Here is a 57,019-nt window from a genome sequence, read left to right as displayed (position 1 = left end):
GCGCGGGAGCGCGCCGGCCGCCGTCAGCGGAGCCCATGCGGACCTGGTCTCCGCGCTGCTCAACCTCGGCTACAAGCAGCCCCAGGCGGAGAAGGCCGCGGACCTGGCCAGCGAACGGCTGGGGGCGGAGGCCACCTTCCAGGCGCTGTTCCGCGAGGCCCTCAAGGCGCTCCGCTCCGGCGGCTGATCGCTACGACACATCGGGTGTGACGGCGCTGTGACGGCAAAATCCGGGAGAACGGCTGGGCCGTACCGTCCTCTCTCCCCTTGAGAGCTTGAAAGACGCTGGGGCCAGAAGGCCCCAGTGTTGCCCTGTCTTCAAAAGTCGTCATGCGTCGCGTGATGACGGACAGCAGACGCGATTTCCTACCCGAGTCCGAGTAGGAGCATCCGGCATGGGTGACACTTTCCAGCTCCAGCGGCGAGGGCCGGCACGGCGCCGAGGATGAGGGTTGCATACATGACGTCATGGCGTGCCATTCCTGTGGGGCTGTTGCTGCTTTGCGGGGGAACTGCAGGGTGTGGGCCGCTGGTGGAAGGTGATGCGGGGGAGGAATGGGCGCGGGCCGTTCCCGGGTCGCAGGCATCTGTCGACGTGTCGACGGAGTCGTGGAGGCGCGAGGCGCCCGTCCTGTTTCCGCAGCCTTGGGCGGTGTGCAGCGACACGGCCCAGCGGCTGCGTGACATCCGACCGGGGCTGACGGGTTCGCAGCCGCAGGAGCTGGCGCGGGCGGGCGAGGTGCTCGTCTTCAGCGCGGATGACGGCGTGAGTGGCCGCGAGCTGTGGGCCAGCATCGATGGGGCGCGGCAGACGCTCCGGCTGAGGGACCTGCGGCCGGGCCCGGCGGGTTCGCAGCCTCGGAACCTGACGCGGGTGGGGCCCTGGGTCTACTTCGTCGCGGACGACGGCGTGCATGGCGCGGAGCTGTGGCGCACGGACGGCACGGCGGGCGGTACGGTGCTGGTGCGGGACGTGCGGCGTGGGACGGTGGGCGCAGCGCCTGAGTTCCTCACCGAGGTGGACGGCGCCCTCTACTTCACGGCGAATGACGGAGTGTCCGGCCGCGAGCTGTGGCGCACCGACGGCACGGAGAAGGGCACGGAGCGGGTGCACGATTTCCTGCCCGGCGCAGGGTCGCTCGCTCTGAGCCAGTTGACGGCGTGGGGCAAGGGCCTGGCGCTGGTGTCCGCCAACGCCGCGGAGACGGTGCTCTGGTGGGTGGACCGCCAGGGGCGGCCGGCGCGGCTGTTCTCCCAGCACGGCGCCGGGGTGATTTTCGGGCTGACGCCGGCGGGCCGGCACCTGTTCTTCCTGTTGGACCCGGGCACGGAGCAGGGCGAGCTGTGGGTGGCGCGCACGGCGCCGCCGTCCGCCGAGCGGGTGCGGACCTTTCCAGGTGACTACCCGGCGTACCTCGCCGCGCTGGATGAAACGCTGTACTTCCTGGCGGGGGCCAGCGACTGGTACGGCAACCCAGGCGACGCGGTGCACGGCGGCGAACTGTGGCGAAGTGATGGCTCGGCGGAGGGCACGGGGCTCGTCGGGGACCTCTGGCCAGGCCCCCACGGTTCAATGCCCAAGGAACTGGTCGCGCTGGGCGGCGAGCTGTACTTCACCGCGGACGATGGCGTGCATGGCCGCGAGCTGTGGCGGACCGACGGCACGGTGCAGGGCACGATGATGGTGCGCGACATCGCGCCGGGGCGGATGGGCAGCGTGCCCACGGGGCTCAAGGCCGAGTCCGGCTGGTTGTTCTTCTCGGCGGAGACGGCGGGGAACGGGCGCGAGGTCTGGTACAGCGCCGGCCACCCCTGGGTGACGAGTCGGCTGCTGGACATCGCGCCGGAGGCCGCGTCGTCGAATCCGTTCAACTTCGTGCGCGCCGGCTTCAACATCTTCTTCGCCGCGTCGGACGGAGACAGCGACCAGGAGCTGTACGCGGTACCCTTCCGCCCCTGGTGGCTCTGCTTCAGCCAGGACTGCTGAGCGCTAGGCGGCCCGCCGTGACGCGGGGGTGGGCCGCACGTCGCCGAAGTTGGGCGCGGGCAGGACGATGGTGGGCGACAGCCCGGGCGCCATGACGTGCGCGGTGAGCTGCGAGGACGGGTGGAAGTTGATGAACGCGCCCTCCACTGAGGACGTGCCCGCGAACAGCTTCTCCACCACCATGGAGGAGTACTGGTCCAGGGAGTCCTCGCGCGTGTTGCCGTTGAGGACGACCTCCCAGCCCATGTGCTCGGCGAAGCGGCGCACGCCGGGGATGGCGGACTGGAGCGGCGTGTAGCTCTCCGTGGCCACGCCATTCTCGCTGGTGACGAACACCTCGCGCGAGGTGGCCACCGCCAACGACATGTTGCCGCGCGTGTGGCCCGGGGTGCTCAGCAGCGCCGCGCCCTGGCCCAGCCACACGTCACCGTCCAGCAGCACCACGCGCTCGCGGGGGATGTCGGCGCCGCCCGGGACGAGCCACACCGCCTGCATGGGGTGCGGCTCCAGGGCCACTTCCCATTCGGCGCGCTGCACCAGCAGCCGGGCCCGGGGGAAGTACGCGGGCATGCCGTCACCGCCCAGCCAGCCGCGGAGGTCCTGGATGTGGAGGTGGTCGAAGGCCAGGTAGTCCACATCCGCCGGGATGAGGCCCAGCGCGGCCAGGTGGCTCTGCACCGAGCCGTGCCGCGTGGACATCACCTTGTCTGAGACGAAGGCGCCGTAGCGCTCGCGCAGCGCGCGGTAGAAAGGGGCGGAGACGCCGCGCTCGTGGTCGGAGGGGTTGAACAGCAGCGTGCGCCGCGCGCCCTCCCGGTCCACGAACTGCACCACCTGCATCCGGTTCGTCAGCATGACGTAGGGCGCCGGAGACGACGCCGCGCCGCTGAAGGCGAACTGGGCGGGGTAGGGGAAGGTGACGAGGTCGCAGGTGGCCACCGCGGCCACCGGGCCTTCCCTCACAAAGGCCTCCCTCGCATCCAACGCGGCCCGGCGGAGCTTCTGGAGCCGGAGCCCGGGCACGGGTTCGGCGCGCGCGCCGGCCAGGGAGGGGAGGGGACGAAACGCAGGGCTCGTGTTCATGCGGTCTCCAGGCTCGACTCTCGCACACGGCAGGCGCACTTCAATCGCCTCGGAGTATCGGCGGGGGGCTGTGCCTGGAACGCTGGGAGAGGGCCCCACCTTCCCCTGCCCGCGCCCGCCTGGCTGGCGGGTCCGGCGGCCGTCGGGATGTATCGCCGCCAGATGTGCGGCGACACGCGCGGCCTTCCTGTATAGGGTCCGGATGGTCATGGCGAGGAAGTCCGACACACTCTCGGAAGACGTCCTGCCCGAGGACGTCCGGCTCGAGGCTTCCCTGCGTCCGCGCTCGTTCGACGAGTACGTGGGCCAGGGGCCCGTCGTCGAAAAGCTCAAGGTCTACGTGCAGGCCGCGCGCAGCCGGGGCGAAGCCCTGGACCACTGCCTGTTCTCCGGCCCGCCGGGCCTGGGCAAGACGTCGCTGGCACACATCATCGCGAACGAGCTGGGCGTGGGAATCCACGTCACGAGCGGCCCCGCCCTGGAGCGAAAGGGGGACCTCGCGGGCCTGCTCACCAACCTCGACGCGCGCGACGTGCTCTTCATCGATGAAATCCACCGCCTCAACGCCGCCGTGGAGGAATACCTCTACCCGGCCATGGAGGACTTCCGGCTGGACATCACCATCGACACCGGCCCCGCCGCCCGGGCGATGAAGATTGATTTGCCGCCCTTCACGTTGATTGGCGCCACCACGCGCACCGGCCTGCTCACCTCGCCGCTGCGCGACCGCTTCCAGATTCAGGAGCGGCTGGAGTACTACGACGCCAAGGCGCTGGAGAGCATCCTCCACCGCTCCGCGCGCATCCTGGGCATTCCCCTGGACAAGGACGCCGCGCGCGAGGTGGCCAGCCGCTCTCGGGGCACGCCCCGCATCACCAACCGACTGCTGCGCCGGCTGCGTGATTTCGCGGAGGTGGAAGGCAATGGCAGAATCACCCTGGAGCTGGCGCAGAAGTCGCTGGACAGGCTCGGGGTGGACGCCAGCGGCCTGGACTCCATGGACCGCAAGATTCTGCTGACCATCCTCGACAAGTTCGGCGGCGGCCCGGTGGGCGTGGAGACCATCGCCGCCAGCGTGGGCGAGCAGCGCGATACCATCGAGGACGTGTACGAGCCCTTCCTGATGCAGGAAGGCTTCCTCCAGCGCACGCCGCGGGGCCGGATGGCCACGCACCGCACGTACCAGTATTTCAAGAAGCAACCACCGCCCACGACGCCCCAGGGCAGCCTCTTCTGAGATGCCATGAGCCAGGACACGCCTTCCTCACCGCCCCGCGTCCCCCGCGACTTCTACGCCGACCTGATGCGCGCTTCCCAGACGTCGCGCGCCGGCTTCCTCGCCGAACGCGAGCGCTGGCTGCGCGGCGTGCCCGTAGAGGGGCGGGAGGAGCTGCTGTTCGAGTTCGAGATGCTGCTGCGCGCGGTGGAGCGCTACCTCAACCTCAACACGGTGGTGGACGCGCGCGACAGGCCGCTCGTCACGCGTGACTTCCGTGAGGAACTGGCGGACGTGCGCGACGCCATGGACCGCGCCATCCGCGTCGCGCGCCACCTGCAGGACCCGGACAGCGACCAGAAGATGGTCTTCCGCAAGTACGTGGAGACCCAGCTCGCGGACGACCGCGTCCGGCGCGCGCTCATCGAAGAGCAGCTGGACCAGGAGACGCCGCCCGAAAGCCTCTTCGTGCTGCGCGAGGCCTTCGACGCGCTGAAGAACCTGCTGGACCACCTGCTCAAGCTACCGGCGGCGAACCTCGGCCTGTTCCAGGACGTGGGCAAGCTGTCCCTGCGGGAAATCGTCCTCAACCGCTACTTCCGTCCCTTCCGCCCTTTGGAGTTCCGCGTCGAATACGACCGGCTCCGGTCGGTGCGGCTGCTGGACACGCTGGTCACCCTCCAGGAGGAGCAGCGCACCGCCTTCACCACCGCCTTCCTGGGCCTCTTCCGGCTGCTGCACTACCTGGCCTACGTGGACGCGGAGGAGCAGCCGCCCTTCTCCCGCCGTGTGCGCGTGCTGCTGGCGCTGGTGCGCAGCGAGGCCACCGCGCTGGCGTCGTGGATGCACTCGGAGCTGTCTCCGAAGGCCGGCTCCAAGTCCCTGCAGGCCGCCACGCTGCGCGCCGCGCGCGACATCGCCCGGGAGACGGAGCGCGTGGCCCGCGAGGTGCTGGTCAACCTGGACCGCGACGCGGAAGCCCCCCTGCGCGCCGCGTCCGCCTTCACGGCGGTGCTGCGCACGCAGGTGGTGTCGCTGGTGGAGGCGCTGGCGCCCAACGGGGGGCTGGCCGACGGCGTCTTCGACGAACTGATGAGCCCGCAGGAGGCGGCGCTGCGCCTGCGCAAGGACCTGTGGGTCTACGCCCAGCTGTGCCGCGCCGCGGAGTCCCACTTGCGCGCCGAGGACGTCCCCGCAGCCGAGCGCGTGCTGGACGCCCTCAAGGGCTTCCTGGGCTACTTCCACGACGGCAGCTACCAACTGCTGCGCTACGGCGACTACGACGCCTTCGACCGCTTCACCTCGCTGTTGGTGGAGCTGCCCTGGCCTCCAGAAGGGCCTGGCATCCGCGCCCGGCTCGGCGAGGACCTGCGGCGCTTCATCCAGACGCTGGAGTCCACCTTCCACTCCGTCAGCCGCCGCACGCACCTCCAGGGCCGAGGCTTTGATCGCCAGGACGCAGAAGCCCTGAGGGACAGGTTCCTCACCACCCCCGCACGCTGATACAGGCCCGTCGTGGCGCTACTGGTCACCCCGCATGGCAGCCCCTGCGTGGGAGGTGTTGTCACGGCGGGTGTTTGCGTCGTTGAGTTCCTTGCGCTATGGACGCGCCCGTGTTGCATGGAAGACACGGGTTGGTGAGGAGGGGAAGGGCGCGGGGATGCCAAGGGCGGGGATGACAAATCCCCGACATCGGTGTCGCGGTTCAGGAGGGAATCAGCAATCCGCCACGGGGGGAGGGGCGCCAGGCCGGAACCGGTGCCCCTGAAGACGCACGAAAAAGCCGAGCAACTCCAAGGGGTTGGAGCTGATTTTCAAGCCCTCGGCGCTGCCGGGCATGTCACACGGACGTGGCATGCTGCTTGCTGGATTCGCGCGTCACATCAGACCACTGATGAACGTTTCCAGCCCTCCGGCGGGCCTGGAGCGGAAGCTCCGCAGCACCGAGAAGCCACGAGGCGACACCCACAATGCGACCGTCCTCCTACAACCAGCGCACTCTCTCGAAGATCGCCTCCCTGCAGGGCGTGGGACTCCACTCGGGTGCCCGGGTGACGCTCACCCTGCGCCCGGCGCCCCCGGGGCATGGCATCGTCTTCGTGCGCACGGACCTCGCCCGCCCGGTGAGCATCCCCGCGCTGGCGGAGTACGTGGTGGACACGTCGCTGGCCACGACGCTGGGCCGTGAGGGTGTCCGCGTGGGCACGGTGGAGCACCTGATGGCGGCGCTGGCCGGCATGGGCATCGACAACCTCCGGGTGGAGCTGGACGGTCCGGAAGTCCCCATCATGGACGGCAGCGCGGCGCCCTTCGCGGCGCTCATCCAGAGCGCGGGCGTGCGGGAGCAGGAGGCGCCCAAGGAGCTGCTGGTCATCCGCAAGGCCGTGTCGGTGGTGGACGGCGACAAGCAGGCCTCGCTCACGCCGGCCCGGCACTTCCGCATCAGCTGCACCATCGACTTCGAGCACCCCGTCATCCAGGGCCAGTCCTTCGACCTGGACTTCGGTGACCGGGACTTCGCGCGTGAGATTTCCCGCGCGCGCACCTTCGGCTTCCTGCGCGACGTGGAGAAGCTGAAGCAGATGGGCCTGGCCCGGGGCGGCTCGCTGGAGAACGCCATCGTCGTGGACGAGGTCTCCATCCTCAACCCGGACGGGCTGCGCTTCCCGGACGAGTTCGTTCGCCACAAGATCCTGGACGCCATCGGCGACGTGTCCCTGTTCGGCCGGCCCGTCGTCGGCCACATGACGGCGTACAAGACGGGCCACGCGCTCAATCACAAGCTGGTGCGCAAGGTGATGTCCGACCCGAGCTGCTACGAAATCGTTCCCGCCCGCCGCCGCGAGCTGGAGGGCATGGGATTGGGCTTCTCTGGACTGGCCGGCGCGCTGGACTTCGAGCCGCTTGTCGCCTGACGTCATTAACTTGCAGGTCCGGTAAGGCTCGGCTAAGTGGGCGGGATATGCTCAACCGTCCCACCCGCGTCATCCTCGCCGCGCTCCTGGCGGCCACCTTCACCGCCGGCTGCAACAAGGAGAAGGCGCCGGCCACCGCTCCCGCGGCGCAGCAGGCCGCGGGTGAGCCCGCGCCCGACACTGTCGTCGCGACGTTCGGCGACGGGCAGAAGATCACCTACAAGGAGCTCAACGAGCGCCTCCAGGAGCCGCTGGCCAACCTGGAGAAGCAGAAGTCGCAGCTCCTGAAGCGTGGCCTGGACGGCATGGTGACGGAGAAGCTCGTGGATGCGGAGGCCAAGAAGCGCGGCCTCTCCCAAGAGGCGTACCTGAAGGCGGAGATCGACGACAAGGTCCCCGCGCCCACCGAGGAGCGCATCAAGGAAGTCTACGACGGCGCCGCTGGCCAGCTGCCCGAGGGTTCCACCTACGAGCAGATGAAGCCGCAGATCGTGGAGTTCCTGACGCAGCAGCCGAAGCAGGAGCGCGCGCAGGCCCTCTTCGAGGAGCTGCGCAAGTCCGCCAATGTCAAGCTGACGCTGCCGGAGCCGCCGCGTCCCCCGGTTGTCCGCAAGCAGGTGGCCGCCACGGGCGCCGCCAAGGGCGGTCCTGAGGGCGCGCCCGTCACCATCGTCGAGTTCAGCGACTTCCAGTGCCCGTTCTGCAGCCGCGCCAACCCGGCGCTGGCGCAGGTGCAGCAGGAGTACGGCGACAAGGTCCGCATCGTGTTCCGCCACTTCCCGCTCGACTTCCACAAGGAGGCGCCGAAGGCCTCCGAGGCCTCGCTGTGCGCGGGCGACCAGGGCAAGTTCTGGGAGATGCACGACCTGCTCTTCGCCAACCAGCAGGCGCTGGGCGTGGACTCCCTGAAGAAGTACGCCGCCGACCTGAAGCTGGACACGGCGAAGTTCAACGCCTGCCTGGACTCGGGTGAGAAGGGCGCCATCGTTCAGAAGGACCTGGCCGAGGGCAAGCAGGCGGGCGTGTCTGGCACCCCGGCCTTCTTCATCAACGGCATCCTGCTGTCCGGCGCGCAGCCCTTCGAAGAGTTCAAGAGCATCATCGACGCGGAGCTGAACGCGCCGAAGAAGTAGTTCCCGGCAGTCGGAGAGGTGGGCAGTGGCGACACGACCCAAAGCCACGCCCCGCCTCACGGGTGATGCGGCATCGCTCGACCTGGAGCGGCCGCTCGCCCAGGGGTTGTCCCCCTCCCGTCCCCTCCAGGCCTGGTTCCACGGGCCGGAGGGGATGGTCCTCCTCCAGGAGCCGCCCGGCTTCGCTGGCTTCCTCGCCGGCAGCCTGCGCACCCTGTCGGTGGAGGAGGTCTTCGCCCACGTCCTGTCCGGCATCCGCAGCGGCCTGCTGGCGGTGCAGCACGCCACGGGGCGCCGCACGGTGTCCTTCCGCGACGGACAGGTGGTGTTCGCCACCTCCACGGAGCGCTGGGAGCGGCTGGGCGCTGCGCTGCTCCGCCTGGGCTTGTTGACACAGGCGCAGCTGACGCAGGCCCTGTCGCGCGTGACGCCGTCGCGCCGCATCGGCCAGGTGCTGACGTCGGAAGGGCTCGTCTCCGAGGCCAACCTGTACAGCGCCATGACGTACGTGGTGCGTGAGGTGGTGCTCAGCCTCTTCGAACTGGAGGACGGCAGCTTCGTCTTCGTCGAAGGCCCCGCGCCGATGGCGGACGTGGTGAAGCTGCCTGAGCGCACGCGGGACCTGGTCCTCACCGGCATCAAACGGGCGGAGCTGGTGTCGCGCCTGCGCCGGCGCTTTCCGGACGACACGCGCGTCACGCTGGGGCCCGAAGGACCGCTGCCGGGTGAGTCGCGGTTGTTCGCCAGGCTGGCGGACGGGCTGCCGCTGGCCAGCCTGCGCGCGTCCTATGAAGGTGGCCCGCACGCCTTCTACACGTGGCTCGAGGAAGCGGTGCGCGGCGGCAACGTGGCCGTCCATCCCGCGGCGCCGCCTCCAGTCCAGGCCCCCGCCGTGGAGGGCATGGCCTGGGAGCTGCTGTCCGCGGAGGAGCGCTACAACCTGCTGTTGTCCCTGGTGCACCGGGCCCTGCGCGAGGCCGGAAGGGACACGGACCTGCTGCGCGGCTTCCTGGACGCGCCGCCGCAGGGCCTGGAGGATGCCTACGCCGGGGTGACGCTGGCGGCGGACGGGCGCGTGGACGTGGCGCGGCTGAGGGCCAACCTCTCCACGGGCGGCGAGGCGGTGGGCCGGGCCCTCACGTTGGAGGCCCTGGACGCCTTCGTGTCCTATGCGTTGTTTTCAGCGCGAAACGTCCTGCCCGCGGACGTGGCGGAGCGGCTGTCCAACACCTACCGCACCCTCCAAGGAGGACTGGTCTAGGGGTTCGCCCGTGCCCACGTTCGCCGTCACGGCGTTCGGGGCGGGGAGCGGGCATGGTCGCGATGCGGAAGTGGGTGTGGGGACTCCTGGCGCTGACGACGGCCTGCGGTGGCGCTCGCCAGGCGATGAAGCAAGGGGGGACCGGCGGCTCCGGGCCCGCCCCATCCGCGGAGGCCGCGAGCGAGGACAGCCGCTCGACGACGCGCCGCTACGTGGACGAGGACCTGGGCTTCGAAATCATCCGGCCCACGGCGGACTGGCAGTTGGACGAGACGAATGAGCGCACGCCGGAGGGGCTCGCCATTCCCGTCATCCTCCGCCACAACGTCTCCGGAGCGCAGGTGGTGTTGCAGGTGGCGCCCGCGGTGGCCTCTCCCACGCAGTTCGCGGAGCGGCTCACCGAAGGGCTCCGCCAGCACCCGGGCTTCACCACCACGGACCCGGCGCCCATTCCGCTGTCGGACACCGCGGTGGGCTTCGACTTCCAGGTGGGGGATGGCGTGCACGGCAAGGTGGCCGTGCGTGAAGGCATCCCCGGACGCGTGTTGATGATGCTGGCCACCTGGCCGGCGCAGGCCGCGGCGGACGTGCCCCAGAGCGTGGACGCGCTCATCCAGGGCGTCCGCCCGCTCGCGGGGCCGGCGACGGCGTGGAAGGTTCCCCAGCGCTGAGGGCGCCCCTTCATCCGGGACGCCCTCTGTCTGGACGGCCGCGCTACTTCGCGCGCTTCCGGGCCGGCCTGGCCTTGCCGGCCTTGGGCGCGGGCGCCGCTTCGACGGGCGCGGTGTCCTGCGTCTGCGCGCGCAGGCGGACGTACTCCACCAGGGTGCGCACGCCCACGCCGGTGCCGCCCTTGCTCAGGTAGCCACGCTCCTTGGGGCTGCTCGCCGGACCCGCGATGTCCAGGTGCACCCACGGCGTCTCGCCCACGAACTCGCGGAGGAAGATGGCGGCGTTGATGGAGCCACCCCAGCGCTCGCCGGAGTTCTTCATGTCGGCGACGTCGGAGCGCAGGGCGTCCTTCTGCATGTCGCTGATGGGCATGCGCCACATCTCCTCGCCCGCGGTGCGCGCGGCCTGGAGCACCTGCGTCACCGTCTCCTCGTGGTCGCCGAAGGCGCCGACGATGTAGTTGCCCAGCGCGACGATGCAGGCGCCCGTGAGCGTGGCCAGGTCGATGATGGCGGCCGGCTTGTGCTCGGTGGCCCACGTCAGGATGTCGCCCAGCACCAGGCGGCCTTCCGCGTCCGTGTTGGTGATCTCCACCGTCTTGCCCAGGCGCGAGGTGAGGATGTCACCCGGCTTGTAGGCGTTGCCGGCCGGCATGTTCTCGCACGCTCCGATGAAGGCGTGCACGGGGAAGGGCGGCTTGAGCGCGGCGATGACCTTCATGGCGCCCAGCACCGCGGCCGAGCCCGCCATGTCCGTCTTCATGTCCACCATGCCGTCCGTCGGCTTGAGCGACAGGCCGCCCGAGTCGAAGGTGACGGCCTTGCCCACCAGCGCCAGCGGCGGCCGCTTGGCGTCGCGCGCGTTCTTGGGCGTGTACGTCAGGTGGATGAGGCGAGGCTCCTCGGTGCTCCCCGCGGTGACGCCGAGGAACATGCCCATGTCGAGCTTCTCGATGTCGCGACGGCCGCCGATGGTGGCCTTCAGCCCGCCTTCCTTCGCGGCCTGACGCGCGGCCTCGGCCAGCACCGTGGGCGTCACCGCGTTGGGCGGCTCGTTGACGAGGTCACGGGCCCAGTTGGTCGCCTCCGCGACGCGCTGCGCCAGCGTCAGCGCGTCATCCAGCTCGCGCGAGCGCTCCGTGCCCTGGGGGAGCACCAGGGACACCTTGCCCAGCTTCGCGGCGCCCTTCTTCTCCTCGCGCGCGGAGGACTTGTACTTGTCGAAGCGGTAGACGCCCAGCGCCACGCCTTCCACCACGGCGCGCACCGCGTCCTGCGCGGACTCGGTGGCCGGCAGGGCGAACGCCACCGAGGCGACCTTGAGCCGCTGCGCCGTCTTCGCGGCGCGGCCGGCGGCCAGCCGCAGCACTTCCGGGTGGAAGCGGGCGCGGTCTCCCAGGCCCAGCAGCAGCACGCGCTCGGGCGACGTGCGCCCCAGGGTGTGCATCACCAGGCTCTGGTCCGCGCGCCCCTTGAATCCCTCCTGGGTGGCGGCGCCGCGCAGGCGCCCTTCCAGGGCGTCATCCGCCGAGGAGAGGGAGGACGGAGCGCTGTCTCCCAGCTCGCCCTCGAAGAGGGGAATGACGAGCAGGTCGCCGCTCGTCCGTGTGGCATCGCCGGAGACGAAGCTGAAGTTCATGGGCCGTGGAACTCCTGAACGGTGAAAAGGCTTGGGCGGGTGGAAAGGGCGCGGACTGTAACGCCCGCCCTGTTACACGCAAAGCGTTGGATTTCATTCGAGCATTGCATTGCTTCGTTGCACTGGGTAGCAGTGTGGGGAATGCCCACGCTGCTGATGCATCTGACCGCCATTGAACGGATGGCCGCCAACCCGGGCGAGCTGCCGGCGGATTGGGTGCGTGCGCTGTCGGAGGACCTGCCGTACGCGCGCTTCGGCGCGGCGCTGCCAGACCTCCCGTTGTGCGAAGGCATCCGGGGCGGGCTCGCCGCCTTCCTGCCCGAACGGGAGCTGCCGCACTTCGCGCGGCTGTACCATGAGCGCGCCCCGGTGGGCTTCGGGCTGAAGATGGCGGAGCTGGTGGCCTCCGGCGCGCTGGTGGGCACCGAGCCTGGCCTCGCGGTGCTCGCGGGCTACTTCACGCACCTGTGCCTGGACCGCCGTCTGTATCCGGTGGTGGACAGGCTGGTGGTGCGACACCGCCGCCGCGGTGAGCGTGCCCTGGAGGCGCACCGCGACATCGAATGGGCGCAGACGCTCTTCTATCTGCGCGAGCTGCACGGCATGGAGCTGCTCGGCACGCCGCGGGTGCGGGAGAAGTGTCAGGTGGTGAAGAGCCTGGGCTTCCCCTGGCGGGGCATTGGCGGCGGCCTCTACGAGCTGGTCCGTTTGTCCTCACAGGAGCGTGTGGGCCAGGCGCCCAGCAAGTCGGAGGTCGATGGCTGGGTTCGCGGCCTGTACGTCTCCGGCCTCTTCCTTTCAAGTCCCATGGGCCGGGCGCGTGCGTTGCCGGCCTATGCGCGGCTGTCATTCCAGGAGCTGTACCGCAACGACACGTTCGACTTCGCCGCGGAGGTGGAAGGCACGCTGGAGACGGCGCGTGGCGTCCTGCGTCGGTTGCACGGCTACATGGCGAGGGGCACCTTCACGCCCCGTACGCGCGCCCGCTTCCTGGAGGCCTTCCCCGAAGGGACGCTGGGCGCACGGGCGGCGTGACACCCGCAGAGCAGGCGTCCTGGCGAGCCCGGTTTCCCTCGGGGAATGGCGCTGTCCGAAGCGCGAGGCCGCTCCTATCCTCGAAGAGGAATGACGGTCCTACTCCTCATCGCGGTGGGCGCACTCGCGGGTACCTTGGGGGCGTTGCTCGGCATCGGAGGCGGAATCGTCCTGGTGCCCGCGCTGGTGCTGGGGTTCGACATTCCCGTGGAGCAAGCCATCCCCGCGAGCCTCATGTGCGTGGTGGCCAGCTCGTGCTCCGCCGCCGCGGGCTATGTGCACAAACACCTGAGTGACATCCGCCTGGGGCTGTCGCTGGAGCTGGCGACGGTGATGGGCGCCATCGCTGGCGGCATGGTGGCGGCCATGGTGGCGCCGGCGATGGTGGCGGTGGTGTTCGGGCTCTTCACGCTCTACGTGGCGCTGCAGATGTTGCTGCTGCGTTCGCCGCGCCAGGAGCCCGCCGCGATGGACGACTACGTGCCCGCCAACTACCCGCTGGGCATCTCCGGCTCCTTCGTGGCCGGTGGCCTGTCCTCGCTTTTGGGGGTGGGCGGGGGACCGCTCAAGGTGCCGCTGATGGCGTACGGCATGCACGTGCCGTTCAAGGTGGCCAGCGCGACGAGCAACCTGATGATTGGCGTCACGGGCGCCGCGAGCGTTGCCGCGTACGCGTTGAGGGGCCATCTGAAACTGGCGCTGGTGTCACCGTTGGTGGTGGGTGTCCTGGGAGGCGCATATGTGGGCAGTCGGCTGATGCCGAGGGTGCCCACGGCGGTGCTCAAGCGTTTGTTCGCGGTGGTGTTGCTGGTGGTCGCGGGACAGATGCTGTGGAAGGGAGGGGAGGGATTGTGGCCGAGCATCCTGAAGTGAGTGAACCCGAGGAAGCACGCGCGGCATGTGCTTCCGTGTCGGTGGTGACAGCGGAGCATCCCGCCGTCGCGCGCAACGTGGCAGTCACGGGAGGCGCCGCGTCGCTGACGCCCCCCATGGACGGGGCGCCCATGGGGCAACCGGGCGCGGGGGCGGCGGCGCAGGTGCGGCATCACCACCGTGAGCGCGCGGTGGTGGGCGACCGGTGGATCGCACGGGTGCTGCGCGTCGGCGCGGTGGTCAGCGGCGGAATGTTCGTCCTGTCGCTGGGGCTGGAGGCCATGCCCCAATCCGAGCGCGTGCACGTCGCCATCGACTTATTGCGAAAGGGCGCCGCGTCACTGCTGTTGGTGACGCCCGTGGCGCGGCTCGCGGTGGCGGGCACGCTGCTGGGCCTGCGGGGGGAGTGGCGCTACATGGCGATGGCTGCGGGCGTGCTGGGGCTGCTCGCCATCGCGGTGGGCACCGGCATCCAAGCCTAGGGAGAGCGCGGGTGACGGCGCTCTCCCCGGTGTCAGGGCGGAGCGCTCACACGCCGCGCGCGGTGAAGTGGGCCAGGATGTTCTGGACCTTGGCCACTTCGCCCGTCTGACCCAGATCCCCGTAGAGGGGAATCAGCGTCTCGAACTGCTTGCGGGCCGCCGCGAAGTCCTGCTGGTAGTAGCAGGACAGGCCCAGGTCCCAGCGGGCGCGGGCCTCATATGCGTGGTCATGCACCTCCTGGTACAGCTCCACCGCGCGGAGCAGGTGCGGGCGCGCACCTTCGTGGTTGCCGAGGAGCCCCTCGGACTCGCCCAGCAGCAGGTGGCCCAGCGCGAGCGCCTCCGGGTCATCACCCTGCTCCAGCAGGGGCACGGCCTCCAGGAAGCGCTTGCGCGCGGGCTCGTAGTCGCCCTTCTCCATGCGGATGTCGCCGATGTCGATGAGCAGCCGCGCCACCCGCTCCGTGTTTCGCGTCTGGCGCAGGAGGATGAGCGCCTCCTGGTATTTCTCCTCGGCGGCCTCCGGCTGGCCCAGCGAGCGCAGGGACTCGCCGATGCAGGCGCGGGCCAGGGCCTCGCCCTCACGGTCCTTGGACTCGTTGAAGAGCATGGCGGCGCGGGCAATCTGCTCGATGGCGCCGCGGTGATCCTCGAAGTTCGCCTTCACCACGCCCAGCCCCATCAGGGCCTGCGCCTGGCCGGGCTTGTACTTGGCCTCTTGGAACTTCTCGAGCGCCTCTTCGTAGAATTGCCGGCTGGCGGCGTGGTCCTCCAGCAGACCGTGCAGCTCGGCCAGGTTCACCAGACCCTGTCCCACCTCGGTGGGCGAGCCGGTGATGCGCAGCGGCGCCAGCGCGTTCTTCTGCTTCTGGATGGCGTCGAGGATGTGGGTGCGTTGGGTGTCTTCGGGCGGGTGGTGCATGGGGGCCTCAGGCGTCGCCACCCTTGCGGCGGCGGGAGGTCTTGTCCAACGAATCGTCCTTCTCGCTCCCGTCAGTCCCGTTGGCGGCCATGGCCAAGGAATGGGCGCCCGAGTGACGGTCCTTCTCCATCTTGTCGGCCTTTTCGTGGACGAGGATGGGGGAGAAGAAGCAGTCCTTCTTCGTGTACTCGTCGAAGGCGAAGGCGAAGCGGTAGCTGGCCGCCGCGCGCTGGTTGCAGTCGGTGCGCTCGCAGAAGCGGCAGGAGATGCCGGACGGGATGGCGTCCTTGCGCAGGTCCGTCGTGGGCAGGCCGTAGGCCAGGTACTTGGCGTTCTCCGCGTGGGTGCCCAGGCCGATGGAGTACGCGGTGCCCTTGACGATGGAGCCCTCAATCGGCTGGAGCTGCACCTTGGCGAAGCAGAAATAGGCGGTGCCGTCCGGCATGATGGAGTACTGCCGCGTCAGCTGGGACGGGTTGAGGAAGGCCAGGTGCACTGCCCACTTGGCGCAGCTGCCGCCGCCAGAGGCGAAGCGGATGCCGGTGCCGCTGTAGCGCTTGGAGATGTTGCCGGCGATGTCCGCGCGCAGGAAGTGGAACGGGAGCCCGGGGCGCTTCGGGTCCGACAGGTTGCACAGGCGGTGGGCCACCGTCTCGTAGGTGGAGCCGAAGATGCTCGACAGCAGCTCCACGTCGTAGCGCGTGCGCTGGACCTCCTTGAAGAAGTCCCCGTAGGGCAGCATCAGCGCGCCGGCGAAGTAGTTGGCCAGGTTCACCTTGATGAGCCGCTGCGTCTCGCCGTGGCGCATGCGGCCCGCGTCCAGCACGCGCTCCAGCAGCTTCTCGCGGTCCATCACCAGCAGGCCAATGGACGCGGCAATCTGGAACTTCAGCGGCTGTTCGGTGAGGAAGGGAGACAGCGTCAGCGTCCGCTCCTCCGGGTCCAACCGCCGCACCACGGACGAGCCGGAGGGAGACGGGTCGTCGAAGAGGACGCGGTAGCCGAAGCGCTCCTCCAGGAGCCGGATGAGCTGACCGCTGGTGATCTGCCGCTCCAGCCGCACGTCGCGGCGCAGCGCGTCCGCCTGCTCTTCCAACTCCGGGAAGTAGTTGCGGTGCTTCTCCAGGAAGTCGCTGACCTCGTCGAAGGGCGAGTAGTCGAAGCGCACGCCGGGCGAGGTGCCGTTGCCCGGGCCGCCCTGGGCGCGCGTGCGCTCCTCGACGTTGAGCTGTGCCAGCACGTTCTCCAACTGCGTACGGGTGTTCTTGTAGAGGTTGAAGAGCGCCGCCACCGTGCCCGCGAGCTTCGGCTCCGCGGAGAGGGACTGGAGCGACTCCGGGTCGATGTCGAGGCTCTTGAGGAGCGGCTCGTCCAGCAGCTTCGCGAGCGCTTCGTCCACGCGGCCTTCGCCCAGCGTGGACATGAACTGCTCGGGGTCCTGGTCGAAGTAGCGCAGGGCCTTCCAGAGCAGGGGGAAGGGCATCACCCGCTTACCCTTCTCGATGAGGTTCAGGTACGCGGGGGAAACGCCCAGGTCCTTGGCTGCGTCCGCCTGCTTGATGTTCCGTGCAAGGCGCAGTCCCCGAAGCTTCAGGCCCACGTTGGCGTTCAGTGCGTTGTCGTTCATGGCCGGGTGCGTTGACGCCTTCGGCGATCGCGAATGGCCGCGCGCGCCTCGGGCTCATTACCCACTCTGCAAATCGATTTACCGATTTGCAATGATCCTTTTCATCCACGAGGACCCCTGTCGGCCCTGCGACGGACCGGCTGGACCGCGGTCGGAGCCGGGGGATTGGAACATTGAACCTCATGAAATCACTGTCCTTTTGGGCGTGTGGGGAACCTGTCGTCGCGCTCGCTACATCGCCTTGTCAAGCATTTACTGATGCGCTGCGGCATGGGCGGGGCGCGTTTCGGTAAAGGGAAAAGCGCCGGTTTACAAGAACAGCCCGGGGCTCGGGTGCGATCGAAGGTGGGGGATGAGCGGGGCGCACGCTGCCGGGGGACGATTCACCTCCGGCGCGTCATGGGCGAACCTTCGCCGCGTATGGACGGTGGGCATGGATGGCCGCGAAGGTGGAGCAGGGCGCCGCTGCGCATGCGTGCCCGGGCCGCCGCCGTCATCCTGCTCGGCCTGTCGCTGATGTCGTGTCAGGCGCCGCTGCGCCACCACCCCAGGGAGGATGTGGCGGCGCTGCGCTACAACCTCACCTACGTGCGCGAGCCCGAGCACGCGGTGGACGTGGAGGTGGTGCTGGTGCGAGGCACGCCGCGCGAGTTCCTCTTCAGCCAGCCGGGCGCCGTGATGACGGTGTCCGCGCACCGGGAGGATGGGGGCGTCCTGACGTTGCCCGTCCAGGAGGGGCGCGTCTTGCTGCCTCGGGGGACGCGCTTCTTGCGCTACCGCTACGCGCTCGACGCCTCCATTCGCGAGCGCGGCCCGGACTTCTTCCAGGGCTCCGGAGACGGCGATGCGCGGCACGTCGCGGGCCGCGCGTACCTCATCCGGCCGCGGGTGGTGAAGCCGGGCCTCCGCGTGGAGCTGTCGCTGGTGGGCACCGATGCGTTGCTTCCATGGCAGCCCGGGGAGAATGGCGTGTACCGGCTGCGCGGCGAAGACCTGGTGGACTCGGGCTTCCACGGCTTCGGCGGCCGCCGGTGTCAGGTGCGCCTGCCAGACGCGGTGTTGGACGTGGCCATCCTGGGGCACTTCAAGCACCTGAGCGACGCGGCCGTCTGCACCTGGTTGGGCAAGGCCGCGGAGGAGGTCCGCACCGTGCGGCGCGCCTTCCCGCATCCGCGCATCACCGTGCGGGTCATCCCCGCGCCCGGGCACCACGGGCCCAGCGTCTTCGGCATGGTGCGCTGGAGTTCGCCGCCCAGCATCTCCATCAGCGTGGGGCAGGAGGCGCGGCCGGAGGACTTCGCGCGGGACTGGGTGGCCGTCCACGAGATGCTGCACCTGACCCATCCTGTCTTCGTGCCTCGCGTGCCGTGGCTGTCGGAGGGGCTGGCCACCTACTACACGGAGGTCGCGCGTGCGCGCTCCGGACGGCAGGACTCGCGGCGCGCCTGGGAGGAGCTTCTGGGCGGCTTCGCTCGGGGGCTCGAGGGCAATGACACGCGAACCATGCAGGAGGCCGTGTCTCAGGGCAGCTTTTCGCTCGCTGTCTATTGGACGGGAGCGCTCTTCGCGTTGCATCTGGACGTGGAATTGCGCCGTATCACTGGAAACACGCGCGGGCTGGATGACGTGCTGGAGTTGCTCGCGGCTCGCGGCAGTTCCTCGACCTTCGGGGCATTCGGTGCCGCGGTGGATGCCGTCGCGGGACAGCCGCTGTTCAATGCTCTGTTGGAGCGGCACTTGCCGCGGCCTGCTTTTGCGGAGCAGGCCGGTCTGCTAGAAGCGCTGGGTGTCCAGGAAGGACCCAACGGCGTCTCGCTGGTACCCGCCCGAGACAGTCTGTTGCGTGATTCGGTGGTCGGTCGGCGCAGCCACGGCGAAACACCCTGAATGCAACCGCGACCTCCACACAACACCCCCACGCAGTACCGAAAGGAAGTCTCATCCATGAACGTCAAGGCGCTTGCAGCGGTTGTCGGCACCCTGTCCCTGGCCGCGCTGGCCACGGGTTGTGCGACCAAGAAGTCGGCGGAGATGGAGCCCGCCACGGCCGAAGAGACTGGCGCGGAGAGCAGCGGCGCCACGGAGTCGCAGGAGGCCGCTCCGGCCGCGACCGAGGAGAAGGGCGCTGAGGGCAGCTGTGGCGCCGGCTCGTGCGGCGCCGGCTCCTGCGGCGGCCAGAAGAAGGAGTAGTTCTGCCGGACGGACGTCCCGAGGGTCTGGTGAAGGCCGGGCCCTCGCTGCCGGGCGGTCGAGCATCGCCGCCGCCGCCCGGGTTGTTTCCCACGCTTCGAGAGGGCTTCTGCCGTGGTGACGTACGCACAGCGACATGGGCTGAAGCCGCTGGGCGCGGGCATCGGGCTGCGCAGGAGCTTCTATGCGGAGCTGCCGCGCACCGGACGGCCGCTCGACTGGGTGGAGATCATCCCGGAGAACTTCCTGTCGCTGGGTGGGCGCTCGCAGCGCGCGCTGGACGCATGCGCGGAGCGGTGGCCCGTGTTGCCCCACGGCGTGGGGTTGAACATCGGCGGCCCGGACGCGTTGGATGACGACTACGTCCGGGGACTGGCGGCGCTGGTGAAGCGGGTGGACGCGCCCTTCTTCTCCGACCACCTCTGCTTTTCGCGGCTGGACGGCGTGTACCTGCACGACCTGCTGCCGCTGCCGTTCAGCGAGGCCGCTGTCGAGCACGTGGTGCCCCGCGTGCGCGAGGTGATGGCCCGGGTGGGCCGTCCCTTCCTGCTGGAGAATCCCAGCTACTACGCGCGGATGCCCGGCGGCACGTTGCGGGAAGCGGACTTCCTCCGCCTCGTCGTGGAGCAGGCGGACTGTGGGCTGCTGCTGGACGTGAACAACGTCTACGTCAACGCGCGCAACCATGGCTACGACGCGCGGGCCTTCGTGGATGCCCTTCCGCTGGAGCGCGTGGTGCAGATTCACCTGGCCGGCCACACCTGCTACCCGGACGTCATCGTCGACACGCATGGCGACCGCGTCTGCGACGACGTGTGGTCGCTCTTCCGCTACGTGCTGGCGCGCACCGGCCCGGTGGCGACGCTCATCGAGTGGGACCAGGACCTTCCGTCCCTGGACGCGGTGCTGGACGAGGCGGACATTGCGCGCGCGTCGCTGCGGGAGGTCGCCGGCCCATGAAGCCGTCCCTGCGCGACTTCTTCGACAGCATGGGGGACTACCTCGCCGAGCCTGGCCCGGAGTCGCTGGCCACGCTGTACGCGAGGCACCCGGGGTGGGAGGCGCCGCGCGAGCGGGTGTCGCTCTACGGCGGCTTCGTGCTCGGCCATGTGCGCTCCGCGCTGGACAAGGTCTTTCCGCTGACGCGCCAGGCCCTGGGGCACGACGCATGGGACGACCTGGTGGTGGCCTTCACGCGGACGCGGCCGGCTCGGCACCATGAACTCAACCACCTGTGCGAGGGCTTTCCCGCGTTCCTCGCGGACGCGGCGGCCTCGCGGGGGTTGGCGCCCTTCGTGCCCGCGCTGGCCCGCTTCGAGTGGACCGACTTCGCGGTGTTCGCGTCCCTGGAGCCTTCGCCCGAGCGCGTGGCGCGGCTGACGGCCAATCCCACCCTGGTGGTGCTGGAGCACGACTTCCACCTCTGCGCGTACGTGCGGGCCCGAGGCGCCGCGACGTCACCGGAGGCAGGCGCGGAGCTGGCGCTGCTGTGGCGCCACCCGGAGCAGTTGAAGACGCTCTACCTGGCCGCCACGCCACCGGCGCTGCTGGTGCTGAAGATGGCGGTGGAAGGGCTGGCCCTGACGGACGTCGTGGCGGCCACGGGCATGGCGGAAGCCGACCTGCGCGCGGCGGTGAGGCGCTTCGGCCGCGACGGACTGGTGCTCCTCCCGGACGGCAGCGACGGGGGATGAAGGGCCCTCGCTGTCTGGGCGCTCAGTGCCAGGGGTACGTCACCAGCCCTCGCGCCGTGCCCACGTAGCGCGGCCCTCCCGGAGCCACCAGCAGGGCGCTCACGTCCGGGTCCGGCAAGCCTTCTTCCATTCCAAAGTGGGTGGCGATGTCTGCTGATACATCATAACGCACCAGCCCGTTCTTCGTGCCGGCCCAGAGGATGTCCTGGGTGCGCGCGTCCACGGCCTGCCGTTCGAAGTGGAGCGTGCGAATCTCCTCGTCCTGCAGTCGCCAGGGCGCGTCGCGCAGCGCGGGACCGGGTTGTCCCAGCGCGCTGAAGCCCTTCCTCGTGCCGGCGAATACCTGGCCCTCCGGCCCCACGGCCACGGAGAGGACGTCGTCATCAGGGATGGCGGGCGGAGCGTGAAGCCGCACCGAGACATCGGCGAGCCCGGGCTCGAAGTCGTCGTCCGCCCAGATGGTGATTTCCGCCAGGCCGCCCGACGTGGCCGCCCAGGCCGTCACGCGTTCCGGGCTGGAGCCCGGGGAGATGACGAGCTGGCGCACCTCGCGCCCCTCCAGCAGGCGGCGGCCTCCCACGGTGCCCGCGCGTCCTCCGGAGGCGGGGTCGCTCGCGCGTGTGAGGACCAGGCCTCGGCGGGTGCCCAGCAGCAGCACGTCCGGAGATTCCCATGCGGCCACCGCGGTCACCGCCGCGCCCGTGGCGCCCAGCATGGCGCCCGTGTGCCGGGTGCAGGTGCGCTGGACGCACCGGAGCACGCCGCCGCCCTCGGTGCCCACGAAGAGCACGTTGCCGCCTTGAAACGCATGGAGCGACAGGGCTGGTGCGTTCACGTCCAGCACCGTCGTGGACGCGCGCTCCGCATACACCCGGGGAGATGCGCCATCCGCGTAGCGGAGCCCGTCCGGGGTGAGCGCCAGGGCCACCACGGGCCGCTGCGCGTCCTGAACGTCCTCCATCAACCGCGCGCGTCCCAGCGGCAGCACGGTGAAGGACGTCGCCGCGCGGCTCATCGCGCCGTCCTGGTCGGTGGCGGCCAGCACCGTCGTGTGGCGACCGGCGAAGGGGAAGCCGAGGGTGGCGGTAGGCAGCGGCAGCGCGCCCGCCAAGAGGCTCCCCGCCAGGTTGTCCAGCCACGCCAGCTCCTCGATGTGGCCCTGGGGGGCCGCGGGCCTCGCGAAGCCGGTGAGGACCACGGGTTGCCCCTCCAGGCATGGGCCTCTGCCGCAATCCAGCACCCCTTGCATCACGCTCTCCACCCGCACGTCGGGCGCGCCGTTCACGGTGACGGCCACGGCCGCCGCGCAGGCCAGGCCCCACGGGTCCGTCGCGGTGAGCGTGAGCACGTGGTGGCCGGGCGTGGACAGCCGGGCGGTGTGCGTGCTGGGCCCCTGGGCCAGTGCGCCGTCCCGCGAGGAGACCCACGTGTAGCGCAGGCCCGTCCGCGCATCCTCCGCATCCGACGCCGAACCCGTGAGCGTCAGCGGCACACCCGCGTTCACCACCGCGTTCGGAAGCGGCGCCTGGATGGAGCAGCCCGTGGGCGGCGTGTTGATGATGGCGCGCACCGGCCGTTCCACGCAGCCGCTCAACGCGGTGTCTTCCGGGTCCACGGCGCACGCGGACAACACCTGCGCACCGGCCACGGACAGCACGGCGCTCACGGCTTCACCCGTGCCCAGGGGCGTGGGCTCGGCGCTGGTGGTCCAGATGGGCTCCACCGGTTGCTCCGTCTCCGGGTCCACGCAGTGGGCCCGCAGCAGGCTGGGGACGCCCACGAGCACGCGTGGATTCTCGGTCGTGGGGAACTCCAACTCGCACCGGGGCGGGAGGTTGGTGACCAGCCGCACCCGCACGCTGTCCGAGGCGGTGTTGCCGCGCCCATCCACCACCCGTGCCCTCACCGTGTAGACGCCGGGCGTGGTGAAGGCATGTGTCAGGGCTGGGCCTCGGCCCAGCGGCTGCCCGGAGGGCGCCAGGCTCCACTCCACCGCGCCGTCCAGGTTGCCCGCGCCTCCCTCGGCGTGAAAGTCCTGGGCGGTGGCCGCGAAGCGGACGGAGGCGCCGTGGGGCGGGGCCTCGCCTTGCTTCACGAAGATCTCCGTGGGTTCGGGCCGGAGGATGCGCACGCTGGGGGCGCGCGTGGCGCGGACGGTGACGCGCACCTCGGCGGTGGCGGAGACCTGCGTGGCGGAGTCCACCGCGGTGCAGCGGAGGGTGTCCTCGCCGGCCACGGACAAGGTCGCCCGCACCACGTCGCCAGCAGGCAGCGGCCCGGACAGCGCGGACGTCCACTGCACCGCGCGCCCCTGGAGCCGCACGCCACGCTCCGTCATCGCCATGCACTCCAGGTCCAGCAGCTCGCCGAGGTTGAAGGTGCTACCCGGCGTGGGGCGCAGCACGGTGGCCATGGGAGCCCCCCGCGCGAGGACGTTCAGGTGGAGTGACGCGCTCGCGGCCAGCCCACCGGCGTCCACCACCGAGGCGGTCAGCCGCTGCTCTCCTGGTTCGAGGAAGGCGAGGGTTGCGCGCGCGCCGCGGGCCAGTTGCCCTTCGATGGAGGACACCCACAGCACGTTGGCGCCCAACGCCGCGCCTTCCTCCGCATCCTCGACGGTGGCCGCGAACTCCACGGCCTGGCCCACGCGCAGCGGGATGATGTCCAGGGCGGGGCTGACTTCGAGCCGGGGAGGCGTGTTGTGAGGCGTTGATGGAGGGCGGAGGGCTGGCTCGCAGCCCCACAACGTGGCGGCGTACAGGGGGAGCAGGACGAGGTGGAGCCGAGGGGGGCCTTGGCTCGCCACGGGGTCACGTCCCGGCCTGGCAGACGCGGCCCGCCGATGAATCCACGCACCGACGGCTGCCCGGGCAGTCGAGGTCCGTTGCGCAGGGCGCCGTGCAGGCCCCGCTGACACAGCGCCCTTCGAGCAGCCCCAACTCGTGGCAGCTCGCGTCGTCGGTGCAGGGCGCGTCCATCCGCCGCAGGGCATGGCAGCCCGCGAAGTTCGCTGCATCCGGCAGGCACCGCCCGGACTGGCAGGTGAAGCCCGGCGCGCACTGTGCCGCCCCATCCTCGTCCGGCGGTGTCTGGTCGGAGGGGGGGGCGTCATCGCCGCCGCCACACAGGGTGGCGCACGCGGCGCTTCCTTCGGGCAGCACCTCGCACTGCGCCCCAGCGGCGCATTGCCAGTCGCCCGTGCAGGGCGCGCACAGGGGACCGGGGCCCTCGCAGCGGTTGCCCTTGCAGGTCAATCCCTCGCCGCAGTGCGCGTTGCCGATGCACTCCAGGCACTTCTTGTTCGGCGCGCACACGAGGCCTTCCTCGCAGCCAATCTCTTGGCAGCCCTGTTCGAGGAGCGACTCGTCCACCACCAGCTCGACCTTGAGCTCCTTCTTCTCGCCCGGGCCCGCGCAGCCCTGGACCTGGGTGGCGGGAAATCCCAGGGCCGTCACCGTCACCGTGTAGCAGCCATCCGGAAGGGGCCCCACGCGCAGCCGCCCCTTCGCGTCCAGCAGCAGCCGCTGGAAGGGCGTGCCCTCCACGGACGCCTCCGCCGCGGACAGCCGGAAGCCGTTGGTCGTCTTTACGTGCACGTCGAGGAAGCCCGCGGGCGTGGGCGCCACCGGTTGCACCTGGACGGACTGGCCTCCCAATACCCGCACCTGGACGCGCGCGGCCTTTTCGGTCGTGGCGATGATGAAGAGCTCCGCCATCCCCGTGGGGACGTTTTCCAGGGTGAAGCGCCCGTCCGCGTCGACATGGCTGCTTACGCCAGGCTGGCCCACCAGCGACACCATGGCCACCGAGGGGTCGCTCTCCGTGAGCTGCCCATGCACGGTGCCCACCCGGAAGGGGGCGTTCTCCAGGTTGCCGCAGCCCGCGGCGCAGCAGGCCACGAGCGTGGCCACCGCGATGTGAATCGTCGAACGCATCAGAAACGATATCCCGCGCCGGCCCAGCCACCCGTGAAACCCACGGCCTGCCCCTGCCCATCCACAACGACATACGTCAACATGAACTGGGCCTGTGTCATCAGCTCCAGCCGCTCACCCACCCGCCACACGACGCCGCCCACCACGCCGGGGCTGACGGTAAAGAACCGCTGCCCGTTGGCGGCGGCCTCTACGTCAAAGGACCGCCTGAGGTGCAGGCCGGCCACACGCGGCCCCGCGAACACCGTCAGCCGCTCCCAGCGCCACAGGTAGGGAAGGGCCACGCCCGCGGAGACGGTGGTGTAGCGGAAGGGCACCTCGCTGCCCGGCGCCAGCTTCAGGGCCCGGTCGCCGGTGCTGAAGGCCACGTCGAAGAGCAGCCCGAAATCCTGAAGCGGCTGGTCCTCCAGCCGCAATGACAGGGCGACTTCGGGGGACATGGGCAGCAGCTCCGTGCGGCTGCGGGCATCCGCGAAGCTGAACATGCCGCCCAGCAGCGACAGCGAGCGTCGCGGGAAGGCCTCCGCCATCAGGCGCTCCAGGGGGAGGCGGTCCCCCTGGCCCACCTCCACGTCACGGCGCATGAGGACGGCGTCGCCCTTGGTCAGCTCCACCGTCCGCTTGCCGGGCGCCACCGCCGCGCCGCCGGGGAGCTCCGTGCGCTCCTCGCCGTCCACCTTGAGCGTGAAGCCGTCCAGGCGTGGGTTGTAGGAGAACAGCTCGGGGCGGCCCGTCCGGGTGATGCTGCCGGAGAGCACCACGGGGTCCGCGCCCACTTCCATGATTTCCGCCGACGGCCGCTGCCGCCCCTCGGTGAAGGCGAAGGTGCGGCGGCGTGCGTGGTCGTGGGCCTCGGTGGCCGTGACGGCGCCATCACCATTGCGGTCCGCCGCGCCGCTCAAGCCGTCGATGAGGAAGTGGGTGTAGATGTCGTTGCGCAGGCTCTCGTCCTCGCGCGCCGTCTCGCCCCAGTCGCAGGCGGCGAAGACCATGGACGCGCGCGACGACTCCTCCAGCGGCCGGGCGTAGAAGCCGGACTTGATGCCCTCCAGCTCCGCCTTCAATTCCCTGGGCAGCAACGACTTGCCACTGCCGCTGTGGCAGGTGGCCAGCACCAGCATGCGACGCCGGCTGGCCAGCCCGTCGAACTCCTCCTTCAGCGTGTCCATGCTCAGCGCCGTCTGGGGAATGTCCCGGTAGGCCGCGTCGCGGGTGACCAGGTAGCGCCGCAGCTCGCCCTTCGCGTCGCGCGCCAGCGTGCCGTGCGCGGAGAAGTAGACGACCACCACGTCGTCGGGCCGGCTCGCCTCCTTCTTGAGCTGCCGGAGCGCCGCGAGGATGGCCTCGCGCGTCGTCTCCTCGCGGCGGGTGAGCATGCGCACCTGGTCGAACCCGCCGCGCGCGGGGTCCTTCAGCGCGGCGCCCAGATCATGGGCGTCCTTGACGGTGTAGCGCAGCCCCTTCCAGCGCGGGTCGTCGAACGAGGCGATGCCCACCAGCAGGGCCATCCGGCGCGGCTTGTAGGCGCTGGACAGCGACGCTTCATCGAGCGTCAGCGGGACCAGTCCGCCCTTCTCCCCAGAAGAGGAGGGCGTCGCGCACGCGGCCAGGCAGGCCAGCAGGATGGGAAGGAGTCGCCTCACGTGGAACCGTTCAAGGACGATTCTGGCTGCTTCGCACGCTCACGTCGAACCGGATGATGGCCAGTGGGTCCTCACCCTGGGGGCCTGCCCCGTTTCGTCCCTCCAACATTTCACTGACCGTCTCGGCCTCTGGCGGCGCGCCGGTGGAGCCCACCAGCCACAGCGTCACCGGGCCCTCCTCTCCCGCGAGGCTCACGCCCGCGAGCCCCTGCGGCCCCTGCAGGTCGTGGGTGCCCGCGACCAGGGGGAAGTGGCCCAGCAGCTCCGGCGCCGCGCCCTGCCGTTGCTCGAAGAGCAGGGCGGTGCCCGCCTCGGTGGCGTGGTAGCGCAGGAGCAACACATCCGAATCCTCCACCGAGCTGCCCGGGTCCAGACGCCGCAGGACCCCCGCGCTGTCGCGTGCCACCACCGACAGCTCCAGGGCGATGCGTGGCAGGCGTCCCTTCTCACCCGTCCATTCCGCCGCGGGGCTTTCCTGGCCGGCCGGGGCCCCCGTCCGCATGCGGGGCAGCAACACCACCGCCAGCAGGCACGCGGCGAGTCCTCCGGCGACCAGGCCCCAGTGCCCGGCCGCGGGCCGATGGGCTCGCAGCGCGCGCCGCACGCGCGCCAGACCCACGTCATCCAGGGGCGGGGCGGACGCGCCCGTCGGAGCGAGCCCCAGCAGCAGCGAGTCCACCTGGCCGTCGAGCAGGCCCGGGCCCGGGCGCGTGGCGAGGAACGCCTCGCACGTCTCACACGGGTTCGCCAGGTGCGTGGCGAAGTACGCCACGGCCTCGGGCTCTCGGCGGGAAAGGGCGTCCAGTGCGCCGTCGTCCAGGTGTTTCATGAACCCTCACTCCCACCGGCCGGCGAGGACTCGCCGCAGCAGCTCGCGCTTGATTCGAGACCGGAACCGCTCCAGCCGCATCGTCACCGCGCTCTTTCCCACGCCCAGCTTCTCCGCAATCTCCCGCGCGGACAGCTCCCCCTCCACGTAGAAGAGGTGCACCGTCCGTTTCTCCTCGCCCTCGGGCAGCTCCGCGATGAGTCGCCGCACCACCTCGATGTCACGCTCCAGTTGCAGCGCCTCGGGAATGTGGGGGACCGGCTCCGGTTCGGGGTCCGCCACATCCTCCTCCAGCCGCCGGGTACTGGACTTCCGCTCCAGCCGCGTTCGGGCCCGGTTGCGGGCAATGGACAGCAGCCATGACTCGAAGGCCCCCGGCTCCTTCAGCCGCGGGAGCGCCCGGAACGCCCGGACGAAGGTCTCCTGGATGACGTCCTCCACCTCATCCGGGTCCAACTGGGCAAAGCCGCCCACGAGCCGCGTCACCAGGGGGCGTGTGCGCCGGTAGATCTCGCTATAGGCAGACGCCTCCCCATGCGCTGCACGCCGCACCCACTCCGTCAATCCCTCCGACGCACCCACCTGTCCTCCAGACCCTCGCAAAGGCCCGCCGGCCACAGGGCCGGTGGACGCTACCGTCTCCATGGAAGCAAGCGGGCAACCTTCTTCTCGCTGGCACCCGGGGGGGCGCTGGGGGGAAGAATGTCTCCGCGGCCGTTCATTTCAAGAAGGGACACTGACATGCGCGTCATCAACTTCAACGCCGGCCCGGCCGGATTGCCACTGCCGGCCCTCGAGCGGGCTCGGGACGAACTGACTGACTTCCAGGGCTCCGGCATGTCGGTGATGGAGCACAGCCACCGGGGACGGGAATACGAGGGCGTCCACGACGAAGCCATCTCCCTGTTGACCCGGCTGCTGGGGATTCCCGACACCCACCAGGTCCTGTTCCTCACCGGCGGCGCCTCCCAGCAGTTCGCCCAGGTGCCGATGAACTTCCTGCGGCCCGGCGCCAGCGCGGACTACCTCATGACGGGCGTATGGAGCGAGAAGGCCTTCGACGAGGCGAAGTACTACGGCACGCCGCGCGTCGCGGTGAGCACTGCGCGGCCGGACAAGCGCTACACGCGGGTGCCCCGCCAGGATGAGCTGCACCTCGACTCGAACGCGGCGTATGTCCACCTGACGAGCAACAACACCATCTTCGGCACCCAGTGGCACACCTTCCCGGACGTGGGGAGCGTGCCGTTGGTGGCGGACATGAGCTCGGACTTCCTGTGGAAGGGCTTCGATGTCAGCCGCTTTGGCCTCATCTACGCGGGCGCGCAGAAGAACCTGGGGCCCTCCGGCGTGACGCTGGTGGTGGCCGACAAGGCGTTCCTCGCGCGGGGCCGGACGGACATTCCGAAGATCTTCCGCTACACCACCCACGCGGAGAACAACTCGCTCTACAACACGCCGCCGACCCTGGCCATCTACCTGGTGCGCAACGTCCTGGCCTGGATTCAGTCGGTGGGGGGGCTCGCGCAGTTGGAGCAGTGGAACCGGGAAAAGGCGGCGTTGCTCTACGGGGCCGTGGATCGGCACCCGGAGTTCTACCGCGCGGCGGTGGAGCGCGAGTCCCGTTCAGTGATGAACGCTGTCTTCCAACTGCCCACGGAAGCGTTGGACGCGGCCTTCGTCGCTGACGCGAAGCAGCAAGGAATGGTGGGCCTCAAGGGGCACCGGACGGCCGGAGGAATCCGCGTTTCGATGTACAACGCGGTGAGCGTGGAGAATGTGCGCACGCTGGCCGCCTTCATGGACCACTTCGTGAAGACGCGCGGGTAGGCTGCGTCCAACCGCACGGATTACCCACACCCGGAGGATTCATGAAAGCCACGCTGACCGCCGTCGTGCTGTCCCTGATGTTCGCCGCTCCGGCCTTCGCCAAGGAGGTCGCGGGGGTGAAGTACCCGGAGACCGCGTCCGTTGCCGGCAAGGAGCTGAAGCTCAATGGCGTGGGCCTGCGCAGCAAACTGGTGTTCAAGGTCTACACGGCCGGGCTCTACCTGGAGACGCCGTCCAAGGATGGCGCCGCCATCATCAGCTCGGACCAGATCAAGCGCGTGCGCATGTACATGCTGCGGGACCTGGACAAGAAGACCATCGTCGATGCCATTGGCGACGGCTTCAAGAAGAACGCGGGCTCCAAGCTGCCGGAGTTGCAGCCCAAGCTGGACACCTTCAACGCGGCCATCCCGGACGTGAAGAAGGGTGACGAGCTCATCCTCACGTACATCCCCGGCCAGGGCACGCAGGTGTCCAGCAAGACGGGCAAGGAGATCTCCGTCGAGGGCAAGGACTTCTCCGACGCGCTCTTCTCCGTCTTCGTGGGCAAGAGCCCGGTGGATGGAAGCCTGCGTGACGGGATGCTCGGCAAGGACTGAGAGACTCCGGTGCGCGCCACGTGCGGCGTGGATGCCCCGTGTCTCCGAGTGAGGCACGGGGCGTCGTCGTTTCAGGGGCCGGATGCAATGCGTCCGTGGCTCGCGCGTACATTCGGAGGACGGCCGGCCGCTGCGCGAGGGCGGGAGGTCTGATAGCAACCGGAGGGCACGAAGGAGGTCGTCATGGGAATCTGTACGTGGTTGGTGCTGGGTGGCATCGCGGGCTGGCTGGCCAGCATCATCAAGGGCACCAACGCCCGCATGGGCATGTTCGCCAACATCGCCACCGGCATCGTCGGGGCCATGATTGGCGGTTGGGTTTTCAGTCTGATGGGCGGCAGCGGGGTGACGGGCTTCAACCTCTGGTCCCTGCTGGTTGCGACGGTGGGCTCCGTCATCCTCATCACCATCGTCCAAGCCATCCGGAAATGACGCCCGCCGCCCGCGTGCGCGCTCAGAAGAGACTGAGCTGCGGCGTGGGCGGCGGCGTGCGCTCCGGGCGCCGGAAGGTGTCCGGGGCGTCCTCGGTGATGTAAGAGGCGCGGAGGCCCACCTTGCGCGCCGCCGCGTGGAAGAGGCGGTGGATGGTCTCCGCGTAGAGGCCGTCACCGCGCATACGGTGCTTGAAGCGGCTGTCGTTGAGCTCCCCGCCGCGGGTCTCCCGGATGCGGTGGAGCACCCGCTCCGCGCGCAGGGGCAGCTTCGCGCGCAGCCGCTCCGCGAAGACGTCCTTCACCGGGCCGGGCAGCCGCACCAGGATGTGGTGCGCGCGGGTGGCGCCAGCTTCACGTGCCGCGGCCAGCACGCGGTGGATGTCCTCGTCGTTGAGGCCCGGGATGATGGGCGCCACCGACACCGCCACGTCGATGCCCGCCTCGGTGAGCCGGCGGATGGTCAGCAGCCGGCGCATGGGGGAGGCGGCATAAGGCTCCATGGCCCGGGCCAGCTCCGCGTTGTGGAAGGGGAGGCTGATGCTGACCCACAGGCGCGCGTCCCGGGCCAGCCGTTGGAGGACGTCCAAGTCCCGTTCGACGAGCACGCCCTTGGTGATGATGCCCACCGGGTTGCGGTACTCGGCGCAGACCTCCAGGCATCCTCGCGTCAGCCGTAAGGAGGCCTCCAGCGGCTGGTAGCAGTCGGTGACGCCGCTGAAGACGACGGTCTCACCCTTCCAGGAGGGCTTCTCGAAGGCCTCGCGGAGCAGCTCCGGCGCACGGGGCTTCACCACCAGCTTCGTCTCGAAGTCGGTGCCCGCGCCCATGTCCAGGTACTGGTGCGTGGGGCGCGCGTAGCAGTACGCGCAGGCGTGGAGGCAGCCCCGGTACGGGTTGACGCTCCAACTGAAGCCCACGTCCGGGCTGTCGTTGTGCGACAGCACCTGCCGGCTGTGGTCCTCGAAGACCTCCAGCTTGGACGGCGGGATTTCGTCCAGGTACTCCACCGCGGTGCTCGCCCAGGGGTTGGGCGGATTGTCGATGGGACGCGCCTTCATGCGCCCACCGTGAGCCTGAAAGCACGTTCAGTCAAGGGGCGAGCGAGCCTGAAAAAGGGGAACCCCCTGCAGAGAGTTCCCCGAGTGCTCCATCCGGATGGTGGGCTGCTGAAACAGCGCGCTACCAGGTCCAGACGTAGAGCTTGTGGGTGCCGACGGTGCTGCCCATGTTCTTCACGTAGAGCCGCGCCCCGGGCCACGCGCAGTTGAGGTTCAGGTTGCTGTGCGTCTGGCCGGCGTTGACGGTACCGGAGATGTTGTTGCTCCCGCAGTACGCGTAATACGACGTGGGGGCGGTACCGACGTTCTGGATGGAGAACGGCGTCACGCCGAACAGCCAGGTCGAGAAGTCGCGCGTCTGACCAGCGTCAATCCACGCGGACTCCATGGCCTGCTCCACATCGCTCAGCTCAGGCTGCTGCATGGCCTGCTCCTCCTCCGGCGTGTACTCCCCACCGCAGCCAACCGCAGCCAGAGACAGCAGACCCACAACTCCCAACGTATTGAACTTCTTCATGACTTCCCCCTCATTGCGAGTTGTCCCCGAATTGGAGACGCGCGGTGTGTATGGGGGTTTTCACTTAATGTAAATGGTGTGTTTTTGACACCCGGTGGGTTGAAACGGATTGCATCGTTGGATGACGCATCGCGGTGTCTGTGTCATGGCCGGAGCGGCCCGGCCCTTCTCGTGAGAGGGCCGAGACAGCAGCGTCCAAGGCGCCTCCGGCGGTTGACCGGTCGGCGCACGTGGCCATCGACACCATGCGGTTCAGGGCACGCTCACGAGTGGCCGCAATCCGACGCCTACCCTCACGGGAAGAGCCCGGGTGGGGCCGATGACAATGGGTTTCTCGATGAGCTCGGGGCGGGTGGCCCGTGTGTCCGCGGGGTCCGGCACCCACACCGGGTCTCTGCCATTCGCCCCTCGCTTCCACGCGCGTGGGACGCGGCGGATGCCTACTGGGTAGATCGTCAATCCGGAAGCGTCGATGCGCAATCGCAGGAAGCACTTCCAGTCCGGAATGGCCAGTGAAGAGAACGCCTCATTCGCGTGGCAACCAAACACGTTGAGGGAGCTGATCAGGTACAGCCCCACCAGGAACGGAGCGATCAGGAAGCCAGACGTGAATAGCAGGAGCCAGCTTGCGATGTCTCGGCGCAGGCTTCCGGGAGTTCCCACGCCGAGCTGCTTCACCAGTGTGGCGGCCGCCCGAGTCAGAAGTCCTGCCGTGAGCAGGTGCGTCGACCCATGGAGTCCGCCCGCAAACCATCGCCAGGAGGCGCCCCGGCGCGCGTCCGCGAACGTGATGGCGCTCACGAGGGTGAGGCCCCCGAGGAACAACGTCCCTGTCCCCTTGAGCGCCCGGTGAAGCACACGTGAGAACTTGTCCGATACGCCCGTGCTGTTCATGTCAGATGCGAGCCCCCACCCAAGCTGCAGGTAGAAGGCACCCATGAAGACGCCGAACCATGGGTTGAGGAAGGGAAACGCCAGGTTGTGCCACGTGAGACGTCGTGATTTCTGGCTCGGCGGAAAGCACTGCCGAAGCTCGAAGCCCTCCGTCTCTCGTTTCTCGGCTGGCAGGTGTGTGGGGTAGAGGTAGGCCCCGCCTCCGCCAGCGATGATCTTCTGTCGTCCGTCCTTGCCCGCGTGCCGCATGTAGTGGTGAAGGTCTCCCGAAAGGAAGATGCTCACCTTCTTGCCCAGCACCAGTTGCTCCAGGAACTGGAGGTTGCCTTCCAATGCCTTGCGCCCGGCGATCGCCTTAATCTTGCTGACGGCCCACTCCGGCTCTGCGTTGCACAGGATGACGCGCTCTCCGTCCTTCATGTAGCTGACCACCTCTTTGAAGAACTCCACCTGCGCGTTGTCCAGGTCGGACTCCAACTGCATGTCCGTGCCGAGGAGCCACCAGCCATGCGGCAGCTTGATGGCGAAGTAGCTACGTCGCTGCCGCGTCCGCCACGCCTCCGATGTCCGGCCCTGGCAGAACAGCCGAACGAAGGAGACAAGCCCGTCGTACCAGTCATGGTTGCCTGGCACGGCGAACAGGGAGGGCACGCGCCGTCGGTGGTTCAGCGCCGCTTCATAGGGGCCCACTGTCCGGTCGTAGTACTCCTGTACGCTCGCGGTGGGGTACACCTCGTCACCCCCAAAGACGAGCACTTCGCCTCCCTGCGTGTGGTGAGTCTCCCCCTCCGGATCCTCCAGCGCCAGTGCTGGGTTCATCACAGCTGTCGCCACCGCATAGGTGGCGTTCCAGCCATCACCCAAGTCGGACACGTAGTCCAGCCACAGCACGTCGCGCGGCCGACTCTCGTCGTCCACGGTGCAGTCGAAGTAGGGCTGCTCCAGCGGCTGCTTCGGGTTGGTCAGCGCGTCCAGAAGGCGTCGATCCGCCTGCTTGCCAATGACAGCGGAGAGGAAGGCCTTCACCCCTGTCTTGACCAGGGTGCTCGGGTGGAACCACCGGACCATCGGTTTGCCATGCGGCTTGCGTGTCTCGTGGCATCCCCCGGCGCCGATGGCGGTTCCCCCGCCGGCAGCTCGTATCGTCATATGCGTTCCTCCGTGGTGGGGTGTTTGCGGAGCGCCGCGGTTCGTGGCCAGTGCGCAATCAAGTGGTCTGAGAACCGGTCCGCGAGCGCGGCGATGGTGAGGCTCGGGTTGGGGCCGGTGGGGCCAGGCATCACCGAGCCGTCTGCCACGTACAGGCCCGGGTAGTGGAACGCCTCGCCGTGGGCGTTCACCACCCCGTCTGCTGGCGTCTGTCCTATGGGGCAACCACCCAGCGGATGCACGGTGATGACCCGGCTCAAGTAGCTGAGGGGGTTGTGCACCATCTTCGCCTCCAGCGCGTCGGCGATGTCCTCCATGGATTTCCGAACACGGCCGAAGTACTCGCGCGAACCATGCATGCGCCAGTCGATGTCCAGCTTCCCATCTCGTGTCAGCCGCATGTTCCCGTTGGGGATGTCCCGGCCCATGGCGAGTAGCGGCAGCGACGTGGCCGAGCCCAGGCAATCCCCCAGCGCTTCAGCAATCTCCTCGCTGACATCCGTGTCGCGCGTCAGGCCGATCCAGCCCTTGACGAGGCGCCAGGCCAGGCGCATGCCCCGCCTCAGAAGGGGGACCTGCTGCGAGCCTTCATAGAGCCAGTTGATGAACTCCGGGTAGCCCGCATCCTCGATGTAGTAGCCGCGCCCGGTGCCGCCCTCCTCCTTGCCACGGAAGTGGAGCGCGCTGGTGATGACGGGGCCTCTTCCTCCATCCAACACCCGAGGCAGACGGGTCCCGGAGCTGCTGTCCACACTGCGAAGCAGGAAGCCCAGCAGATCTCCATTGCCGCAGAAGCGTGTGCCGAGCCGGGCGCTCAAGCGTGGGAAGTGCGCCCGGTTCTTTAGCAGCAGGTACGTGGTGCCGAAGGTGCCCGCCCCCAGTACGAGCCGGTCCGCGGTGAGCGTCACTCGCTGGAGTTGGTCCGAGGCCACCTCGCGCCGCTCGCCTTCGCGGGCCTCGGTATGGTCCACGTACTGAACCACGTAGCCCCCTCCATCCGCGGGCCAGAACTCTTTCACCTCCGCGCGGGTGCGCAGGTCAGCCCCCGCGCGATGCGCAGCGGACAGGTACGTGAAGTCGAGTGTGTTCTTGCTGCCGTAGTTGCACCCGATGTCGCACTCGCCGCACAGTCGGCAGGTGGTTCGCATGCGACCGAAGAGGTTCGGCGCCGCCTCGCAGATGGGCTCGCCGAGCGCGGGCGCCGCCCCGGCGTTGGCGAAGGTGATGGCCAGCGGAGGGAGCTGCCAGTCGGCTGCACGGCCCAGGCGTTCGGCGGCCAGCTTCATGGCCAGTGTCTTTGCCGTGGCGTCGTAGGGAGGGTGCGCCAGCGGAAATCGCTGGACGTGCATCATCCGCTCGACGGCGTCGTAGTGTTCTTCGAGGTCTTCACGGGTGACAGGCCAATACTCATAACCGCCGGTCTGCGGATGCTCATGGACGAAGGTCTTCTCGTCCTTGCGCAGCATGACGTTGGCGTAGATGAGCGAGCCCCCGCCGAGCCCGGCGGAGACGACGCCGCCCAGCCCCCGGAAGGACCAGAGGTTGAACAGGCCGTGCAACCCCTTGCTCGGGTCCCAGAAGTTGTTGCGCATGTCGTAGGGACTGCGCGGGAACGTGCCAGGTGGATAGGCCTTTCCTCGTTCCAGAACGCACACGCGCAAGCCGGCCTCTGCCAGTCGGTACGCCATCACCGAGCCGCCAAAGCCAGAGCCCACGATGATTGCGTCGAAGTGCTCGGGACGAAATGCCATTACAAGCTCCTCTCCATGGATGGGGCGGATGGCGCTTCCGCCGCCTGCCGGGCCCAGGGCGCATAGACGTTCCAAAGCGTCCCCAGGAAGAACCTGCCGAAGTGGCTCACGGCGCCGAATCCCGCGGTGCCATGGCGGGACGAGCGCATGCTGCCGAGGAGTTCGACGAGCGCCCGTTTGCCAAGCATCAGCACTCCCGCGCCCACCACAGGGCTTCGGGCATCCGGGCCCTCGTGGAGGTAGCAATAGAGTCGCGTGGTGTCCCGCCAGAGGTCGAACCCAGGCTCATCGCGAAGCGTCTTGGTGCCCTCCAGGAAGTACTCGCGGCCCTTCGCGCTGAAACGCAGGCCGTAGCTCATGAGCTTCGTGTCGGGCTCCTCCCCATTGCGGAAGAGGTTGAAGTGGCCCTGTTGCACGGGGAGTTCCTTGCCCAGGGGTGGGTAGCTGACGCGCGCCTCCAGCCGGGCAGTGTGAGTTGCATCGCGGGTGAATGCGCCCAGGTCATCCACGCTGATGGTGCAATGCATGGTGAAGCGCGCGGCATTGCCCTGGGTCGCCCCCTTCATGGGGTCCGTGGCGCCCATCGCCAGTGGGCCGGACATGCGCTCTCTGAAGGTGAGGTCGGGTGCGGGGTTCGTCATGTGCATCATCTCCGGGGTGAGGGCAGTTCCGGCTCGCCGGCCACCGTGAGGTAGCGTCAGGCGTCGGAGCAGCCCATGTCGAAGGAGGAACGGGTTCGTGGCGCCTCATGTGTGTGGAGGCACTGGCGGCTTCTGAGGGGTCTTCCCCTGGCCCATCCCCATCACGCTCTCCAGCCCCTCCGGGTACGTTTCCGTGGGCAGCACGGCCTGACTGAGGAACCAGGTCTCGAAGTGGTCGTCGAGCACCCCGCTGGATGTGGGCAGGAAGCTCGTGAAGAACGCGCGCCGGGAGACGCCTATAGCCCGGAGTGGTCGAATGCGTGGATGGTCACCCATGACGAGCCGTGCACCCGCGCGCTTCCCCAGCCGGAAGCCAAACTTCCCTCGGAAGTAGATGTAGCTTTTGAAGAGCATGCCGCGGAACGCGCAGTAGTTGACGGCTGTTGCGTACAGCGGCAGCCACGCGCGGCGAGGCCGGTCGATTTCGATGAGGGCCACCCGCTGCCCGTCCTCGTCGTAGCGGCTGCTCACCGTGCCGTCCTGGATGCGGAAGTCCAGGTTTGCCAGGTGTTTGGGCATGCCCCAGATGCCCTTGCCCCCCTTCACGGAGACCTCCGTGTTGACGGGAAGGTCGAACACGTACTGGCCCAGGCCGTGGCGTTTCTGGAACATGAGGGGCAGCAGCGGGCGTGATGGCCGGGGACCACGAGTGCATGCGATGGCAATGCTGAACTCGATGTATGCGCCGATGTCGGTGGTGCGATAGTCGATGACGGTGACGAGCAGTACTCCTCTCCGGCGTGACACTCGCAGTGGGTGCAGTTCGTTGCCGGGTAGCAGCCGGGCGGCCTGCTCGGCATCGACAGTGAAAGCGGCCATCAGTGCCGGCGAGGACTTGGAATTGATAGGCAGCGTGTAGGGGATGCCGTCCACGCGCGAGTAACGGCCGGACTGTGCCTGGATGCGGCTGGGCAGGCGGAACAACATGGCGGCGCTCCTTCACACCGGTTTGTCGAGTTCGGCGAGGATGAGGGGGAAAACATCACGGGAGGCGTCCTGGCCCATGAACATGTCCAGGTGGCCGTAACCGGGGACCAGATGCAGCGTGTGGTAGCCGGGGCGGAATCGCTCCAGGTGCTCGAAGCTGCGGTGCTGACTCTCAGAGAGGAAGCAGCGATTCTGCTCACCGGCAAGGAAGACGAAGCGTGCGTCCGTCTCCGGCTCACGCACTGCCAGATCCTCTGACAACGCCTGGAAGCCCTCCACAGGCACCAGGTGTCCTGCTCGCACGCACTCGGACATCTGGTGGAAGAATGTGAGGGGGACCTTGGCGAACTCCTGCTGGAGCCAGTCGTGCGTCTCGGAATTGAGGTTCTCGTGGCGCCAGAGCACGGGAAACCCGACGCCATAGGTGAAGCTGGACCAGCGGCACACCAAGTTGGTGCACTCATGGTGGAAGGCCCGGACCAGGAGCGTGAGAAGCCTGGCCGTCAGCGTGGGCGCGCGAAAGGCCCACTGTGGATCCAGGTAAGGCGTCAGCCTGGCCACCGGAGGGACGGCGAGCTTCAGCTTCACCGCAGCCGCGTGGGGTACCACCGGGTGAAGAGACACGGCATTGGTGACGATGACGTCTACTTCAGGCAGCAGCCCGGACACCGCGGCCATGGCGAAACTGCACGAGCCTTGGCAGTGGATGATGGCCTTGACGGTGTCGTGCCCGGATTCGCGCGCCACCGTGCGGACGGCAGCCGGGTGGTCCAGGACGGCCGCCTGGTCGAGCGTCCACTCGCTGGGCTCAACGTCGATGCTGGCGCGCCAGTTCTCTAGCCACACGTCGTATCCGTCGGCCACGAGCGCGTCGACGAGCGTCTGCCGTACCGGCGCGCGGAAGATGTTGCTACGGACGCCCGCGCCGTGCACCAGGACGACCGGCCCCTTGTTCGGCGCTGGCTCACCGCGGATGCGGATCAGGTGCAACGCACGCCCGTCACCCGCTAGGAAGGGAATGACCTGCTCCGAGTAACTGGCGGTGCTGTGTGGTTCAGTTGGCATGGCGCCACTCCTCCCTGCTCGAGCAGAACGGCGGCCGACGTGGCGGTCGCCACCTGATTCCTCCTGGCCGCATGACATGGGGCAGGGAGACTCTGCTCAAACGTGGGGCGCGGCTGCACCACGTACAACTGGGGCGGCTCCCAGCACTGTTCGTGACGGCAAGGCGCCGTCCGCCTCAACGCAGCTCCGCCCTTGCGCTCGTTGCGTCATGTCGGCTGGGGAGGGCGGCGGTGGCGAGAGGAGAGCCTTCCTCCTTCACGAGGAGCAGCGCCCACGGGTTCGCATGCCGGAGCGACGACAGAGAGGCGGGTAGGACGCGGGAGCTTCGCGAGGCATGTGTCAGCGTGCTCGACGGGGGATGTCGCTCATGTCAGATACGCATTTGTGTGGCGGCTGGTATCAAGCGGCAAATCGCCACGTCGTGGGCGCGCGCGGGCGATGGGGGCCTCGTTGTCCGGACTCCCTCGGGGAAGTGCATCCACGGCGGCAACCGGGGCCCGACATTGAAACGGACGTTGGGACGCTGGACCGGATTGCGTCAGCCGGAATGCTCCCCGGAAGCAGGTCTCGCGGGACTGGGGTTATGCTGCCGCATCATGATCTGCCAAGCCTGCGCTCGGCTCCGTGACATGGCCTCGGGTGCCATCTGTCAGGAGTGCGGTGCCCCGCTCGTTCCCGCCACCGAGCCGAATCTCGACGCACTCGTCCGGGAGACGCTGCGCCGTCACATCGAAGGCTGGCAGGCCAGCGCGCTCATCGACGTCGTCACCGCGACCCGGCTCGCCGAGTCCCTCGTGCCGGGCACAGACGACCGTCACCCCGAAACGCCGAAGGCAGAGGAGGGTGTGCCGGCTCCCGCCCAGGATTTCTTCGAAGCGGTGGCTGTCCCTCCCGCGGACGCGGCGACCCGCGCGGAAGCCTGGGCCGATGGCGTCGCGACCTCGCTTCGCAACGGGGGCGAATGGCGGCTCTGGGGTTGGGGCGCTGCGCTCGCGCGTTCGTTGGACGAAGCCGCGAAGGCGGAGCGGGAGCAGAGAGCGCGCAAGCGTCGAGGGCTCCGGCCTGACTCGGAGGCGGGAGATGACGACCTGGGCGCGGCGCTGGATTCCGGGCAGACGTTCTTCGACCGGGGGGCCTCAGGCCCGCTCAGCGGAGGGCTCGAGGCCGTCGTGGCACTCGATGCACGGCCGGAGAGTGCGCCCCGGTTCCAGGAGTTCATCTGGTGGTTCCTAGGCGCGATGCTGGTGCTGGGCGGCTCGCTCATGGGCGTGCGCGAGGCCTGGCAGGCGCTCGGCGGCGTTCCGCGCCAGCTCCTCGTCACGGGCGCTCTGTGGGGATACCACGCGGCCTTCATCGGGCTCGGTGTGCTCCTGTCCCGGCGCTCCATGCCGGTGGGGCGCGTGCTCTCGGGTATTGGCGTCGCGTTGCTCCCCGTGGCCTTCATCGCGCTGTCGTCGTTGTTCGCCCTGTCACCTGGGCTGGGGGCCGCCGTGGCGCTTGGCGTCGCAGCGCTGGGCATGGTGCCGCTGAGGTCGGCGGGACGGCTGCTGCATGGCACTTCCGCCGCGGCCCTGGGGTTGGCGCTCCTGCCCTCCCTGCTCGCGGGGCTTCCACTGATGGCGCTCGAGGACGCGCCCTGGCTGCGCACGCTCTGTGCCTCCGTGGGTGTCATGGCCCTGACCGCCACGGTGTGGCGCGCACGGAAGGCGACGGAGGGAAACACGGCGCTCGTCAGCGCGAGCGCCGCGCTCCATGGCGCGCTGTGGCTCGCCGTCTTCTGTGTGGCGAGCGCTCCGTCGGGCTTCGACGCGCTGGAGCCAGGTGGCGCCCTGTTCGCGGGCCTCACGCTGTGGGCCCAGGCATTGGCCACCGTCATCGCCGTGGCCGCGACCACCAACGCCGCGCGTGAGGCCCATCCGCGCGTGAGTCCGGTGCTGGAGATTGTGGCCTACGCGGTGCTCGCCAGTGGCGCGGTCCTGGGCGCGCTGGGCGCGTTCTCCAGCGTGCCCGGAGGGGACTTCCAGGTCGACCTCGCCTCGGCGCTCGCGCCACTCATCGCGGCGGGTGTCTTCTTCCTGCTGGAGCCACGGCGGCGGGCTCTGGTCCACCTCATGGTGATGACGACGCTCCTCGCCGGAGCCTTGTTCGCGCGCACGCAGGCGCCGACGGAGCCGGGCTGGTGGGTATTCGGCGGTACGGTGGCGACCGCGGGCTTGATGCTCCTGGCGCGTTGGAGTGCCTTTCCGGGACTGCGTATCCGCCTGCTCGCCTGGACCCTCCTTGGGGCGCTGGTGGCAATGCCCCTGGTGCGCCAGGTGGGCAGCGCCGCCTCTCCGTGGCCCCAGGTGCTGACGGGGCTGGTCATCGCTGGGGCCGCGCACCTTGCAGCCGGCTGGCGCTGGCGGGGCCTGCACTACCTGGGCGGCGTGGGCCTTCTCTTCGGAGTGCTCGCCTTCGCCGAGGGGAGCCCGGCGTTGGAGGGAAGCTGGGGCCGGCTGGCGGTCTTCGCGCTCGTGAGTGGGCTGTACGGTGTCGCGGGGCTCGTGCAGGGCGCGTGGGCGCAGCCTGGGGCGCGACGGGACGGGCTGCTGCCCCTGGATGACCTCGCCCTCAGCCTGGCCGCGGCGGGAGTCCTCCTGGCCGTGGATTCCTCTCCAAGCGCTCCGGACCTGCTCGTGTCAGCCACGGGGTTGTCAGCCAGTGTGCTCTCCGCGCTTCCCACGGCCGTGGTCACGGCCTGGTTGCTGCTGCGTGTCCGGCGGGATGGCAGCAGGCTCGTCGGGTTCCTCGCGGCCTCGGGGCTCGCGCTCGCGGTCTCCCAGATGATGGGCACCGTCTCCGACTTCGCATCCCCGCGAGCCGCCGTGGTCGCCGCATCATTGGCGCTCGCCTTCGCGGCCTTCTCCGCGCTGCGCGGCCGCACTTCGATGGATGCCGCGGACGCCGCTGCCGGGCGCGAGGGGCGGAGGATGTTCGACCTCTTCAGGCTGCCGCTCGGTGCGCGGGGGTTGTCGCTCTTCACGGATGGTTTCGCCACGGCGGCGCTGGTGCAGACGGTCATCGCCGCGCTCACGCTGGCCGGGTGGCTGGCCAGGCCCACGGATGCCGAGCGCGCCGCGTGTCTGCTCGCGGCCGGTCTGCTCCTCCTGGTCGCGCTGGTGGCCTTCGTGTCGCGCGGATTCGAGGCCTGGCACCTGCGCGGCTCGGTGGTGACGCTCGCGTCGCTGGGCGCGCTCATCGCGCTCACCGCTCTGCTCAACCGCGCGGGCCGGCCGTCGCCCCCGGACGTCGCGGCTCTGCGGACCTCGCTCATCGGCATCGCGCTCTGGGGCGTCGCGCTGGCGGCACGGCGCTTCGGGCCCTGGGTCGCCGGGCTTCTGGAGAAGCCTCGTCACGGCAAGCTCTACCACTGGGTTCCCCATCTCGGCGTGGCGGTCCTGGCATGTGTGCTCCTGAAAGGCGCGCTCCTCGTCGGCCTGCCTCGGCCGACCCGTGCGCTGGCTCTCATTCCGCCCATGATGTTGCTGGGGCCCGCGGTGTTGATGTTGCTGCTCTCCGTGTCCGCGCGCTCGGTGCGGCTCGCGAGCGTGGGGCTCTGGCTCGGGCTGCCCGGTGCGGCGCTCTGGGGCGCGAGGCAGTCGCTGCTCGGGCCCAGGCTCGCGCACGCGTGGTCGCCCGAAGGCAGGTGGGTGCGCATCGGCGCCGAGTCCCTGCACTGGCTTGATAAGGACGCGTGGCTCGCACCAGGAGACACGGAGTTCCTGCTGTGGCAGCGGGCTTTCGTGGGCATCGCCGCCGTGGGGCTCGTCTATGCCGCTGCCTCGCTCCGGGGGCTGCCCGATTCCTTCCAGCGCCTGTTGCGGCGCCATTCGGTCATCAGTGTGGGCATGGTCTTCGTCGCGGCCCTCTTCCAGCCTGGGCTCACGGCGGCAGGCCTGGTCTGCATCGCTGGTCTGGTGCTGTTCCTCGGAGGGGCCAGGGCGCAGGGGCGCGGTGTGCTTGGCGCGAGCATCCTTCTGCTGGTCCACGCGTTGGCGCACCGTGAGGAGGCCTTCGGGGTGTGGCCCGGCCCGGCGCTCGCGCTGGTGGGGCTGGCGGTGGTGACGCTGGGGCCGTGGATCGTCCGGCGCAGGGGCTTGTCCGAGAGCGCCGCTCGCATGCGCATCCACCAGGCCAGCGCCATCTATCTGTTGGCAGCGCTCGTGTACGCGTTGGCGACGAATGGAACGCCGTCGTCGACGCTCGCCGCGCTCAACCTCCTGGGGGAGATGCTGTTGAGCATGGGCGGGAGCTGGATGGTCTCTCCCGCGTTGCCTGTGACACTGGCGCTCGTCGCCGCCTCGATGCTCGTGGCGGCTTTCCAGTGGAAGGGCACGCTCGCCTCGCTCGTCGCGACGCTGGGGGCCTGGGTGGCGGGCGGCACTTTTGTCGCCTCACTCATGGGCTTCCTTTCGATTCGCGCGAGTCTGGGCGGCCCGTGGCTGGGTTATGGCGCGCTCTTCATCCTCCATGGCGCGGCCCTGTCCCTGGCCGCCTCCGTGGGCGTGCTGGCCCTCCATGTCGCCCAGGCGTGGGTGCGGAGGCGCCGGCCGGACGTCGCGGGCGGCCTGTCGTGGGGACGTGACACAGGGTTCGTGGTGAGTGGGTTGATGCTCGTGGCCCTGGCGGTGGGGGGCTCCGCCGTCGACGGCGCTCTTCCGCTGGCCATCGCCTCCATTGGCATCCTGGTGCTGGTGGCGCTGCACTGCGCTTGGAGCCAGCACACCGGCCGGCACGTCTACTTCGTGCAGACCGCGGTGGTTGGCGTCTACGCCCTGGTGCGCAATCTGTATGCGCCGGGCCTGCGCGCCGAGCACGACGCATTCTTCGCGCTGGCCCTGGGCTTCATCCTGGTGGGCGTGACGGTGCTGGCCCGGCGGGCGGGCGTACAGCCCGTGGAGGCGGCCACCCGGCGCTTCGCGGCACTGCTGCCCGTGGGCATGGCGCTGGTGCTGCCAGGCGAGGCGACGCAGGAGGCGGCGCTGCTCGCGGGGGGCTCCGGACTCCTGTACGCGACGCTGGGCGCGGTGGAGCGCAGCCGGCTGTTCGGTGCGTTCGCCGCGGCCGCGTGCAACTTCGCGCTGCTCATCTCCGCGCTGGCCTTTGGCCTGGAGGGTTTGGAGATCTACCTGGCGCCCATGGGGTTGCTGTTGTTGATGCTGGGCCAGCTCTTCGCGGAGAGCCTGCCGCACGCCGCGCGCAACACGGTGCGAATCCTCGGGGGCTTGTTGCTGTATGTGCCCGCGGCGGCGCGAATCGCGGTCCAGGTGGGCCAGTCTCCCGACGGCACGTATGCGCTCGTCTTCGGCGGGGTGTGTCTGCTCGGCGTGGTGGCGGGCATGGTGTTCCAGATTCGCGCTTACCTGGCGTTGGGGACCCTGTTCCTCACGCTGGACGTCGCGGCCACACTGCTCGACGCAGGACTGAGGGACCACCGCATCGGCTTCCTGGTGATGACGCTCACCGGGCTCACACTCATTGGCGGGCGCGTCCTGACGACGTTGAAGCGTCAGGAGTGGGAAATGCTCGTGCGTCGGGTCCGCGTCCAGCTTCGCGGTTGGGATTGAGCGCGCGGGTGGCGACCTGCCTCTGTCGCGGGGCAGGCGAAGTCCCCCGTCGACGTCTTCAACTGCAGATGCGCCACCGCCACGGGATGGTTGCGCCGGCTACTTGAAGCAAAGGGTGGTCGTGGTCAGCATGTCCGTTCGTTTGACCCATTCGACTGTCCTGCAGGTCTCGCCGGGGCCGCAGGCGTCATCGTCCTGGCAGCGGCGGTGACACTGGCGGTCGCCCTTCTCCGCCTGGCAGTAGAGCTCTTCGTCAGGGGCGGGCGGGCCACAGACCTGGCTGACGTAGCACTCCTCGTCGGCGTTCGCGCACGCGTCAGTGAAGGAGCAGGCCGCGAGCGAGGAATTCGGTAGATGGGACGTATCGTCTCCGCAGCCAGCGGAGAACAGGAGGCAGAGCAGGCTCATCAGTGACAGTCGCATGGGACCTTGGGAAAGGGAGAGGCGTTTCCCCAAGTATACGATAGGCGAATGGCGCGGGCCATCAACGCCCCACAGACGTGGGAGCGGAGGCGTCGCGGGCGGCCGCGTGCAACTTCGCGGTTGGGATTGAGGAGGCGCGCCGCCGCTGTCTTTTCTCTTCACTCCCGAGAATCGAGAAGGCCGCCTCGTGCTGGGACAGGAGTCGCAGCCTTCGTGTCCAGGGTGGGTGTCGCCTTGCGGTCGACGCGGCGATACCTGGAGGAAAAGCTGTCCAATGGCACACGCGTTCTGGATTCGGAGTGCGTGCCTTTAAAGCTGAAAATGGAATTCGTGCGTTCATTGTTGTGGCGGTTATCCGGCGTGACAGTCCTCACGTCGGACCGCCATCCCCAAGTCCAAGCGGATTGGAGCAAGACAATGAAGGTCAGTCGAGTGGCCCCCATGTGGCGAATGCTGAGTGCGGCCCTGGCGTTCGGCATGATGAGCGCGTGCGGTTTTGAGTTGGAGGACGAATCCGTGGTTTCCGAAGAGGCACCGGTGGACGGTGAGTCGTCATCGGACTCGGTGTCGGCGATGGCCGGTGACCGTTATGCCGACGCAGTCGTCCAAAGCGGTGTCATCGCCGTCCTCAATCCGAACAACGCCGTGGGCGCACCGGATGGGAACGCCGCGAGTTTCCTGGGACTTCTTGGCGGTTCCATCGTTCTGGACATGGGCCTGGGCGAAGAGGGCACAGGGCCGCTGCGCGTCTACTACCAGGGCCTTTCGCTGGCGGTCATCGCCCAGGTGGAGTTCCTTCGTGGGGACATGAGCATCATCAGCACGGGACAGGCGAACCTGCTGGACCTGGGGCTCGGGACCCACTCCACGCTGGTGCCATTCAGCAACGCCACGCCGTACCGCTATGTGAGGCTGCGCAGTGGGGTTGCCTCGTTGTTCGGCTTGGACGCGGTGGAGGATACGGGCGGAGGTGTGAGCGCCGTGTGTGGCGATGGCCGTATCAACAATGGGGAGCAGTGTGACGACGGCAACCGGGTTTCGTCAGATGGCTGCAGCAGCACCTGCCGGGTGGAGCCGGGGTACACCTGCAATGGCATGCAGCCCAGTGTCTGTACGGACGTCAATGAATGCACGAATGGCACTGCCCAGTGTTCGGTGAATGCGATTTGCACGAACACGCCGGGAAGTTACACCTGCACCTGCAGGCCGGGCTACTGGGGAAATGGTTGGACGTGCAGTGACATCGACGAGTGCTCGAACGGGACTGCCGCGTGCAATCCCAGCCAGGTGTGCGTCAACACGCCGGGTGGCTATGAGTGCGTGGGTGGCTCCTGTCCGGCTCCCCGGGTGCAGTGTGGCGCGCAGTGCGTGGATGTGTCGTCGGACGAGAGCAACTGCGGCGCCTGCGGAGTTGTCTGTCCGGCGGCGAAGACCTGCTCGTCGGGCGTCTGCGTCATGGCGTAGCCTGGACCGACGCTGCCGCTCGCTGAAGGACATCATTGGCTGGCGGGCTCACCGCCCTCGCGGCGCAATACGGCGTCGCGAGGGTGGGGTTCTCCTGGCATGGTGATGGGACGAGGCGCGGTGGCTCAGGACTTCTTCCTGGCTTCGTCAATCACCTCTTGCTTGGAGAGGGGCTTGAGCGAGCCGTCCGGCTGCCCCTGGAAGAAGTCGAACTCGTGGATGGTGCCCTTGAGCAGGTACTCCTTGTCCCGCGCCGAGTTCACCATCGCGCGTTCGCGAAACGTGAACGAGGGCTTCTCGGGGTCCACACCGACCAGGGGCATGATGGCGCGCTCTTCAGGGGTGGGCTGCCAGAGCGGCTGCGGACGTGGCTCGGAGCGCAGCACCGCGGTCTCGTCGAAGCCGGGCTTGGTGCTCGTCCGGAGGTCGCGCTGGATGTCGAGCTGGTCGAGCACCACACCGCTCTTGGGGGCCTTGGCCGGGTTGGTGACGATGCGGTCCTTGCCGTAGAGCGGGTTGTCGACCAGGGGCCCCGTGGCCGTGCCGTCCACGCCCACCGGCGGGCCGCTGAAGGACGTATACGGCGTCTTCGCCTTGATGGACTTTTCGCCATCGACGTGGTCGGAGGCGCTGGTGGTGACGCTGTCGCCCGCGGGCTGGAGTTTGCCGTGCTTGTCGATGGCGGACTTCGACGTTCCGTACCCCGGCTGGATGGCGTCGAACGCGAAGTTCTCACGGCGCGACAGCGGCACATCCGGCTTGATACGTGGCATGGCCGCGTTGTTGCCACCATCCCGGCGATCCATGGCATCCATGATGTCGCTCATCAGGTCCAGGCTGTTGTTCCGCGCCCGTGTCTCGCTCGCAATCTGAGACGGGCTTGGTGCCTTGGTGGAGTGATGGGCGACTTGCGGCAGCACGCGGGGCGGTGCCCTGTGGCCGCCGGCGTGGAGCACTCCTCGTGCGCCTTGCTTCAACAACGTCGTCGTTACCCTTGTGATCGTACCCATGATGTAGACCCCCCTGGTTTGAGGCATGAGGTGCGTTCCTTCATGCCTTTGTGCGAATTGTCCTTCATCTGCGCACGGAGTTGCGTGGGGGAGGGCGATTTGGGCGAGGGCGCAGCTGTGTCCTGTTCGAGGCCTCCGTCTTTCGAGGGTGGGCCTTCCGGGATGACGTGAGTCGCCACCGGATGGATTGAATGGACAGCGCGCGTCCACAGTCGCGGGAAAGACACAGCCTCAGCGGCCCTCGCCAGGGAATGACGCGGTCGCTCCAACGTGTGCGTTGCCATGGTCAGATACGCCCTTTAGCGTCGCACCTGTCATTGGCGGATGAAGAGCCCGTTGACGCCCCACCTACTCTCCGAGGTCAGAGGATGCGCAGATTGCTGCCCCAGGACGTCTTTGTTTCCAGCGCCGCTCTTGAACGACGCGAGTCTCACGCCCGTGCTGCACGCAGACTCGTGGGAGTCTTGTTGGTCGCCCTGTTCATCGGAGTGCCAGGCCGCGCGGAGGCATCCGATGCCTCGCTCGCGCCGAACTTCTATTCGGGGCATGGCATCACGGTTCATGCGGTGCGGCACATCACGGATAGGCTCATCGACGTGGAAATCTCCACGCCGCTGATCGCGCCTCACGCGGTCTATGATCCACGCCACCACGTTCGGGTGCTCCTGCCGACGGGGTATTACAACAACCCGGGCGTGCGTTACCCCACGGTCTACCTGTTGCACGGGGGAGGAGGTGCGAACTCGGCTCAGTGGGTGGAGTTCGGTGCGGCGTATGCGATTACCGAGAACATGCCCGTCATCACCATCATGCCGGATGGCGGCAAGGTCGGTTGGTACACGAACTGGGTCTTCCCTCGCGGGGTGAATCAGGCGTGGGAGGAGTTCCACCTCAACCAGCTCATTCCGTGGGTGGACCAGAACCTGCGCACGCTGGCGTACAAGCGGGGCCGCGCCATCGCGGGGCTGTCCATGGGCGGCTTCGGGGCCATCAGCTACGCCGCGCGGCGCCCCGACCTGTTTGCCTATGCGGCCAGTTTCTCGGGGGCGCTGGACCTGGGGGACGCCGCCATCCGCGCCACCATCACGGAGGAGGGGACACGGTGGCTGCAGAACCCGGATGGGGCGTTCGGCTCTCCCTTCTGGCCCTTCGACCAGGCCTGGAACATGAACAACCCCATTCCGCGCGCGGCGTCTCTGCGGGGCGTGGCCGTCGCCTTGTATGCGGGGTCGGGCATCTGGGATGGGGATGTGCTCGAACGCGTCCCGGGGGCGTCCACGGACCGGTTCCACCATGCGCTGAATGCCGCGGGCGTGCCGCACCACTACGAGATGTATGGCCGCCCCGCGCCCGGCCAGAAGCCCTTCGGTTGTGACGGCGGGCACAACTTCAGTTGCTGGAACTACGCGTTCTTCGACGTGCTGCCGCGCATGTTGGCCGTGCTTGACGGGCCGTAAGCCCAACGGCACTTCAGGTGATGGAGCCCTTCGTCCGATGCGAAGGGCTCCCGTTGCCACCCGCGCGAGCCGAGCGTCGGTGCATCCGCGGCGTACAGGAGGTCGCCATGGCCGAAGTCCTCGGCCATTCGCTCCGGACCGAAGCGGCGGACGAAGAGCGCCGTGACATCCGTCGATGACACCCGGGGCGTCGAATGCAGCCCGGAGTCGCCGAACGCACCAGCGGCACCGAGGTAGAACAACGGGACGCGGATGCCCGAGAGCTCGGGCCTGGGTGTCGTCCCGCACCAGACTTCGTCGAGTTCCACGGTCTCACGCAGCGACGGGTGTGGCGGCGCGCTGGCGAACCACGCGCTCACGCTGTCCTCGGACGACTCGCGCAATGCCGTGACGTCGCAGTTGGCGTCGAGCACGGCGACCGCCGACACGTGGCGGCCGTTGGCGGCGGCATACGCGTAGGCGAGCGCTCCGTCATGCGAGAATCCACCGAGCACGATTCAGCCCCTATCGCGGTCGCCGCTGTGCCGCGCCGCCCGTGCGAAGGTGAGCGCGGTTGCGATGTCTCCGAGGGACATGTCGTCCCGTGTTCATCGCGGCTTCGCTTCGCGGAAGCAGGGCCGGAAGCCAGTCACTCAAGGCGGTGGTGTTTGAGGGTGCGGAATTCGAAGCGACGCAGCGCCTGGGTGAGGGCTGCACGGACGTGGATTGACCTGAGGTCAGCTCGACATGGAAATGGATTGTCAGGTCTCAGGGTGTCGCGCTCTGACAGGTAGGCCCATCTCCTGTGTGGGCCACGGCAATTCCCATCACAATCGGAAGTGCCCTGGCATGTTGTTGACTCGAAGTCTGGCTTGAGGGGACACTTCTCGCTCACCCAGGGAGGCCGAACATGAAGAAGCCTGCTCGTACGAAGCGTGCAAAGACTTTCAAGGTCACGGTGCGCGTTCTGAAGGTGTCCGCGCTCAAGGCATTTGAAACCAACGTGTCCAACATTTCCCACATCTCGAAGTAGCGTCGTCCCGGGCACGACATGGGCGTTCAATCAGGCGTCGTGCTCCTCGAAATGGCGAGGGGAATCTCCGTCCTTCAGACCCGCAGGGCGCTGATGGAGATACGGGGCCTCCCCTTTGCTCTTCTCGTCTCCATCCTCGGAGACGTTCGCCGCGGAGGGCACGCCGCGGTCGTCCGCGCGCTGGTGAAGGCGGGCGTCGACCCTGCCGGAGCCAGGGAGCTCGGGGCGCGGCTCGAAGAGGAAGGGGCGCTGGGGAGAGGCGCTCCACGTTGGATGGACGAGCACGCCCTCCGCAAGGCATTGGGAATCACCGGCAGGCTGCGACTGGGACCTCTTCGCACGGCCGACATTTCCGAGCACAGCGGACCCCTCATCCAACTGAGCGCCACACGTTGGCGAAGCGCTGGCAGTGGTGTGTGTATCGCCTGTGGTCTGCTCTGGGAGGTCCAGAGCGCGGATGCGCCCGATGAGGCCGCCGCCGTGGCGAATGCGCTCCCTCGCCGCGCCGTGATTGCGCTGGGGGCAGCCGAGCTGACCGCCCTCCGGCAAGCCATGAAGCCACATTCCCTCGATGCGCGTGCCTGGACAGAGGGGGCCTACGGGCGGGCAGACGCCAGACGCATCCGGTCCCGACCCGCGGCGGGATGCCCGTGCTCCGCGAACAGGGGCGCGGCGAAGCGCATCGGCAGGCTGGAGGGCTCGCGGATGGCCGGTGCCGCGCTGGGGCGCGTGGGAATCACGACGCGCGAAGCCACGGTCCGTGGCAGGAGGGGGGAGCCTCCCATTGTCACCCTGACCTGGGGCGCCGCCACCCTGCGTCTTCGGAAACGAGGTCGTCCCGTGGTGTCAGGACATTTCCTGGCCCAGGTGGGCGTCGGAGCATCCCTGGAGGAGCGGAGGCTGACCGCGCGAGCAGAGGCCATCGAGCGTGCCTCGTCGCTCCTTCGTGTGCCCGACGTCTGCGCGACTCCGGCGCGTGCGCTCGAGCAACCTTTCCTGCCCCTGCGTGATTGGGACCTCTACACGCCGGAGCAGTACGCAAGCCCGGGGTTCCCCTACGCGCCAGTCACCCAGGACACGCCACTGGATTGGGTCAGGGCCACGGATGCGGAGACCGGTGAGCAATTGCTCGTTCCCGCGGCCTTCACGACTTCCGAACGGCTCGTGGGCCCGCGCTTCCTGTGTGCCTCATCCAATGGCGTCGCGACGCATACGAGCGATGACGCCGCGTTGCGGTCCGCGCTCCTGGAGGTGGTAGAGCGCGATGCGCTCCAGCTCGCCTGGTACCGAGGTCAAGGGGCGCGGCGCCTCGACATGGCTACGCTCGGCATTGATGAGGGGGTGTTTCGTCATTTCAAGGGGGCGGGCTGGACTCTCCACTTCTCGTACCTGCCCGGTCGCGCCGGCCTGCACGTCATCGCGCTCATCGCCGAAGCGACAGGAGCGGGAGCGTTCCCCAAGGGAGGGTCGCTCCTCGCCGCCGCGGCAGCGGGGGACCCGGCAGTGGCCGTGCACCGGGCGCTCCGTGAGATGCGAATGTTGACGGAGGCGGTGGCCCTGCGTCGGGAGCTTCCGATTGACTTCGAGGCGCTCCGACGGCCCCCGGTCCTGGAGAACTACTGGCTCGTCGACTCCCTCCTCGACATCACGTTGCTCTACTTGAACCCCGCGATGCGGAGCGCTGTCGACCTGCTCCTGGAAGGTCCCCCGGTGGCGCTCCCTCGTGTTCGGCTCCCCGACGCGGCGGGGGCGCTCGTTACGAGGTTCCGACAGCATGGGCTGCGCACCCTGGTCATCAATCTCACGCTGGCGGCGGCCTCTCCGTTCCGGACTTGCCAGGCGCTGGTCCTTGGGACGCAGCCTCTGGCGTTCTGTCCGAGCCTGTTACGCCTCGGGAGTGGGCTGCTGCCGCGCCGCCTGCCCCCGCGCAATCCCCAACTGCCCTCATCGCCGCTCAAGCTCAGGCGAGGGTTGCTGAATCCGTACCTGCTTCCGCTGGCATGAGCCTCACCGAACGCGCGAGGCGACCTCTCGAATGAGCGAACGCGTCATCATTCTGGGCGCGGGCCTCGCGGGACTGGCGGCAGCGCATGCGCTTGTCCTCGCGGGCCGGGATGTCGTCGTGCTCGAGGCACGCTCTCGTGTCGGTGGCCGGGTTTTGACCCTGCGGCAGCCGTTCCTGGACGGAATGTACGCCGAGGCGGGCGCGAAGTACGTCCTCAGCGGGCACTCGACGGTCCTCGGCTTGGCGAGGAGGCTCGGCCTGGAGCTCGACCCGCTGCCAGTTCCGCACACGTCGGCCTTGCGGCCCTTCCATCTTCGGGGACGTCGCATCCTGGCCCCCATCGGTGATGACACAGGCCTCCCGTATGTCCTTGGGGCGGATGAGCAGCAGCTCGGCCTTTCAGGCCTCTATCGGAGGTACGTGTCTCCCCTCGTGGAGGCTGTCGGCGACCCCTTCCATGCGTCCTGGCCCAGTCCAGGCGCGACCCACCTGGATGGCTTGACCCTTCGTGAGGCGCTCGCGGAACGGGGCGCTTCTTCAGCGGCCATCGACGCGGTGAGCCTGGGGCGGTTTGACCTCGTGGGTGATGGCATCGACGCAAGCTCGGCGCTTGGCGTTCTTCGACGGGAGTTGCTGACTGTCGGCAGAGGAGGCTCGAGCGCCTACACCTTGAGGGGCGGAAGTGACCGGCTTCCCGCCGCCCTGGCGGAGACGCTCGGTGGAAGGATTCAGTTCGGATGTGCCGCGAAGCGCATCGCGCAGGAACAGGGGACCGTCCGCGTGTATTGCCGCAGCAGCACGGGAGAACACACGACTTTCACAGCGGAGCGGCTCGTGTGCGCCATTCCGTTCTCGGTCCTTCGTGATGTTGAGCTCGTCCCCGCCTTCTCGGCGGACAAGCTGCGGGCGATTCGCGAGCTCGAGCATACGTCCGTCGTGCGCACCTTCATCCAATACCGGCGCCGCCTCTGGACAGAGTGGGGGTGGTCAAGTGGGTGGCTGACGGACCTCCCCATCATGCACGTCCTCGACGCCGCACCGACACAACCACCGCCGTCAGGCATCCTCGAAGCGTATTGCGTGGGCCCGTGCGCCCGCGCGGCGGGCCTTCTCTCCGAGGAGGAGCGCATCGCGATGACTGTGCGGGGCCTGAGCCAGTTCGCGCCGGAGCTGTCCTCCGAAGTGCAGAGCGGAACCTCCTATGCATGGGACCTGGACCCTTGGGCTCGGGGCGCCTTTGCGTGGTTCCGGCCGACGCAGCTCACGCAGTGGGGACACGCGCTCGTAGCGCGCGAAGGCCGCGTCCACTTCGCCGGAGACCAAACCTCTCCCATGCCCGGCTGGATGGAGGGGGCTCTCTTCTCTGGCCAACGCGCCGCCCTTGAAATCCTGTCAGGAGCCAGCGGGGCGTGCATGGCAGGAGGCCTGCGCGGCGCCTGATTCAGGCCGCGGAAGCGATATGCGAGTGGCCGTGGGGGCGGCTTCCCGATCTCCTCGGTGCTGGTGAGTCTTGCCAGCACGGTGACGCGCCCGGTCAGTCTGGCGCTGGGCCGCGGAGGGGAGGGGGCTGGTTGCGGAGGGCCCGAACCCGTTTTCGCGGCGGGCGCGGGTGGGGCGAAAAAAGGTGGCCGTGCGAACGCAGATACCGGCAGCGTCGGGCAGGCTTCGAGGGTTGCAGGTCGGGACTGAGGGCAGCGGCGCGGCCTGCCCCCCTCGTCGTCGGGCCATTCTTTCGCAGATACTCAGGGACACATCAGCGCGACCGACTTGATCCGCACCGCGCCATCGACGTTCGCATCGTTTGTCTGGTCGCCGATGGCGAGGGCGCCGTTCGTCGTGAAGTTGGTCCGCGTGAGCTTCGCGACGCCGTCGATGCTGACCGTCGCCACCTTCTCTGCATCCACCGCGAGCTCGTAGACATGATACGCGCCGTCGGTCACTGAGAACGCCGCGGACTGAGTGTTATCCGCCCAGCCGATCGCCGCGCTGTCGAGGTAGAGCATCTGCGAACGATCCAAGGTGTTGCCAAACGGCTGCGTGAAGCTCCCAAGGATGGCCGCTCCACTGTCGAACGTGTTGTGCGTGTTCACCGATTCGACCTGCATCGTCACTTGAAGCTTGAACGGCTTCGTTCCGTCGAACGCGTCTGCCCGCGTGATAAGCAGTTGCCCACTCGTCGCCGAGCCGCTGTTCGTCGACGTCGCGAGGCGAACGTAGTCCGCGCCGTACGTGAGCGTGTTCGGCGTCTGCGCGACCGTCGTCCAGCCTTGCTCCATGATGTCGTCGCCGCCGTTCAGCAGCGGAATGCTTGCGCGCGCCGTCCAGTTCGTCGTCGACGCCGACGATGAGCACGTTTCGCAGGCATTGGCCGGGTTCGGCGTACCCTCGGCGTAGAGAATGCCGTCGATGAAGCACTTCGGGCTGCACACTCCATCCGAGCAAACTTGTCCCGGGTTGCATTGCGTCCCGTCCGCGCGTTGCGTCCACGTGGTCGCGGACGTCGCCGGCTCGCACTGTTCGCACGAATTCGCCGAGTTCACTGCTCCGGAGGCGACCTGCTGGTCGCCGATCTGACACCGCGCGACGCAGACACCACCCTCACAGGCCTCAGCAGTCCCGCACGCCTGGTCGCAACCTCCGCAGTGCGCCGGGTCGGTCTCGATGCTCGTACAGGTGTCGCCGCACAGCGCGACGCCGACGCTGTCGCACGTCTCTGGCGCAGACGCGTCGGGTGGAGCGGTGGGGGTGGAATCGTCGCCGCAAGCAGCTACGAAGCCGAGCACGACGAGGCAGGAGAGCGCGATACCGCGAGTGGAGGCCATTTCGCCCGTCACCTTACGCGCCCCCTGTGCGCCAGCAATGACGATGCGCTGGCCTCCAGCCCCACCCGAACGCCTCGTCCGATTTCACCTTCTGCAGCGGAACAGGAGACGTTCCGCTGGGAGCTCCGGTGTTGCGCTGAAGGAGCGGACGGCCTGCGTCCCTACTTGCTGGCCTGGGGCGGAGGGCCGGCCTTCCGGGGACGGCGCGATGTCTTGGCGGCCGCCGCTGGCCTCCCCGCGGCTTTCTTGCCACGCGTCGCCGCGGCTTTCTTGGGGCGGGGGGCGCGGGGTTTCTCCTCCTCCGTGGAAGCGCCGTCACCGCGGCGGACGCGTGCCACCGCGTCGTTCACGGACTGGGCCACCCGCGCAATCCGTGGGCTGGCCCCAAGGGAGTGGGTCAGTCCCTGCACCTTGTGGGACACGGAGCTCAACGCGCGGCGCTCCCGGTCCGACACGGGGAGCAGCGCCGCTCCCGCGACGCCTGCTGCCAGCGTGGTCAACCCGATGGCCACCGCGTGTTCACCCAGTTGGTCGGCTGCCCAGGCGCGTGCCTTGCCTGCTCGCTCACGGAGTCTGTCTCCACTGGGGACCCGGTCTCGCAGATGCTCCAGTGTCTCGCGCCCTCGGGTGCTGACCCGTTGCATGGCCTCGCGTGTATGAGCGGCCACCTTCTGGGGGCCTGTCTTCTCTTCGTCATGGGCCTTGCGGCGCTTCCAGGCCGCGGTGAGCTTGCCCAACCTCTTTCTCCCGGTTTTGGTCGTCTGCGCCTTGGCCATCGCGCTCTCCCTTGTTTCGCCCTCATTGGGGGCCGGCGTTCCTCGTGTCAAAGAAGGTATGGATGAGAGAACCCGGCGCAATGTACTGCTGCGGGTGAGGACGGCCGGCACGACGAAGGCACGCTGGGCGCCGAGCGCGGCGCCCAGCCACATTCCTCCATCCGTGGCCAGCGCGACCGTCGTGCTGCCAGCCGGGCCCCTCGCCCTCGCCGCGCCTGCCTTGACCAGGGTCGCGGCCGCGTTGAGAGCCAGTCCCGTTCCGCCATGCTTGAAGCGTTGGAATGCCTCCTGGTCCTCGAAGAGGACGACCTCCGAAGATGTCTGTCCGCCCAGCTGAACTCCCACGGTCAGCTGGACCAGCGCCGCGTATCCGACCAGCCGCCCATGACGGAAGACCTCGCCCATCCCCCAGGTGCCTCCGAGCACGGCGCTCCCCTGGCCTAGCGAAGGGAAGACGGCATAGGCGTAGGCCCGAGCCCTCGCCTGGGCCAGCGCCGGTGAGCGGGCCTCCAGCCGGTGCAATGCCGCCCGTGCGTCACCATGCAGTCTGCGGTGGACGCGCAGCTCCATCCTCGCGAGCTTCAGCGCGCGTTGGCCTTGGCTCACCAGTTTGTCTCGGATGGGCGCTTCATTCGTGGCGAGCACTGGCCTGCGCCTTGATGATCCGGGTGAGCAGCAGGGCGGCAGCCGTCAGCCCCGTGGTCAGGGCAGGAGGGGGCTGCGATGCTTGCAGCCGCGGCTGCTGCCCGGTGTCATCGGCCCCGTTCTCCTCGGAGGACTCCTGCCTGCGGAAGCGCCGCATCAGGCCGCCGTTCCCTCGCTCCGATGTGTCCGACGAACGCGGAATGAACGTGAACTTCTGTCCGCCCAGGGAGGCCTCGAGCAGCATGCCGCCACGCGAATAGGCGTGGGCAACGCACTTCGCATAGTTGATGGTTCCGGACGCCGCCGCCTTCACGAGCACTGCGGACGCGTTGGCGGCGAAGGCCGCCTTTCCTCCCTTGAACGCTTCAAGGGCATTACGGTCATGGAAGAAGATGAGCTCGCTCAGGGTCTGTCCGCCCACCTGGACTCCGAGGGTCAACTGGCTCAGCGTGGCGAAGCCAATCGGCTTGCCCTTCTCGAAGACCTCGCCGTGGCCGTATGAGCCGCCGAGGACCAGCGATGCCCTGCCCAGCGAGGGGAAGACGGCATAGCCCTCTACCTGCTCCAGCTCTTTTTTCAGCTCCGGGTGCTTGAGCACCAGGCGGTCCACCGTTGCCACGGCCTCTTCGTGCAGCGTCTTCTCCTGCTCTGGCTTCATGTTCGCCTCCTGATGAATCAACGTGGCGACGGCCATGCCCGCAAGGTACCCACGGGACGTGCGTGCGAACGACCACGCCGTGAGCGGTCTGGTTGCCCGGACGTGACGCGGAGGTGTCTACCTTCGGTGTCAGGAGGACGCACATCATGGCCTCGACGAAGACAAAGGAGAGGAAGCGCTCGCGCGGCCCAGCGCGACGCGCATCACCCAGGATGGAAGCTGCGCAGAAGCAGCTCGAACAGGTCACGGGATACGCGCGGGGCCGGGTGAAGGAGCGCCTGAACTTCCAGCGGGGCTTGCTCGTGTCGGTGCTGGAGGACATGGCAGAGGGGTTGAGCAGCGCCACCCGGCGTGCACCGAGCCCGGCATCGCAACGCATGCTGGAGACGGGAGAGCGCATGTTTCGCGGCGCCTCCTCGCGGCTGGATGAGCAATCCGTCGAGGCATTCCTGGACCGCACGGGGCAGTTCGTGCGGCAGCGCCCGGGATTGTTGCTCACGGGACTGCTGGGGGCAGGCCTGCTCGCGGGGCGGGTGTTTCGCGCCAGCGGTGCAGGTGATGTGGAAGGGGAGGCTGAGTCATGAGACGTAGCGCGAACAAGACGGCTGCGCGCGAGGGACGGAACGGCGGCGCTCCAGGTCAGACGCAAGGGGGACTGGCGCCGTTGCGGACGGTCCGCGACAAGGGCCGGGCGGTTGCCGGGAGCCTCCGAGAGAAGTTTCCCTCGCGAGACGATGCGCGCTCCCGCGCGGTGGGAGCCCAGACGTGGACAGCGCGGACGATGCGAGAGCATCCCGTGGGGGCGGGACTTGGGGTCCTGGCCCTGGGCTTCCTGTCGGCTTCCCTCTTGCCGGCCTCGGCGCTGGAGCGTCGCGCATATACACGTGCGGCGGGAAAGGCGCGGGATCTGGCCGACCGCTTGGACGCATCGGGGCGATTCGAAGAAGTCCTGGCGACCGTACGGCACATGGCGGCGGACGCGGCGGCCGAGCAGCTGGCCTCGTTACGGCCCGAGCCCGAGGAAGGTCCTCCGCGGCGCAAGTTGGAGCGGGTGGACCGAAAGGGTGGGTGATTGCCGGGC

General features: G+C 68.7%; 50 protein-coding genes (1 of these 50 cut by a window edge). 26 read left to right on the top strand and 24 right to left on the bottom strand.

What is annotated here, in order from left to right:
• Together ruvA and HNV26_RS10435 are read left to right on the top strand one after the other, a co-directional pair.
• Positions 1-187 carry the 3' portion of a Holliday junction branch migration protein RuvA gene (gene ruvA / locus HNV26_RS10440; RefSeq protein WP_171441791.1) on the top strand. Its footprint begins 422 nt before the window's first position, so the window shows 187 of its 609 coding nt (coding positions 423-609); its start codon lies off the left edge, out of view; the stop codon is at positions 185-187.
• Positions 188-595: 408 nt separating this feature from the next.
• On the top strand, positions 596-1,987 hold the full coding sequence (locus HNV26_RS10435) for an ELWxxDGT repeat protein (RefSeq protein WP_366816832.1): 1,392 nt from the start codon (positions 596-598) through the stop codon (positions 1,985-1,987).
• Between the two features lie 3 nt (positions 1,988-1,990).
• On the opposite strand, the gene HNV26_RS10430 is transcribed toward HNV26_RS10435, so the two are convergent.
• Positions 1,991-3,070, bottom strand: coding sequence for an MBL fold metallo-hydrolase (locus tag HNV26_RS10430; RefSeq protein ID WP_171441793.1), 1,080 nt, complete (start codon positions 3,068-3,070; stop codon positions 1,991-1,993).
• A gap of 202 nt (positions 3,071-3,272) precedes the next feature.
• Between HNV26_RS10430 and ruvB the strand changes: the two genes are divergently transcribed.
• The 6 genes from ruvB to HNV26_RS10400 all read left to right on the top strand — a co-directional run bounded on the left by ruvB (position 3,273) and on the right by HNV26_RS10400 (position 10,266).
• Positions 3,273-4,307, top strand: a complete 1,035-nt coding sequence (gene ruvB / locus HNV26_RS10425; RefSeq protein WP_171441794.1) for a Holliday junction branch migration DNA helicase RuvB — start codon at positions 3,273-3,275, stop codon at positions 4,305-4,307.
• Between the two features lie 6 nt (positions 4,308-4,313).
• Positions 4,314-5,789 (top strand): hypothetical protein, encoded by a 1,476-nt coding sequence (locus HNV26_RS10420; protein ID WP_171441795.1) that lies wholly within the window; start codon positions 4,314-4,316, stop codon positions 5,787-5,789.
• Positions 5,790-6,256: 467 nt separating this feature from the next.
• Positions 6,257-7,201 (top strand): UDP-3-O-acyl-N-acetylglucosamine deacetylase, encoded by a 945-nt coding sequence (gene lpxC / locus HNV26_RS10415; RefSeq protein ID WP_171441796.1) that lies wholly within the window; start codon positions 6,257-6,259, stop codon positions 7,199-7,201.
• 47 nt (positions 7,202-7,248) lie between these two features.
• Positions 7,249-8,334 (top strand): thioredoxin domain-containing protein, encoded by a 1,086-nt coding sequence (locus HNV26_RS10410; protein ID WP_141592050.1) that lies wholly within the window; start codon positions 7,249-7,251, stop codon positions 8,332-8,334.
• Positions 8,335-8,359: 25 nt separating this feature from the next.
• The gene (locus HNV26_RS10405) at positions 8,360-9,595 is read left to right on the top strand and encodes a DUF4388 domain-containing protein (protein ID WP_171441797.1); all 1,236 of its coding nucleotides are present in this window, start codon (positions 8,360-8,362) and stop codon (positions 9,593-9,595) included.
• Positions 9,596-9,648: 53 nt separating this feature from the next.
• Positions 9,649-10,266: a hypothetical protein gene (locus tag HNV26_RS10400; protein WP_171441798.1), complete on the top strand. Its 618-nt coding sequence runs from the start codon at positions 9,649-9,651 to the stop codon at positions 10,264-10,266.
• A 43-nt stretch (positions 10,267-10,309) separates the two neighbouring features.
• On the opposite strand, the gene HNV26_RS10395 is transcribed toward HNV26_RS10400, so the two are convergent.
• The gene (locus HNV26_RS10395) at positions 10,310-11,905 is read right to left on the bottom strand and encodes a leucyl aminopeptidase (RefSeq protein ID WP_171441799.1); all 1,596 of its coding nucleotides are present in this window, start codon (positions 11,903-11,905) and stop codon (positions 10,310-10,312) included.
• Between the two features lie 141 nt (positions 11,906-12,046).
• Here HNV26_RS10395 and HNV26_RS10390 point away from each other — a divergent pair, with 141 nt between their 5' ends.
• The 3 genes from HNV26_RS10390 to HNV26_RS10380 all read left to right on the top strand — a co-directional run bounded on the left by HNV26_RS10390 (position 12,047) and on the right by HNV26_RS10380 (position 14,295).
• Positions 12,047-12,940, top strand: coding sequence for a hypothetical protein (locus HNV26_RS10390; protein WP_090493211.1), 894 nt, complete (start codon positions 12,047-12,049; stop codon positions 12,938-12,940).
• A 90-nt stretch (positions 12,941-13,030) separates the two neighbouring features.
• A complete protein-coding gene (locus HNV26_RS10385) occupies positions 13,031-13,813 on the top strand; it encodes a sulfite exporter TauE/SafE family protein (RefSeq protein ID WP_171441800.1) in 783 nt (260 codons plus the stop codon).
• Positions 13,810-14,295, top strand: a complete 486-nt coding sequence (locus HNV26_RS10380; protein WP_171441801.1) for a hypothetical protein — start codon at positions 13,810-13,812, stop codon at positions 14,293-14,295. The genes HNV26_RS10385 and HNV26_RS10380 overlap by 4 nt, the downstream gene beginning before the upstream one ends.
• Before the next feature lie 46 nt (positions 14,296-14,341).
• Here the strand turns inward: HNV26_RS10380 and HNV26_RS10375 are convergent, their stop codons facing one another.
• Together HNV26_RS10375 and HNV26_RS10370 are read right to left on the bottom strand one after the other, a co-directional pair.
• On the bottom strand, positions 14,342-15,217 hold the full coding sequence (locus HNV26_RS10375; protein WP_090493205.1) for a tetratricopeptide repeat protein: 876 nt from the start codon (positions 15,215-15,217) through the stop codon (positions 14,342-14,344).
• Between the two features lie 7 nt (positions 15,218-15,224).
• Entirely contained in the window at positions 15,225-16,844 is a 1,620-nt protein-coding gene (locus HNV26_RS10370) for a helix-turn-helix domain-containing protein (protein ID WP_171441802.1), read from the bottom strand.
• A gap of 207 nt (positions 16,845-17,051) precedes the next feature.
• Here HNV26_RS10370 and HNV26_RS10365 point away from each other — a divergent pair, with 207 nt between their 5' ends.
• The 4 genes from HNV26_RS10365 to HNV26_RS10350 all read left to right on the top strand — a co-directional run bounded on the left by HNV26_RS10365 (position 17,052) and on the right by HNV26_RS10350 (position 20,728).
• Positions 17,052-18,731, top strand: a complete 1,680-nt coding sequence (locus HNV26_RS10365; RefSeq protein WP_171441803.1) for a M61 metallopeptidase family protein — start codon at positions 17,052-17,054, stop codon at positions 18,729-18,731.
• A 57-nt stretch (positions 18,732-18,788) separates the two neighbouring features.
• Positions 18,789-19,034 (top strand): hypothetical protein, encoded by a 246-nt coding sequence (locus tag HNV26_RS10360; protein ID WP_253816425.1) that lies wholly within the window; start codon positions 18,789-18,791, stop codon positions 19,032-19,034.
• A 114-nt stretch (positions 19,035-19,148) separates the two neighbouring features.
• Positions 19,149-19,994, top strand: a complete 846-nt coding sequence (gene bufB, locus HNV26_RS10355; RefSeq protein WP_171441805.1) for an MNIO family bufferin maturase — start codon at positions 19,149-19,151, stop codon at positions 19,992-19,994.
• A complete protein-coding gene (locus tag HNV26_RS10350; RefSeq protein WP_171441806.1) occupies positions 19,991-20,728 on the top strand; it encodes an HvfC/BufC N-terminal domain-containing protein in 738 nt (245 codons plus the stop codon). Before bufB ends, HNV26_RS10350 begins: the two co-directional genes overlap by 4 nt.
• A gap of 22 nt (positions 20,729-20,750) precedes the next feature.
• Here the strand turns inward: HNV26_RS10350 and HNV26_RS10345 are convergent, their stop codons facing one another.
• Genes HNV26_RS10345 through HNV26_RS10325 form a run of 5 tightly spaced genes read right to left on the bottom strand, consistent with a single transcriptional unit; the run spans position 20,751 to position 27,717 of the window.
• Positions 20,751-23,534: a hypothetical protein gene (locus tag HNV26_RS10345; RefSeq protein ID WP_171441807.1), complete on the bottom strand. Its 2,784-nt coding sequence runs from the start codon at positions 23,532-23,534 to the stop codon at positions 20,751-20,753.
• Between the two features lie 4 nt (positions 23,535-23,538).
• Positions 23,539-24,663 (bottom strand): carboxypeptidase-like regulatory domain-containing protein, encoded by a 1,125-nt coding sequence (locus tag HNV26_RS10340; RefSeq protein WP_171441808.1) that lies wholly within the window; start codon positions 24,661-24,663, stop codon positions 23,539-23,541.
• Positions 24,663-26,306 carry a caspase family protein gene (locus HNV26_RS10335; RefSeq protein WP_171441809.1) on the bottom strand — a complete coding sequence of 548 codons (1,644 nt, stop codon included), beginning with the start codon at positions 26,304-26,306 and terminating at the stop codon, positions 24,663-24,665. Before HNV26_RS10335 ends, HNV26_RS10340 begins: the two co-directional genes overlap by 1 nt.
• A 10-nt stretch (positions 26,307-26,316) precedes the next feature.
• Entirely contained in the window at positions 26,317-27,135 is an 819-nt protein-coding gene (locus HNV26_RS10330) for a hypothetical protein (RefSeq protein WP_171441810.1), read from the bottom strand.
• 6 nt (positions 27,136-27,141) lie between these two features.
• Positions 27,142-27,717: an RNA polymerase sigma factor gene (locus tag HNV26_RS10325; protein WP_171441811.1), complete on the bottom strand. Its 576-nt coding sequence runs from the start codon at positions 27,715-27,717 to the stop codon at positions 27,142-27,144.
• Between the two features lie 159 nt (positions 27,718-27,876).
• On the opposite strand from HNV26_RS10325, the gene serC reads away from it, so the two are divergent.
• The 3 genes from serC (at position 27,877) to HNV26_RS10310 (ending at position 29,996) form a co-directional block, all read left to right on the top strand.
• On the top strand, positions 27,877-28,965 hold the full coding sequence (gene serC, locus HNV26_RS10320; protein WP_171441812.1) for a 3-phosphoserine/phosphohydroxythreonine transaminase: 1,089 nt from the start codon (positions 27,877-27,879) through the stop codon (positions 28,963-28,965).
• Between the two features lie 41 nt (positions 28,966-29,006).
• Complete coding sequence (locus tag HNV26_RS10315) at positions 29,007-29,564, top strand: chalcone isomerase family protein (protein ID WP_011554925.1); 558 nt, start codon at positions 29,007-29,009, stop codon at positions 29,562-29,564.
• Between the two features lie 183 nt (positions 29,565-29,747).
• Positions 29,748-29,996, top strand: coding sequence for a GlsB/YeaQ/YmgE family stress response membrane protein (locus tag HNV26_RS10310; RefSeq protein WP_171441813.1), 249 nt, complete (start codon positions 29,748-29,750; stop codon positions 29,994-29,996).
• Positions 29,997-30,018: 22 nt separating this feature from the next.
• Here HNV26_RS10310 and HNV26_RS10305 read toward each other — a convergent pair whose 3' ends face one another.
• From HNV26_RS10305 to HNV26_RS10275, 7 genes are all read right to left on the bottom strand, one after another.
• Positions 30,019-31,056 carry a PA0069 family radical SAM protein gene (locus HNV26_RS10305; protein WP_171441814.1) on the bottom strand — a complete coding sequence of 346 codons (1,038 nt, stop codon included), beginning with the start codon at positions 31,054-31,056 and terminating at the stop codon, positions 30,019-30,021.
• 121 nt (positions 31,057-31,177) lie between these two features.
• Positions 31,178-31,573, bottom strand: coding sequence for a hypothetical protein (locus tag HNV26_RS10300; protein WP_171441815.1), 396 nt, complete (start codon positions 31,571-31,573; stop codon positions 31,178-31,180).
• A 252-nt stretch (positions 31,574-31,825) separates the two neighbouring features.
• Positions 31,826-33,616, bottom strand: a complete 1,791-nt coding sequence (locus HNV26_RS10295) for a metallophosphoesterase (protein WP_171441816.1) — start codon at positions 33,614-33,616, stop codon at positions 31,826-31,828.
• Complete coding sequence (locus tag HNV26_RS10290) at positions 33,613-35,367, bottom strand: GMC oxidoreductase (protein ID WP_171441817.1); 1,755 nt, start codon at positions 35,365-35,367, stop codon at positions 33,613-33,615. Before HNV26_RS10290 ends, HNV26_RS10295 begins: the two co-directional genes overlap by 4 nt.
• A complete protein-coding gene (locus tag HNV26_RS10285) occupies positions 35,367-36,008 on the bottom strand; it encodes a hypothetical protein (RefSeq protein ID WP_171441818.1) in 642 nt (213 codons plus the stop codon). Before HNV26_RS10285 ends, HNV26_RS10290 begins: the two co-directional genes overlap by 1 nt.
• A 105-nt stretch (positions 36,009-36,113) precedes the next feature.
• A complete protein-coding gene (locus HNV26_RS10280; RefSeq protein ID WP_171441819.1) occupies positions 36,114-36,995 on the bottom strand; it encodes an acetoacetate decarboxylase family protein in 882 nt (293 codons plus the stop codon).
• A 12-nt stretch (positions 36,996-37,007) separates the two neighbouring features.
• Positions 37,008-38,060, bottom strand: a complete 1,053-nt coding sequence (locus HNV26_RS10275) for a lipase family protein (protein ID WP_171441820.1) — start codon at positions 38,058-38,060, stop codon at positions 37,008-37,010.
• 596 nt (positions 38,061-38,656) lie between these two features.
• On the opposite strand from HNV26_RS10275, the gene HNV26_RS10270 reads away from it, so the two are divergent.
• Complete coding sequence (locus HNV26_RS10270; protein WP_171441821.1) at positions 38,657-43,666, top strand: hypothetical protein; 5,010 nt, start codon at positions 38,657-38,659, stop codon at positions 43,664-43,666.
• Positions 43,667-43,765: 99 nt separating this feature from the next.
• Here the strand turns inward: HNV26_RS10270 and HNV26_RS10265 are convergent, their stop codons facing one another.
• Positions 43,766-44,089 carry a hypothetical protein gene (locus HNV26_RS10265; protein WP_171441822.1) on the bottom strand — a complete coding sequence of 108 codons (324 nt, stop codon included), beginning with the start codon at positions 44,087-44,089 and terminating at the stop codon, positions 43,766-43,768.
• A 417-nt stretch (positions 44,090-44,506) separates the two neighbouring features.
• Here HNV26_RS10265 and HNV26_RS10260 point away from each other — a divergent pair, with 417 nt between their 5' ends.
• Positions 44,507-45,553 (top strand): EGF domain-containing protein, encoded by a 1,047-nt coding sequence (locus tag HNV26_RS10260; protein WP_253816423.1) that lies wholly within the window; start codon positions 44,507-44,509, stop codon positions 45,551-45,553.
• Positions 45,554-45,678: 125 nt separating this feature from the next.
• Here HNV26_RS10260 and HNV26_RS10255 read toward each other — a convergent pair whose 3' ends face one another.
• Positions 45,679-46,380: a hypothetical protein gene (locus HNV26_RS10255; protein WP_253816422.1), complete on the bottom strand. Its 702-nt coding sequence runs from the start codon at positions 46,378-46,380 to the stop codon at positions 45,679-45,681.
• Positions 46,381-47,018: 638 nt separating this feature from the next.
• Here HNV26_RS10255 and HNV26_RS10250 point away from each other — a divergent pair.
• Entirely contained in the window at positions 47,019-48,020 is a 1,002-nt protein-coding gene (locus HNV26_RS10250) for an alpha/beta hydrolase (protein WP_171441825.1), read from the top strand.
• Here the strand turns inward: HNV26_RS10250 and HNV26_RS10245 are convergent.
• Complete coding sequence (locus HNV26_RS10245) at positions 47,966-48,514, bottom strand: hypothetical protein (protein ID WP_253816420.1); 549 nt, start codon at positions 48,512-48,514, stop codon at positions 47,966-47,968. The two genes, HNV26_RS10250 and HNV26_RS10245, sit on opposite strands and share 55 nt — an antisense overlap.
• Positions 48,515-48,909: 395 nt before the next feature.
• Between HNV26_RS10245 and HNV26_RS38930 the strand changes: the two genes are divergently transcribed.
• Positions 48,910-49,032 carry a hypothetical protein gene (locus HNV26_RS38930; RefSeq protein WP_301338470.1) on the top strand — a complete coding sequence of 41 codons (123 nt, stop codon included), beginning with the start codon at positions 48,910-48,912 and terminating at the stop codon, positions 49,030-49,032.
• A gap of 30 nt (positions 49,033-49,062) precedes the next feature.
• Here the strand turns inward: HNV26_RS38930 and HNV26_RS38320 are convergent, their stop codons facing one another.
• Together HNV26_RS38320 and HNV26_RS38315 are read right to left on the bottom strand one after the other, a co-directional pair.
• Complete coding sequence (locus HNV26_RS38320; protein WP_253816419.1) at positions 49,063-49,317, bottom strand: hypothetical protein; 255 nt, start codon at positions 49,315-49,317, stop codon at positions 49,063-49,065.
• Between the two features lie 311 nt (positions 49,318-49,628).
• Positions 49,629-49,787: a hypothetical protein gene (locus tag HNV26_RS38315; RefSeq protein WP_253816432.1), complete on the bottom strand. Its 159-nt coding sequence runs from the start codon at positions 49,785-49,787 to the stop codon at positions 49,629-49,631.
• An 85-nt stretch (positions 49,788-49,872) separates the two neighbouring features.
• On the opposite strand from HNV26_RS38315, the gene HNV26_RS10240 reads away from it, so the two are divergent.
• Entirely contained in the window at positions 49,873-51,036 is a 1,164-nt protein-coding gene (locus HNV26_RS10240; protein ID WP_366816831.1) for a YcaO-like family protein, read from the top strand.
• A gap of 31 nt (positions 51,037-51,067) precedes the next feature.
• Positions 51,068-52,477: a flavin monoamine oxidase family protein gene (locus HNV26_RS10235; protein WP_171441827.1), complete on the top strand. Its 1,410-nt coding sequence runs from the start codon at positions 51,068-51,070 to the stop codon at positions 52,475-52,477.
• A 302-nt stretch (positions 52,478-52,779) separates the two neighbouring features.
• Here HNV26_RS10235 and HNV26_RS10230 read toward each other — a convergent pair whose 3' ends face one another.
• The 3 genes from HNV26_RS10230 to HNV26_RS10220 form a co-directional block, all read right to left on the bottom strand.
• Complete coding sequence (locus HNV26_RS10230; protein ID WP_366816830.1) at positions 52,780-53,871, bottom strand: hypothetical protein; 1,092 nt, start codon at positions 53,869-53,871, stop codon at positions 52,780-52,782.
• A gap of 149 nt (positions 53,872-54,020) precedes the next feature.
• Positions 54,021-55,241: a lipid-binding SYLF domain-containing protein gene (locus tag HNV26_RS38310; protein WP_253816417.1), complete on the bottom strand. Its 1,221-nt coding sequence runs from the start codon at positions 55,239-55,241 to the stop codon at positions 54,021-54,023.
• Positions 55,242-55,263: 22 nt separating this feature from the next.
• Positions 55,264-55,938 (bottom strand): lipid-binding SYLF domain-containing protein, encoded by a 675-nt coding sequence (locus HNV26_RS10220; RefSeq protein WP_253816416.1) that lies wholly within the window; start codon positions 55,936-55,938, stop codon positions 55,264-55,266.
• Positions 55,939-56,150: 212 nt separating this feature from the next.
• On the opposite strand from HNV26_RS10220, the gene HNV26_RS10215 reads away from it, so the two are divergent.
• Positions 56,151-56,522 (top strand): hypothetical protein, encoded by a 372-nt coding sequence (locus tag HNV26_RS10215; RefSeq protein WP_171445546.1) that lies wholly within the window; start codon positions 56,151-56,153, stop codon positions 56,520-56,522.
• Entirely contained in the window at positions 56,519-57,010 is a 492-nt protein-coding gene (locus HNV26_RS38305; RefSeq protein WP_253816415.1) for a hypothetical protein, read from the top strand. The genes HNV26_RS10215 and HNV26_RS38305 overlap by 4 nt, the downstream gene beginning before the upstream one ends.
• The last annotated feature ends 9 nt before the right edge of the window (positions 57,011-57,019 follow it).

Source organism: Myxococcus xanthus (assembly GCF_013116825.1).
Classification (GTDB): Bacteria; Myxococcota; Myxococcia; order Myxococcales; family Myxococcaceae; genus Myxococcus; species Myxococcus xanthus_B.
Note: the sequence above shows the minus strand (reverse complement) of the source record. Positions and strands in the feature narration are given on the sequence as shown.

Bases quoted from the DNA above. Each gene is read 5' to 3' on its own strand.
- HNV26_RS10430 (WP_171441793.1), bottom strand. From the start codon at position 3,070: ATGAACACGAGCCCTGCGTTTCGTCCCCTCCCCTCCCTGGCCGGCGCG.
- ruvB (WP_171441794.1), top strand. From the start codon at position 3,273: ATGGTCATGGCGAGGAAGTCCGACACACTCTCGGAAGACGTCCTGCCC.
- HNV26_RS10420 (WP_171441795.1), top strand. From the start codon at position 4,314: ATGAGCCAGGACACGCCTTCCTCACCGCCCCGCGTCCCCCGCGACTTC.
- lpxC (WP_171441796.1), top strand. From the start codon at position 6,257: ATGCGACCGTCCTCCTACAACCAGCGCACTCTCTCGAAGATCGCCTCC.
- HNV26_RS10410 (WP_141592050.1), top strand. From the start codon at position 7,249: ATGCTCAACCGTCCCACCCGCGTCATCCTCGCCGCGCTCCTGGCGGCC.
- HNV26_RS10400 (WP_171441798.1), top strand. From the start codon at position 9,649: ATGGTCGCGATGCGGAAGTGGGTGTGGGGACTCCTGGCGCTGACGACG.
- HNV26_RS10395 (WP_171441799.1), bottom strand. From the start codon at position 11,905: ATGAACTTCAGCTTCGTCTCCGGCGATGCCACACGGACGAGCGGCGAC.
- HNV26_RS10390 (WP_090493211.1), top strand. From the start codon at position 12,047: ATGCCCACGCTGCTGATGCATCTGACCGCCATTGAACGGATGGCCGCC.
- HNV26_RS10385 (WP_171441800.1), top strand. From the start codon at position 13,031: ATGACGGTCCTACTCCTCATCGCGGTGGGCGCACTCGCGGGTACCTTG.
- HNV26_RS10375 (WP_090493205.1), bottom strand. From the start codon at position 15,217: ATGCACCACCCGCCCGAAGACACCCAACGCACCCACATCCTCGACGCC.
- HNV26_RS10370 (WP_171441802.1), bottom strand. From the start codon at position 16,844: ATGAACGACAACGCACTGAACGCCAACGTGGGCCTGAAGCTTCGGGGA.
- HNV26_RS10360 (WP_253816425.1), top strand. From the start codon at position 18,789: ATGAACGTCAAGGCGCTTGCAGCGGTTGTCGGCACCCTGTCCCTGGCC.
- HNV26_RS10350 (WP_171441806.1), top strand. From the start codon at position 19,991: ATGAAGCCGTCCCTGCGCGACTTCTTCGACAGCATGGGGGACTACCTC.
- HNV26_RS10340 (WP_171441808.1), bottom strand. From the start codon at position 24,663: ATGCGTTCGACGATTCACATCGCGGTGGCCACGCTCGTGGCCTGCTGC.
- HNV26_RS10330 (WP_171441810.1), bottom strand. From the start codon at position 27,135: ATGAAACACCTGGACGACGGCGCACTGGACGCCCTTTCCCGCCGAGAG.
- serC (WP_171441812.1), top strand. From the start codon at position 27,877: ATGCGCGTCATCAACTTCAACGCCGGCCCGGCCGGATTGCCACTGCCG.
- HNV26_RS10315 (WP_011554925.1), top strand. From the start codon at position 29,007: ATGAAAGCCACGCTGACCGCCGTCGTGCTGTCCCTGATGTTCGCCGCT.
- HNV26_RS10310 (WP_171441813.1), top strand. From the start codon at position 29,748: ATGGGAATCTGTACGTGGTTGGTGCTGGGTGGCATCGCGGGCTGGCTG.
- HNV26_RS10305 (WP_171441814.1), bottom strand. From the start codon at position 31,056: ATGAAGGCGCGTCCCATCGACAATCCGCCCAACCCCTGGGCGAGCACC.
- HNV26_RS10300 (WP_171441815.1), bottom strand. From the start codon at position 31,573: ATGAAGAAGTTCAATACGTTGGGAGTTGTGGGTCTGCTGTCTCTGGCT.
- HNV26_RS10295 (WP_171441816.1), bottom strand. From the start codon at position 33,616: ATGACGATACGAGCTGCCGGCGGGGGAACCGCCATCGGCGCCGGGGGA.
- HNV26_RS10290 (WP_171441817.1), bottom strand. From the start codon at position 35,367: ATGGCATTTCGTCCCGAGCACTTCGACGCAATCATCGTGGGCTCTGGC.
- HNV26_RS10285 (WP_171441818.1), bottom strand. From the start codon at position 36,008: ATGACGAACCCCGCACCCGACCTCACCTTCAGAGAGCGCATGTCCGGC.
- HNV26_RS10280 (WP_171441819.1), bottom strand. From the start codon at position 36,995: ATGTTGTTCCGCCTGCCCAGCCGCATCCAGGCACAGTCCGGCCGTTAC.
- HNV26_RS10275 (WP_171441820.1), bottom strand. From the start codon at position 38,060: ATGCCAACTGAACCACACAGCACCGCCAGTTACTCGGAGCAGGTCATT.
- HNV26_RS10270 (WP_171441821.1), top strand. From the start codon at position 38,657: ATGATCTGCCAAGCCTGCGCTCGGCTCCGTGACATGGCCTCGGGTGCC.
- HNV26_RS10265 (WP_171441822.1), bottom strand. From the start codon at position 44,089: ATGCGACTGTCACTGATGAGCCTGCTCTGCCTCCTGTTCTCCGCTGGC.
- HNV26_RS10260 (WP_253816423.1), top strand. From the start codon at position 44,507: ATGAAGGTCAGTCGAGTGGCCCCCATGTGGCGAATGCTGAGTGCGGCC.
- HNV26_RS10255 (WP_253816422.1), bottom strand. From the start codon at position 46,380: ATGAGCGACATCATGGATGCCATGGATCGCCGGGATGGTGGCAACAAC.
- HNV26_RS38930 (WP_301338470.1), top strand. From the start codon at position 48,910: ATGAAGAAGCCTGCTCGTACGAAGCGTGCAAAGACTTTCAAGGTCACG.
- HNV26_RS10235 (WP_171441827.1), top strand. From the start codon at position 51,068: ATGAGCGAACGCGTCATCATTCTGGGCGCGGGCCTCGCGGGACTGGCG.
- HNV26_RS10220 (WP_253816416.1), bottom strand. From the start codon at position 55,938: ATGAAGCCAGAGCAGGAGAAGACGCTGCACGAAGAGGCCGTGGCAACG.
- HNV26_RS10215 (WP_171445546.1), top strand. From the start codon at position 56,151: ATGGAAGCTGCGCAGAAGCAGCTCGAACAGGTCACGGGATACGCGCGG.
- HNV26_RS38305 (WP_253816415.1), top strand. From the start codon at position 56,519: ATGAGACGTAGCGCGAACAAGACGGCTGCGCGCGAGGGACGGAACGGC.